Origin of the sequence: Nostoc sp. CHAB 5836 (assembly GCF_020829445.1) — a bacterium.
GTDB lineage: Bacteria > Cyanobacteriota > Cyanobacteriia > Cyanobacteriales > Nostocaceae > Nostoc.
Genome location: NZ_JAIVFV010000047.1, coordinates 1 through 43,689 on the forward strand (window position 1 = coordinate 1; position 43,689 = coordinate 43,689).

The 43,689-nt window shown below is 42.2% G+C and carries 36 protein-coding genes, 1 tRNA gene and 1 pseudogene; 14 read left to right on the forward strand and 24 right to left on the reverse strand.

Annotation, left to right across the window (positions count from 1 at the left end; all coding sequences use genetic code 11):
* Nucleotides 1-453: 453 nt before the first annotated feature.
* Both LC605_RS11875 and LC605_RS11880 read right to left on the reverse strand, forming a co-directional pair.
* On the reverse strand, nt 454-1,812 hold the full coding sequence (locus LC605_RS11875) for a hemolysin family protein (RefSeq protein WP_229547772.1): 1,359 nt from the start codon (nt 1,810-1,812) through the stop codon (nt 454-456).
* A gap of 380 nt (nt 1,813-2,192) precedes the next feature.
* The gene (locus tag LC605_RS11880) at nt 2,193-2,894 is read right to left on the reverse strand and encodes a hypothetical protein (RefSeq protein WP_229547741.1); all 702 of its coding nucleotides are present in this window, start codon (nt 2,892-2,894) and stop codon (nt 2,193-2,195) included.
* Between the two features lie 295 nt (nt 2,895-3,189).
* On the opposite strand from LC605_RS11880, the gene LC605_RS11885 reads away from it, so the two are divergent.
* A tRNA-Ile gene (locus LC605_RS11885) sits at nt 3,190-3,262 on the forward strand.
* 310 nt (nt 3,263-3,572) lie between these two features.
* Here the strand turns inward: LC605_RS11885 and LC605_RS11890 are convergent.
* Nucleotides 3,573-4,007: a hypothetical protein gene (locus LC605_RS11890; RefSeq protein WP_229547742.1), complete on the reverse strand. Its 435-nt coding sequence runs from the start codon at nt 4,005-4,007 to the stop codon at nt 3,573-3,575.
* Between the two features lie 106 nt (nt 4,008-4,113).
* On the opposite strand from LC605_RS11890, the gene pyrE reads away from it, so the two are divergent.
* Nucleotides 4,114-4,737 (forward strand): orotate phosphoribosyltransferase, encoded by a 624-nt coding sequence (gene pyrE / locus LC605_RS11895; RefSeq protein ID WP_229547743.1) that lies wholly within the window; start codon nt 4,114-4,116, stop codon nt 4,735-4,737.
* 810 nt (nt 4,738-5,547) lie between these two features.
* On the opposite strand, the gene LC605_RS11900 is transcribed toward pyrE, so the two are convergent.
* Together LC605_RS11900 and cax are read right to left on the reverse strand one after the other, a co-directional pair.
* Nucleotides 5,548-6,687 carry a serine/threonine-protein kinase gene (locus tag LC605_RS11900; RefSeq protein ID WP_229547744.1) on the reverse strand — a complete coding sequence of 380 codons (1,140 nt, stop codon included), beginning with the start codon at nt 6,685-6,687 and terminating at the stop codon, nt 5,548-5,550.
* Between the two features lie 250 nt (nt 6,688-6,937).
* Nucleotides 6,938-8,032 (reverse strand): annotated as a pseudogene (gene cax, locus LC605_RS11905) (calcium/proton exchanger); the annotation flags it as partial.
* A gap of 92 nt (nt 8,033-8,124) precedes the next feature.
* Here cax and LC605_RS32925 point away from each other — a divergent pair.
* Both LC605_RS32925 and LC605_RS11910 read left to right on the forward strand, forming a co-directional pair.
* Complete coding sequence (locus LC605_RS32925) at nt 8,125-8,256, forward strand: hypothetical protein (RefSeq protein ID WP_267868505.1); 132 nt, start codon at nt 8,125-8,127, stop codon at nt 8,254-8,256.
* Between the two features lie 579 nt (nt 8,257-8,835).
* A complete protein-coding gene (locus tag LC605_RS11910; RefSeq protein WP_229547746.1) occupies nt 8,836-11,532 on the forward strand; it encodes a DUF3536 domain-containing protein in 2,697 nt (898 codons plus the stop codon).
* Nucleotides 11,533-12,171: 639 nt separating this feature from the next.
* Here the strand turns inward: LC605_RS11910 and LC605_RS11915 are convergent.
* The 7 genes from LC605_RS11915 to LC605_RS11945 all read right to left on the reverse strand — a co-directional run bounded on the left by LC605_RS11915 (nt 12,172) and on the right by LC605_RS11945 (nt 17,041).
* Nucleotides 12,172-12,690 (reverse strand): DNA-binding protein, encoded by a 519-nt coding sequence (locus LC605_RS11915; protein ID WP_306426857.1) that lies wholly within the window; start codon nt 12,688-12,690, stop codon nt 12,172-12,174.
* Nucleotides 12,687-13,139, reverse strand: a complete 453-nt coding sequence (locus tag LC605_RS11920) for a hypothetical protein (protein WP_229547747.1) — start codon at nt 13,137-13,139, stop codon at nt 12,687-12,689. Before LC605_RS11920 ends, LC605_RS11915 begins: the two co-directional genes overlap by 4 nt.
* Complete coding sequence (locus LC605_RS11925; protein ID WP_229547748.1) at nt 13,136-13,306, reverse strand: DUF2281 domain-containing protein; 171 nt, start codon at nt 13,304-13,306, stop codon at nt 13,136-13,138. Before LC605_RS11925 ends, LC605_RS11920 begins: the two co-directional genes overlap by 4 nt.
* Nucleotides 13,307-13,366: 60 nt before the next feature.
* Nucleotides 13,367-14,464: a Gfo/Idh/MocA family protein gene (locus tag LC605_RS11930; protein WP_229547774.1), complete on the reverse strand. Its 1,098-nt coding sequence runs from the start codon at nt 14,462-14,464 to the stop codon at nt 13,367-13,369.
* A gap of 32 nt (nt 14,465-14,496) precedes the next feature.
* Nucleotides 14,497-15,405: a beta-1,6-N-acetylglucosaminyltransferase gene (locus tag LC605_RS11935; protein WP_229547749.1), complete on the reverse strand. Its 909-nt coding sequence runs from the start codon at nt 15,403-15,405 to the stop codon at nt 14,497-14,499.
* A 519-nt stretch (nt 15,406-15,924) separates the two neighbouring features.
* Nucleotides 15,925-16,392 carry a DUF4870 domain-containing protein gene (locus LC605_RS11940; RefSeq protein WP_229547750.1) on the reverse strand — a complete coding sequence of 156 codons (468 nt, stop codon included), beginning with the start codon at nt 16,390-16,392 and terminating at the stop codon, nt 15,925-15,927.
* 460 nt (nt 16,393-16,852) lie between these two features.
* Entirely contained in the window at nt 16,853-17,041 is a 189-nt protein-coding gene (locus LC605_RS11945; RefSeq protein ID WP_229547751.1) for a hypothetical protein, read from the reverse strand.
* A 208-nt stretch (nt 17,042-17,249) separates the two neighbouring features.
* On the opposite strand from LC605_RS11945, the gene LC605_RS11950 reads away from it, so the two are divergent.
* A complete protein-coding gene (locus LC605_RS11950) occupies nt 17,250-18,002 on the forward strand; it encodes a hypothetical protein (RefSeq protein WP_229547752.1) in 753 nt (250 codons plus the stop codon).
* A 302-nt stretch (nt 18,003-18,304) separates the two neighbouring features.
* Here the strand turns inward: LC605_RS11950 and LC605_RS11955 are convergent, their stop codons facing one another.
* The 3 genes from LC605_RS11955 to LC605_RS11965 form a co-directional block, all read right to left on the reverse strand.
* Nucleotides 18,305-19,576: a ribulose bisphosphate carboxylase small subunit gene (locus LC605_RS11955; RefSeq protein ID WP_229547753.1), complete on the reverse strand. Its 1,272-nt coding sequence runs from the start codon at nt 19,574-19,576 to the stop codon at nt 18,305-18,307.
* A 319-nt stretch (nt 19,577-19,895) separates the two neighbouring features.
* Nucleotides 19,896-20,366: a MarR family winged helix-turn-helix transcriptional regulator gene (locus LC605_RS11960; RefSeq protein WP_229547754.1), complete on the reverse strand. Its 471-nt coding sequence runs from the start codon at nt 20,364-20,366 to the stop codon at nt 19,896-19,898.
* 74 nt (nt 20,367-20,440) lie between these two features.
* Entirely contained in the window at nt 20,441-22,099 is a 1,659-nt protein-coding gene (locus LC605_RS11965) for a glycosyltransferase family 39 protein (RefSeq protein ID WP_229547755.1), read from the reverse strand.
* Nucleotides 22,100-22,235: 136 nt separating this feature from the next.
* On the opposite strand from LC605_RS11965, the gene LC605_RS11970 reads away from it, so the two are divergent.
* A complete protein-coding gene (locus LC605_RS11970; protein ID WP_229547756.1) occupies nt 22,236-22,880 on the forward strand; it encodes a class I SAM-dependent methyltransferase in 645 nt (214 codons plus the stop codon).
* A gap of 642 nt (nt 22,881-23,522) precedes the next feature.
* On the opposite strand, the gene LC605_RS11975 is transcribed toward LC605_RS11970, so the two are convergent.
* Both LC605_RS11975 and LC605_RS11980 read right to left on the reverse strand, forming a co-directional pair.
* Complete coding sequence (locus tag LC605_RS11975) at nt 23,523-27,362, reverse strand: CHAT domain-containing protein (RefSeq protein WP_229547757.1); 3,840 nt, start codon at nt 27,360-27,362, stop codon at nt 23,523-23,525.
* Nucleotides 27,363-27,560: 198 nt separating this feature from the next.
* Nucleotides 27,561-28,259 carry a hypothetical protein gene (locus LC605_RS11980; RefSeq protein ID WP_229547758.1) on the reverse strand — a complete coding sequence of 233 codons (699 nt, stop codon included), beginning with the start codon at nt 28,257-28,259 and terminating at the stop codon, nt 27,561-27,563.
* 385 nt (nt 28,260-28,644) lie between these two features.
* On the opposite strand from LC605_RS11980, the gene dnaX reads away from it, so the two are divergent.
* The gene (gene dnaX, locus LC605_RS11985; RefSeq protein WP_229547759.1) at nt 28,645-31,980 is read left to right on the forward strand and encodes a DNA polymerase III subunit gamma/tau; all 3,336 of its coding nucleotides are present in this window, start codon (nt 28,645-28,647) and stop codon (nt 31,978-31,980) included.
* 325 nt (nt 31,981-32,305) lie between these two features.
* Here dnaX and LC605_RS11990 read toward each other — a convergent pair whose 3' ends face one another.
* A complete protein-coding gene (locus LC605_RS11990; protein WP_229547760.1) occupies nt 32,306-33,736 on the reverse strand; it encodes a glycosyltransferase family 2 protein in 1,431 nt (476 codons plus the stop codon).
* A 733-nt stretch (nt 33,737-34,469) separates the two neighbouring features.
* On the opposite strand from LC605_RS11990, the gene ebsA reads away from it, so the two are divergent.
* On the forward strand, nt 34,470-34,844 hold the full coding sequence (gene ebsA / locus LC605_RS11995) for a type IV pilus biogenesis protein EbsA (RefSeq protein WP_229547761.1): 375 nt from the start codon (nt 34,470-34,472) through the stop codon (nt 34,842-34,844).
* 37 nt (nt 34,845-34,881) lie between these two features.
* Here the strand turns inward: ebsA and LC605_RS34150 are convergent, their stop codons facing one another.
* On the reverse strand, nt 34,882-35,079 hold the full coding sequence (locus tag LC605_RS34150; protein WP_229547775.1) for a ribbon-helix-helix protein, CopG family: 198 nt from the start codon (nt 35,077-35,079) through the stop codon (nt 34,882-34,884).
* 295 nt (nt 35,080-35,374) lie between these two features.
* Here LC605_RS34150 and LC605_RS12005 point away from each other — a divergent pair, with 295 nt between their 5' ends.
* The 3 genes from LC605_RS12005 to LC605_RS12015 all read left to right on the forward strand — a co-directional run bounded on the left by LC605_RS12005 (nt 35,375) and on the right by LC605_RS12015 (nt 38,138).
* Nucleotides 35,375-35,590, forward strand: a complete 216-nt coding sequence (locus LC605_RS12005; RefSeq protein WP_229547762.1) for a hypothetical protein — start codon at nt 35,375-35,377, stop codon at nt 35,588-35,590.
* A gap of 148 nt (nt 35,591-35,738) precedes the next feature.
* Entirely contained in the window at nt 35,739-36,041 is a 303-nt protein-coding gene (locus LC605_RS12010; RefSeq protein WP_229547776.1) for a PIN domain-containing protein, read from the forward strand.
* Nucleotides 36,042-36,227: 186 nt separating this feature from the next.
* The gene (locus tag LC605_RS12015; RefSeq protein WP_229547763.1) at nt 36,228-38,138 is read left to right on the forward strand and encodes a GTPase family protein; all 1,911 of its coding nucleotides are present in this window, start codon (nt 36,228-36,230) and stop codon (nt 38,136-38,138) included.
* A 19-nt stretch (nt 38,139-38,157) separates the two neighbouring features.
* Here the strand turns inward: LC605_RS12015 and LC605_RS12020 are convergent, their stop codons facing one another.
* The 4 genes from LC605_RS12020 to LC605_RS12035 all read right to left on the reverse strand — a co-directional run bounded on the left by LC605_RS12020 (nt 38,158) and on the right by LC605_RS12035 (nt 41,148).
* Nucleotides 38,158-38,655, reverse strand: coding sequence for a DUF29 domain-containing protein (locus LC605_RS12020; RefSeq protein WP_229547764.1), 498 nt, complete (start codon nt 38,653-38,655; stop codon nt 38,158-38,160).
* A 154-nt stretch (nt 38,656-38,809) separates the two neighbouring features.
* Nucleotides 38,810-39,136 carry a helix-turn-helix domain-containing protein gene (locus tag LC605_RS12025; protein ID WP_229547765.1) on the reverse strand — a complete coding sequence of 109 codons (327 nt, stop codon included), beginning with the start codon at nt 39,134-39,136 and terminating at the stop codon, nt 38,810-38,812.
* Nucleotides 39,137-39,140: 4 nt separating this feature from the next.
* Entirely contained in the window at nt 39,141-39,518 is a 378-nt protein-coding gene (locus tag LC605_RS12030; protein WP_229547766.1) for a type II toxin-antitoxin system RelE/ParE family toxin, read from the reverse strand.
* Nucleotides 39,519-40,038: 520 nt separating this feature from the next.
* Nucleotides 40,039-41,148, reverse strand: coding sequence for an S-(hydroxymethyl)glutathione dehydrogenase/class III alcohol dehydrogenase (locus LC605_RS12035; RefSeq protein ID WP_229547767.1), 1,110 nt, complete (start codon nt 41,146-41,148; stop codon nt 40,039-40,041).
* Between LC605_RS12035 and LC605_RS12040 the strand changes: the two genes are divergently transcribed.
* Both LC605_RS12040 and LC605_RS12045 read left to right on the forward strand, forming a co-directional pair.
* The gene (locus LC605_RS12040; protein WP_229547768.1) at nt 41,148-41,369 is read left to right on the forward strand and encodes a hypothetical protein; all 222 of its coding nucleotides are present in this window, start codon (nt 41,148-41,150) and stop codon (nt 41,367-41,369) included. The genes LC605_RS12035 and LC605_RS12040 overlap by 1 nt on opposite strands.
* A 317-nt stretch (nt 41,370-41,686) precedes the next feature.
* Nucleotides 41,687-42,970: a valine--pyruvate transaminase gene (locus tag LC605_RS12045; RefSeq protein ID WP_229547769.1), complete on the forward strand. Its 1,284-nt coding sequence runs from the start codon at nt 41,687-41,689 to the stop codon at nt 42,968-42,970.
* Here LC605_RS12045 and LC605_RS12050 read toward each other — a convergent pair.
* Entirely contained in the window at nt 42,960-43,103 is a 144-nt protein-coding gene (locus LC605_RS12050; protein WP_229547770.1) for a hypothetical protein, read from the reverse strand. The two genes, LC605_RS12045 and LC605_RS12050, sit on opposite strands and share 11 nt — an antisense overlap.
* On the opposite strand from LC605_RS12050, the gene rimM reads away from it, so the two are divergent.
* Nucleotides 43,104-43,673, forward strand: a complete 570-nt coding sequence (gene rimM, locus LC605_RS12055) for a ribosome maturation factor RimM (protein WP_229547771.1) — start codon at nt 43,104-43,106, stop codon at nt 43,671-43,673.
* Nucleotides 43,674-43,689: the final 16 nt, after the last annotated feature.

The following is a 43,689-nucleotide window of genomic DNA, read 5'->3' on the forward strand; positions in this document are numbered from 1 at the left end:
TATTTAAATAGAATTCTGGAGTCGGAATGAATTATGTGTCAGTAGGCTTGGCTAAAAGTAATTTTTTTGAACGAACCGCAAAGGACGCAAAGGACGCAAAGAAAGAAAGAGAGAAAAGTAAGAAGCAAAGGAAATTTGGCGCAGCTTCACAAATAAATGGTATTAGAGGATGTTTAAAAATTCCTCCAGCGTGTGTTTCACTACCCTGGTTACCGAGAAACTGCTACGATAGAATCGAAGTTTTGGGATTTGAGATCGCACCCCTGAGTTGCACTTGAGGCTCAAACCGACCCTTTTCAAACATCCTCTTAGAAAAAATCTATCTAGGAATACTCAATCTGACTAGCATTATTATTGGTTTTTGTTGACAATAGGTTTTCTTCGCATCAGCAGAAGTTGATGTTGAGAGTTATTCTACCCTCTACTCCTGTGCCCCTCATCTCCCCATCTCTCTCATCTCCCAGTCTCCCCCTCTAACCGTCGCAGTTGAATTTGATGCAGGCGTGGGCCAACAATCGATACCACGGTGAATTCAAGATTTTGATAACAAAAGATTTCGCCTTTGTCCGGAATTTTCTGTAAATGATACAGCAAAAAGCCCCCTAGTGTTTGGTATTCCCTGGTCAGGGGCAAATTGAGATGCAAAACTTCGTTGAGGTCTTCGAGGTTGATTTGTGCCTGCACCAAAAATTTCTGCTCATCTAACATCTGAATCAGTAAGTCGTCGCTGTTTTCAGGTTCACTGGTGTCGCCAATGATTTCGGCAATGACATCTTTGATTGTCACTAGTCCCACAGTAGAGCCAAATTCATTCACTATTATGACCATAGCTGGTTTCTCTTGCTGCATCATCGGTAAAAGTTCACTCAAGGACGTGTGTTCTGGAACAAACCGGGCGGGACGCATCCAAGGTTGGATCTGTGTTTCTAAACTGAGATTTCCTACTCCCAAAGGTTGTGCCAAATCTTTAAAATAAACAATGCCGCGAACATCGTCCAAAGATTCACCAATCACGGGATAGCGAGAATAACCAGTAGAAGCCATTTCCTTGAGTAATGTCTGGAAGGTAGCATCTTTTGGCAGCGCGATAATACTGGTGCGGGGAATCATTACATCTTGGGCCATGACATCCCCAAACTCAAAGACATTATTCAGCAGTTCTCGCTCTGCACGCTGTAAACCGGTAGACCCCCATTCTGTAGAGATAATCAGTTGCAACTCTTCGGGAGTTACAGGCGGTCTCCAGCCTTGACCTGTGTATTCGATACCAAAAATCCGCAATAAAAAACGAGTTGATTGGTTAAGAATCCAGATGAAGGGGCCAAAAAAACGCACGATCGCTTTTACTGAAGGCCCCAAAAACCTAGCTAGCTGTTCTGAATAGAGCATGGCTAAGGATTTGGGACACAGTTCTCCGATCACAATTTGCAAATAAGCAATTAAGAAAAACGCGATGGGAATTGATAGGGAATGGGCGATGAAGGTAGTCATCCCACTAGGTAAAGGCCAGGATCTTAACCATGCGTTCACCAGCACGACAATTGTACTTTCTCCAATCCATCCCAACGCCAAACTAGAGAGGGTAATGCCTAACTGGGTGGTAGATAACAGTCGGTCAATACTGCGTTGTAGCATTTCCACCGCGATCGCTGGAACATCTCCAGCCTTAACTAGCTGGTGAATACGCGATCGCCGCACGCTCACCATCGAAAATTCTGCCGTCACAAAAAAGGCATTTATGGCAATCAGTAGTAACACTGACAACAACCGCAGCGCCACATCTGTCCAAATTAAATTAGGAAAACCACTCACCGCCAAAGCTCGTGTAAAACTCACGCCTCCCCATTCTTGGATTTTGGATACTTCGACTTCGCGCTTGGTGAGCGTAGTCGAAGTATTTGTCATTCGTCATTTGTCATTAGTAAGGGTTTTAAGCTTATTTATGTTTCGTAACATATTTAAGTTTTTTCGCACTAATGCACTTAGGTAAATTACTTAGTACAACATTTCATTAATTCGTAGCGAATTCTCTGCGAACCTTTGCGCTTCCCTTTGCGCTCCTACCCTGCGGGAAGGCGAAGCGCCTATGCGTTTAAATTTCAACCCTGAATTCACCACGATTTTATGCTGCATCTGTACTTAGTACCACGTCCCAATCTCAAATCTCAAATCTCAAATCCCCAATGCTCAATCTACCTTTCCACAGGAATATCCGATGCCTCTAGCTTCAATTTTTGAGCAGGATAATCAGTCAGAGCAAGTGATATTTTCTTGACATCATCAAGTAAAGCTGTGGGAATGCTCACAGTACCTGAAAATGCTGGGCCATTTACAGGCAATTCTGTTGGTAAACCCTCTGTACTCGCACTCAGGGTTCGTCCTTTATCATCGGTAACATCTAAGAAACTATACAAGAAGCGCACAGAATCCTTACCTTTGTTCTGCATTTTCACTTTCAGTAGCAAATCACCACCAGAGTAGCGGACAGATTGCACAGACATGGTTACACCCTCACTCTGAGCAGTAACCGGAAAACCTGGTTCGAGTTTTTCTTCAACCACTTCTGGAGGTTTTTCCTCTGGCTTCTGCTTGCTACTATTGGTTTCTTCATCATCTTCCTCTAGTTTTTCCGATTTAGCAGCCTTGGTCTTACCCTCAATTCGCGCCTTGACAATTTTGAGAATCTCTTCCTCTTTTAATAGCACTAGCCCTCCCTGTTGAGAGTTATTTGTCTTATTGCTGGCAAATTTGTTTGTGGGACGCCCGTCTGGTGCAGTCACGCCTTTAAGTGCTGAACTTCCCAGTTCAAACCCCAAAAACGCGCTCACAGAACCTGCTCCCATCATCAGAATTAACAAAATCAAAGTCAGAAGTACAGTAGAATTTATTCTCATCGCTGACAAGCTATCACAATAGAATGCTGGTCTATTTAAGAATCGTGAAGCTTTTGACCTCAATCCTTAAAGGAACTTAATCAATATTAGTTTGCACTATATTCATGATCAAATTATGTAGTATAAAAATCTGGTAAACTATTGTTGAGTATTCATAGGTAGAAAATTTGTGATATAATTACTGAATTGGCAAAACTAAGCGCAAGAGGTGTTTTCCTGACTCTAAAATTAGTAAATAAGGTTGACCTAAGAGTTGAAGTAATTAACTCATAGGAACCCGAAACCCAAAACACAAGCGCCTTTGGCCGATTGGGGAGGCAGCGAACTCATAATTCGCCTTCAGGCTGGTTCGATTCCAGCAGGGCGCACTGAATCATCAAAAAGTAGTAATACAGGGCATTGGGCATGGGCACTTGTACTGAGCAGTTCGACAGGTTTTACAGGTAGCTCTGCCGAACTGGTGACTGTAAAAGGTTGCTGAAGTGTTGGTTAGTAATTATTATTCCCTGCTCCCCACTCCCTAATATTAACGTGAGTTTGACAAGTCTTATTTGACCTCTCCCCCAGCCCCTCTCCGAAGCGGAGAGGGGAGCAAAAAGCTTAATTTTTCGTTGCTCCTCCCTTTCCGTTTCCCAGAGGGAGGCTGGGAGGGAGAGGTTCATCGAATTCACGTTAATATTACCGAGATGGTAAAGTTTCAAACCGGAATTCAGTTCCGACTTTGAGTTTATTGCTATTGAAACGAGGAGACATCATTAGGGATGTGTCATAAGGATTTGGTAAATCAGGGGTGCGAATATAAGGATCGTTGCCAACTTGCTGAGTCAGGACATCATGATATAAAGTGTTGAGCAACTGAGCATCGCGGGCAATTTCATTTTCTGGGAAGGAACCACCGAAAGCGGAACCAGATCCGAGAAATGAGTCTAGCTGACGTTTGAGGCTGCTATTTTCGTAGAAATTGCGATCGTGACGAAAATAAGCTCGTTCAAATACATCACTCGTAGTTTCAGTTTTGGGGGTTTGCCTTTGGGCAGATGCAACTGAGGGAAAAGCAATACCAGTAGCAAGGAGCATCAATAAACCGCCAAAGGTTTGAAATTTTATACGCACGTTTCTCACTCCTCAATTTTTGTTTTGGGCGAATCTTAATTTATGCTTAAGTTCAGAACTCTGATGAGTTCAACCTTTGGTGTAGCACAACTCTTAATGTTTTGTAATGACGTATCCTACTGAAACTCTTACCCACTCAGATATTTGGGCAACCACTGCTGATTTGATCACCTTGCGCCACAAGCTACTAGATTTGTTTTGCCAACTTGCTTATCAAGAAGGTGATTTTCTCCTCTCTTCTGGGCTACGTAGTTCTTATTATGTCAACAAGACACAGGTAACATTGCATCCTCAAGGTGCTTTGGCAGTTGGACGGTTGCTGTTCCCTTTACTACCTGTAGATACACAGGCTGTCGGTGGTTTAACGATGGGGGCCGACCCAATTGTGACAGCAGTGAGTGTAGTTTCTGTTTATGAAAAACGACCGATACCAGCACTGATTATTCGCAAAGAAGCCAAGGGTTATGGGACGAGAGCTTATATAGAAGGCCCGAGTTTACCAGAGGGTGCAAAAGTAGTAGTTTTGGAAGATGTGGTTACAACTGGGCAATCTGCTCTGAAAGCGGTTGAACGTCTTAAAGATGCAGGTTATACCGTAAATAAAGTAATTTCACTGGTGGACAGAGAGCAAGGGGGAGGTGAGTTGTACCAGTCAGCTGGGTTGAAGTTTGAAACTTTGTTTTCGATTCAAGAAGTTCAGGAACGCTACCGACAACTTGCGAATTCTTGAACAACAGGACTTGTAATAATTCGTAATTCGTAATTCGTAATTCGTAATTAAGAATTGGTAGAAGTCCTGAATATGAAATATACGTTTTAGTGTAACTTTTCACTCTCCCCTTTTAAACCTGACTTTTCACGGTATCTGGAAAACCTCTCTCTAAATCTCTCTCCTAGAAGGAGAGAGACTTTGAATTTTTCCCCTTCTCGCATCGGGAAGGGGGATAGGGGGTTAGGTTTTTCATGGGCTTTTCCACACGACCTGAATTGTCAGCTTTTAAACAGCAACTTTTTATTTGTTTAGCCTTAACCGATCAGTATTGGGTCTATGATACTGGAGAATTAATTTTTATATATATAGGACTCCGATTTGATTTTTGAAAACATACCGAGACTGAAAAGCCTGTTTTATCAGGATTTTATCTGAAATCTTGTTCAGAAATCAAACAGGAGTCCTATAGGACTAGTATTTGATTTTTGAAATATACGTCAATACGGTTCAGTTAGCGTCAAAAACCTTGTATTGCGTAGGTTGGGTTGAGGAACGAAACCCAACCGAAGAGCGGGGTTTGTTGGGTAACACTAAAGTTCAACCCAACCTACAATTATCCTTAACTGAACCGTATTGAAATATACGTAGGGTGTGTTAGGCGTAAGCCGTAACGCACCATCTCAAGCTTTTGGTGCCGTACTTTCGTCTAACACACCCTACAAATACTTAAATTTTTTCAGAAATCAAATATGATTCCTATATAAACGCAAAAGAGAGGGTTTATATATCAAAATATTTTTGATGTTGCGATCGCTTTTAGATAGCTTTTTAAGGATTGTTATTACCAAAATATTTGGCTTTTAATTCTTCTAATTCTTGATCTATTTTATTCTGACTCGAAGGCTGAGATATTGGATTTGGTAGTTGTATTTTATTTGATTGGGGTTTGCTACTACCTAAAAATTGGGTTTTCATTTCCTCTAATTCCCTATCAAGTTGAGTAGGAGATTTTGATACAAAAGGGGGTGGAGATTTTGGTAGTGATTGAGGGATGGGTTTTGCCACTATTGCTGACGTGGCTGCTGCTTCTGACTGGTGATTTAAGTCGTTGAGAACTTTGTCTACTGTTTGATAACGCCGAATTGGAATACTTTCTAGCATTTTGTTGAGAATAGGACTCAACTGATTACTGATGGGAGTTTGCAAGTGTTGCTGCCAAACCCATGTATCGTTGTTGGTATCATAAGAATCGAAGGGCGATCGCCCAGTTAATAAATTAATACAAGTCGCACCCAAACTGTAAATATCACTGGCGAAAATAGCTTTACCTCTCATTTGTTCAGGTGCAACATATTCTGGACTACCAATACTAGTCCCAGTTTGATTTAAGGCAGTGCCAGTAGCAGATTTAGCAGCACCAAAATCTACTAACACTAGTTTTTGATCGCTCTCGCGTAAAATAATATTTTCTGGCTTAATATCACGGTGAATTACTTGTCTAGCATGACAAAATTGTAAAACTGACAATAAATCATTCAATAGTTGCCGAATCTGCGTTTCATTGAAAGCACCCTTTTGTGCCAATTCCTGGGCTAAGTTTTGCCCGTCGATAAATTCTTGCACAAGATACTGCCGATCTTCTTGGGTAAAATATGCCAGTAATTCGGGAATTTGGGGATGTTTGCCCAATTCATCTAACTGCACCGCTTCTTGGTTAAATAACTCTACAGCTTTTGCAAGAGTGTTAGTGCCTTGGGCTTGGGGATAAAATTGCTTAATTACACAGCGTGGTTTTGAGGGTTTATCCTCATCCACAGCTAGGAAAGTTTTGCCAAAACCACCTTGTCCGATTGGTTTGATCGCACGGTAACGTTCTTTGAGGAGTAATTTGGTACCGCAAGTCCGGCAAAACTTGACATCATCAGGATTTTCCGGCTTGGGACAGTGGGGATTAAGGCAGTAGCTCATACAGGCGATCGCTCTTATATCTCTCTATTTTACTGGCGTTGAGGGTGAGAACTCTCACCAATGGGTTAAACTCGCAAAAGCCATGTCTACGACGGGCTATGACGCTAAAGCGTCTCCCTTTGGGAGAAAACTCGCTACCGCTTCTAACTAGTACAGCGCGGCAAAAATCAAGCTACCAGCTTAAAACTTGCAAAAGCCTTGATATACAAAACTTTTGAATTGGTGAATGCGTGACTTCCGCCTTGCGGTACTACCCCATACCTTCCATAACTGGATGGAAGTAGAAGGCGAATCCCAACACTATATAGGCAGCTAATAATAAAGTGCCTTCCAGCCAATTAGACTTACCATCGGAACTAATACTGTTTGCAATCAACACTGACACAACCACAGCTACTAATTCAAAGGGTTTGAAATCCAAATCCATTGGTTGACCCAATACCCGCCCTGCTATTACCAACACGGGCGCGACAAATAGGGCAATCTGCATACTTGATCCCACAGCTACCGAAAGGGAGAGATCCATCTTATCTTTCATCGCCACGGTGACTGCTGTGGCGTGTTCAGCCGCGTTACCGACAATAGGAACCAAAATCACCCCTGTAAACAGCGCCGTTAAACCTAACTGAGATGTGGCCACCTCTAGAGAATCTACTAGCATTTCTGACTCAATTGCCACTAGTAAGGTACATACTAGCAACACGCCAACCCACAATGTCATATTTGGTTTAGCATGACGGCTTTCCTTTCCTTCTATCTCCGCTACACCCACATCATATAAATAGGAGTGGGTTTTCATCGAAAATAGCAGCGTTAGGGCATAAACCAAGATTAATACTACGGCAACAGCAATAGAAAGATTTTGCAGTGTTTGTTCGTTAATTCCTTGAGAAGTGTAATTCATCGCCGTAGGCATCAAAATGGCAATCACCGCCAAATTCATCGAAGCAGCATTCACCCGCGCCACAATTGGCTGAAATGTCTGTTCTTTGTAGCGCAGTCCTCCCAAAAGCATGGAAAAACCCATCACTAGTAGTAAGTTGCTAATAATCGATCCCGTGATACTGGCTTTGACTACATTTACTAACCCAGCATTAAGGGCGACTAGGGCGATGATTAGTTCTGTAGCATTGCCAAAGGTAGCGTTTAACAAGCCCCCCAATGATGGCCCGACTACCACAGCAATTTCTTCTGTTGCTGTACCCATCCAAGCTGCTAAGGGCAAAATTGCTAATCCAGCTGTAATGAAAACTATCAATTCTCCCCACTCCAGAAAGTGGGCTGTTAGAGAAATCGGGATAAACAGCAATAAAACCAGAAGAATAATGTTTTTAGTTGACATTTGTTGTCTTGAGTTGAGGGTAGGGTGCGGAGTTAGGAGTTAGGAGTTAGGAGTTAGGAGTTAGGAGTTAGGAGTTAGGAGTTGGGAGTTGGGAGTTGGCAGTTGGGAGTTGGCAGTTGGGAGTTGGCAGTTGGGAGTTGGCAGTTGGCAGTTGGCAGTTGGGAGTTGGCAGTTGGCAGTTGGCAGTTGGCGTGAAAAAACCTAAATATGTTACGAAACGTAAATAGGCTTAAAACCTTTGTAAATGACGAAGGACAAATGACAAATGACAGCCTTAGCCAGTTAGCTTTAATTGCGCCGACCTACTTAGAACTTCTAATCACTCTTCACTTCTAACTCCTCACTCTTAACTTTTGACTCAGCACTCCGACATGATACTCTCAAGCGTCTGTAGGGCAATTCAGAAATTGTACTGTTTTCACTTCACGGCTGCGGATGTTATGTAAAATAAGATTGCGATTTAAGGAGTTTTTGTAATCTTTTGTTGCAATAGTATGAATTTGAGTTGAAATTGTACACCATAAATGGGGTTTAATATCTTAAAAGACAATTAAAATTTTGATTGACCCTGAAGAAGAGAAAAACCCCTAACTGAGGCCTTGTTCAATGGCTAATTACTTTGAGCCTTCAGGGAAAGGGCTGTGCGATAACGCAGATTTCCTACTACAATAAGACCGCTTTGTCAAAAATTTGGTCGGATTATATAGTTGTTGTTTATACCGGACTTTGTGTTCAAACCATTGGAGAAAGGTTTATGCACAATGTTTTCGTGCAACTGCAAGTTTTTTGTTTTGGATAAATAATACATGACTTCTGCTGCCCAAATGCCAGCTAGCTCTGGCTCAACGTTAACATTACATTCAGATCCCAATAACACCAAAGAAACCGATCCCCTGACACAGGCTAATGGTGTTTATGTGACGGTGCATGGTCATTTTTACCAGCCACCAAGGGAAAACCCTTATCTGGACGCAATTGAACGCCAACCGAGTGCTGCACCTTTCCATGACTGGAATGAGCGGATTCATTGGGAATGCTATCGCCCGAATGCCTTTGCCAGAGTGTTAAATGAGCAAGGCGAAGTGGTGGGGATCGTCAACAATTATGAGTATTTTAGTTTTAATATTGGGGCAACGCTGATGTCGTGGCTAGAACGCTACGATGTGGAGGTTTATCAGCGCATTTTAGAGGCGGATGCCAATAGTAGCGATCGCTTACATGGTCACGGCAATGCGATCGCGCAAGTATACAATCACATCATCATGCCTCTGGCCAATGAACGGGACAAATATACTCAAATTCGCTGGGGTAAAGAAGACTTCCGCTCCCGCTTTGGACGCGATCCCGAAGGGATGTGGTTAGCGGAAACTGCTGTAGACTATGCCACCCTAGAAGCTCTTGTTGCTGAAGGTATTCGTTTCATTGTCCTTGCACCATCTCAAGCTCTGCGTTGCCGTCCCCTCCCGACTCCAGATCATCCCCATCCTGAATGGATCGAAGTCGGTGGTAGTCAGATTGATTCTACCCGTCCCTACCGTTGTTATTTGAAAGATAGTCAAGAGTCAAACAAAACAAATGACCAAGGACAAATGACAAATGACAAACCCTACATTGATATCTTCTTCTACGATGGGCCGATATCGCGGGACATGGGTTTTAGTGATGTCGTTTATAATTCCAGCCGCTTTGCGGGACGTATCGGTTCGGCGGTGCGTGGGGATCATCGTCTGGCACAGTTAATTTCTGTGGCGACGGATGGGGAAACCTTTGGACACCACAAAAAGGGAACTGAGAAAACTTTAGCTTACGCTTTTACCAAAGAGTTTCCTCAACAAGGTTGGACGGTGACGAACTTCGCCCACTATCTCAGCTTAAATTCCCCCAGTTGGGAAGTGGAATTAAAGTCAGTCACAGCCTGGAGTTGCGCCCACGGTGTCGGCAGATGGGAGGATGACTGTGGTTGTGGTGGAGAAGGTGGTGTTTGGCATCAGAAATGGCGTCGTCCCTTGCGAGATGCCCTAAATTGGCTGCGGGATCAGCTAACTGAGGTCTATGAAGAACATGGTAGGCAGTTATTTCGTGATCCCTGGCTAGCACGGGATGAATATATCCAAGTGATGCGCGATCGCTCTGCTGGCAATGTTAACCGTTTTCTCGCCCGTCATCAAACCCACAAACTAACAGCCGCAGAACAAGTAGATGCTCTGCGTCTGTTGGAAATGCAGCGTCACGCTTTGTTGATGTTCACTAGTTGCGGTTGGTTTTTTGAAGAAATTTCCCGTCCAGAGGGGACGCAAATTCTCCGCTACGCCTCCCGTGCTTTGGAATTGGCAGGGGAAGTGGCAGGTGTGCAATTGGAAAAAGGCTTTGTCAAACGTCTTGCTTTAGCCCCCAGTAATGTGGAGCAGTTCAAACACGGTGGCGAAATTTATCGGCAACTCGTGTTAACTGCCCAGCTTGGCTTTAAGCAAGTAGCAGCCCATTACGCCATTACTTCGCTATTTACCAATCAAAAACCAGCAGAGACGCACAATTCCCTACCGAAAAAAGATGCTGCTGACAAACAGTCTCAGCGTTATCACAAAAAAGTTTATTGCTACGCAGCCAATGAGCTAGATTACCAACTCCAACGGATGGGATCGCTAACTCTGGCTGTGGGAAATTTAAAGCTGGTATCAGAGATTACTTGGGAAAGTGAGCATTTGGTATTTGCGGTTCTGCATTTGGGTGGTTGGGACTTCCACTGTGGCATTCAACCATTTACTGGGCGGCGTGACTACAGCCAATTAAAAGAAAAGCTGTTTGGGGCACTGCAACAAGCTAGTGCAGCTCATACTATTTTGGCTATGACACAGCTATTTGGAGAAGAAGCTTTCAGTTTACAGAATCTATTTGCTGAAGAACGCCACCGGATTATGCGGCTACTTAGTGAAGAAACACTGACACGTTTAGGACAGTTGTATACCCAAGCCTACCGTGATAATTATGGGGTGCTGATGGCGTTTCATCGAGACGAAATCGCAGTACCGCAAGAATTGCAGGTAGCAGCCGATATTGCGTTGGGGCATCGCTGTCTGACGACATTACGATCGCTTGAGCAAGATATCGCTGATTCCCAAAAGAGTTGGAGTCACATATTAGAATTGGAGGCGATCGCTACTGAAGCAAAACATCTGCGTTGTCGGCTGAATATTCCCGACGGTAAGCAGATGTTAGAACAGTTAATTGCGCGATCGCTCTGGCAATTATTGCACGATGCCAATGGTAGTTTTAATGCAGATATCCAACTATTGGAGCGGTTGATTGATGTCGGGGATCAACTAAATATTGACATTTCCCTACAGCGATCGCAAGAACTATATTTTAGTTGTCTGCAAAGTCAAATAGTGCCGGTGTGTGTCACTACCCTTGGCAAAGAAGGAGATAATCAGTGTCTTCAGTTGCTCAAGTTGGGCAAAAAGTTAGCCGTTGATGTCAGCATGATTTCAAATCAGTTGGGATAGATTAGGGGTGTACAGTTAAAAGGGCGTGGTTGGGGCAATTCATGAATTGCCCCAAGAAGAAAATCTTTCTCAATATTGCGTAGGTTTTGGTGCAACGTCAATTGGAGATCCCCCTTAATCCACGCCACGTGCAACAAGAGTGGCTCCCCTTAAAAAAGGGGAAAATAAGGCGTTTTTAGCCCCCCTAAAAAAGGGGGGTTGACAGGGTGGTTTCATACGAGCAGAGAAAAACAACAACTGGGTTTCAAAGCCTCTCCCCGAAACGGGGAGAGGAATGGAAGTGGGGTAAAAAGCAATACGCTTGGCTTTGTGGATAATTGTAGGTTGGGTTGAACTTTAGTGTTACCCAACAAACCCCGCTCTTCGGTTGGGTTTCGTTCCTCAAACGCCACGTGCTTCAAGTCGGGGAACCCCCCCAACGCAGTGGCTCCCCAACCTACGCAATACAAGGTTTTTGACGCTAACCCAAGCGTATTGGGGTAAAAAGCCATGCTACAAAACGAGAAATCAAGACTTATGTATTTTTCTTTCTTCGTATGAAACCACCCTGCCCTTAAAAAGGGGGGTTGGGGGGATCGACTCAAAACCTACGCAGTATTGAAATCTTTCTTTTCGGCTATTAAATTCTGACAGCGATACTTATGAGGCCCTAGTTTTAATATTCAGTTTTTCTTTGCGCCATTTGTCCACACTTTTTTTAACTGCTTCTATTTCTCCAAAATCTACTTGCACAGTTGCAATTTCAAATTCAACACCCAAAGCGGTGCTGACTTCGAGAATTTCTACAAAACTGGCACATTGATAATCTGTATCCTCATACTCTTTCACTCTTTGTTCATCAATTTCTAATATATCAGCAAGTTGTTGCTGACTAACTTTGGCTGCTATCCGAGCTTTAATTAAAGCATTTGGCAGCTTATTTAAAGAATCAATTTTAATTTTTAAAGGTTTGCTGGTGTCGCAATTAATAAGTCTTTCGTATTCTGTGATTTCTGACTTTAGCTCGTCAACTTGACTTTGATATGAGTCTCGGTGAAGCTTCCATCGCTCTGGTTCTGCTTTCAACTGTTCATTGCTATCCAATGACGCTATAGACTGTTCAAAGCGTTGCAACCAATCTAAGGAATTTTGATACTGTTGCTCGTTCTTGATCATCATGGTTTCCACCTTTGTAAATCTATAGCAATAATTCCTTTGCGTGTATTCGTTCTAGTATCAAATTGAAAAAAATCTATGTAGGCTGTACCGGAATCATTAGCTGGATAATTTGACGGAAAGATTTCACCCTTGTACTTAATTTTTTGTTCGGCACGCCGCAGGGCAAAATTAAATAAAGTAGGAGCAATAGATTCTAGGTACTTTATATCAACTCCGTTGTCTTCCCAACAGGCATCGAAGTCTCCAGGTTTTTGTTTACTGGTGACGAAACTACCATCAATATAAATAGTCCTACAGCCAGCTGCTTTTAGTTGCGTCATTGCCCTGTCCAGACCGTCTATCATGCGCTGTCTAGCCAAATTTGTACCAAATATTTCTTGAAATTCTGACCATTCTGCCCAATGCACCCCTGATGGTAAAATACCACTTTCGTCAAATTCTGGAATCATTTGTCTGGGCTACGTAAATCTTCATCTGTAGAACCACGTAAGTTCTTTGTACTTGACTGTTTTGCTGTATGACCGATTTTGATTTTTTGAATGAAATTAAGTGCTTCTGTTAGCAATTCTGGTGGTAAAGTTTCTATTTCTTGGATTAATAATTCTTTGCTAGTCATCTTCTACCTCTAATCAATCTCTCTTTATTGTATCGGGAAGCCTGGAAGCTTATTTTCTCTCTAATTACTCAGAAATCCTTCCAAGCTAGGTACATCCACCCAACTTGCTTTTGTATGAGATTCATGGGATAAATCCATCAACAACTGAGAATAAATCCCTTCCCGCAGCGATGGTGTAATTTCCTGATTGTGTTCAATTCCTTGCACCCATTGGTCTACTATGCGGATGAATGCCGAAATGCGCCCATCAGCATGATTTTTGGGAAAAATTAACCGATTCGGTATTTCTATTTCCGTTAAAGGTTTACCTGGCTGGGAACCCCAAACACGAAAACCATGTATATAATCTTTTTGATTTTCACTGCCCACAATTAATGTACCGCGATCGCCATATACTTCTACCCAATGGGTTCTTGGTGCATGAACAACTGCACTAATAGAAAGTTGACAAGGTGTACCATCTGCTAATTCCAGCGTTAATATACAGTTGTCATCTGTATTCACTGGCTTAGATTCCCCACTAACAGGGTCAATGCGTGTGGGAATAGCAGTAGTCAAATGGGCGTTTAATCTCCGAACTGGCCCAAATAACCAGTGAATATAATCGAAGGCGTGGGAACCCAAAGATCCTAATGCACCGCCTCCTTTATCCTTGTCAGAATACCAATTCCAAGGGCGTGAAGTATCAGCACGAGAAGAACCTAACCAATCAATTTTAATTAGGCGCAACTCACCCACATAATTTTCTGACAATAATTCAGCAAACAACTGCCATCCTGGCACAAAGCGAAATTCAAAATCTACAGTCGCAATAACGCTTTTTGCTTTAGCTAACTGATAAAGTTCTTTCGCCTCAACTGCATTTAAAGTTGTCGGTTTTTCCAATAATAAATGTTTCCTAGCTTGCAATACAGTTTTTGCCATTTCATAGTGCAAAAATGGCGGTGTCGAGATGCTGACTGCTTGCACTTCTGGTAATTCCACAATATCCGTAAGTGAGTTAGAAGCATGGGGGATATTATGGGATTGTGCTATGGCTTTAGCTTTATTTATATCTCGATGATAAACAGCAACTACCTCCGTGCGAGGATGTGCTTTAAATCCAGGGATGTGGACTTTTTGACCAAATCCAGTGCCTGCGATCGCAATCCCAATCATATCATCATCTGCTCCCATAATTATCCAAGTTACTATTCACTCAATATCATTTGGTCAATCATATCTAATATATCCGAATCTTTCGTTGGATCAAACTTCCTGGCAAATAACTTTTCTGATTGCCTAATTTTTTCAACATCATTTTTATCTAAAATCATTGGATGACAGCTATTAACATTACCCCAATCTATATATTTCAAGTTATTGTTGACTACCTTATCTTTAAAATGTGAATTTAAAATAATTGTCTGAAAAAATATCTCATCTGGACAGAAAGTGTAATGAAAACGCTTTACAAACTTGGGGTTTTGCTGGACAAAAATATTTATCCATTTTATACATTCTCCTGTTAAACACCAAAATTGAGAACCTCCATAAATAGCATAGCCTTCAATAAGTTTACGTTTTTTAGGTAATAGCAAAATAACAAGTGAATATAATAAAGATGCAATATAAGATTGAAATTTCTGTTTTTCGGGAATATCAAAATATTTATTCCTCCAAGAAAAGTGCCAAGAGTCTATTCTCTTTAAACCGCCGTGTTCGCCCCATCTTTTATCGGGTAGTGAGAAATATTCTATAAATTCTTTCCCTTGATTTTCTTGGAGAAACATCTTAATATATGTATTTGATTTTATCAAGTAGTCTTGTCCTGATAAAAGTATAATATAATCAAAGCAAATTCCTGTTTCTACTATGGAATTTATGACTTTTAAAGTAGCTTTTACAATCCCAAAACTTCCCCATTTTGAATTATATCTTTTGAGAAAAAATACATTTGGAAAATCCATCAGTTCAGCAGATATCTGCTTAAATATTTTCCTATCTGAACTTTTATCTATATGTATAAAAAATGAGGTTTTATCTGTGTTTAATTGATCAACAAGACGTAGTAATTGCTCAGGATAATTATGTGCCAAAATTATGTATGCTACTTTCATAATAATTATGATCTTGGTATATCTATAAATGAAAGGGAACTCTTAACAGAGAACAGGGAAATAAGCCACCCACGAGGGGCGAGGTTTTGAACCTTTATTTTTTACATAAATTTTGTTCTATTTTGCTCTGATTATTCTTCTTATATAGAATTTAATTTCAGCTTTATTAGGCAACTATAAAAATCTAAAAAAATTTTCAGATAAGAATAAAAGCTTTAAGATTGTATCATGCTAATATCCCATCAAGGGAGCGATAGATGTGTAAAATTTTAGTCGTTGTTAAAATAAGTGTTACCCAAAAAAGGCTTAACAACAAAGAATAAAGACACGAGTCGCCAGAATTCAGAATTGAATTTGTAGCTCCTGATTTAAGTTGCTAGGACTTACGCATCATACATATGTACTATACCAAGCTTGGGCTTTTGAGCCATATTGAACACCCAACACAGTCAATATGCGACCAAATCAGGGTTGTGTTCCCGATAATTCGTAGAGTGTGCGTAAGTCATACAATTATTTTTATTGTAAAATTCTAATGGTCAAAGGATAACGATAATGCTGACCATTATAAGCTTTGATAGCAGCAAAAGTGACTACAAACGATTGTAGTACCAGTTGGAATAAAATTAAGGACATAAGTACAATTAATAAACTGTCTAAAGTGGTTTTTATTTCATTAATTGAACCATTAGTAGTAACTGCCAGACTAAAGCTAGTTAATAATATAATTAAAGATATTGCTATGACAAACAAGGTATATAATGTTAAGGAAATTTGAAAATTTAAGGATTCCTTTCCTTGCAAATCAATCCAGGGATATTGAGCTTTTTTAAATCTCCAAATCATTAGTGGAGCTAAAAGATTTAAAGGTAAATATAAAGGAATGCCAAGAAATACCAAAAAGAACAATAATATCCACCCTAATAAAGCTGAAAGATGACACAACATCGCCCATATACGCATTTGTTGTTTAGGTTTTTCTCTCATGGCTTTTTATACCTAAGTGGATTTGCAAGATAATTCTCCACTGTAATTATCTATAAAAAAGCCAAAGAAGAGTTTAAAACCACCAGAAATGGCTACACCCACAAGTAAGGCTACCTAATTAGGACTTAGGCTTTAAGTTGCATAATACCAGGGATAGAGCCGCTTACTACAAGCGAATCAGTCTGGAAAAATGAATGACGATTAGCTTATTTATCAACCAATACGGTTGACAAAAGGGCTGAAACTCTTTTTTTTAGCAACCACAGAGGCGCAGAGAACACAGAGAGAAGAGAGAAGAGAGAAGGAGGAAATGCTTAACCCAAGTGTATTGATTTATCAACAATCCGTAAATTTGACCACAAATAAAAAGGTACAAGCCCCGAAATTTATTTATGGGCTTGGTAAATTTTTGAATGCGTGAATTCGTGAATGCGTGACTTCCCCGAAGGGGCTGACCTGCTCAGACGTAGCCCGCCCCAGGCATCGCTAGTTGATGAGATAAAATAGATTCTGGTTGGGTTTGGTCAATACCCCGCGCCCCAGCTGCACTCAGTTGTAAATCAAAGCTTACTTGTTCATTCAAATAATTTTTGTGACGGCTGCGATCGCCTACGGTGGGGTATAGTCCATCGGAATTTAGGGTATTCACTGACGCTCTTCAATCAGGAACAGATATACATACCTAACCTCATATATTTTCACATATATTACATTGTGTATTTTGTCAAATAGTCTTATTTAGATTATTTGACAAAATACACAAAAATGCAAGTTTAACAAAATTTATTTGTATAAATACTGGTTAGACATTATAGTGTTATGGTGTTTCCTTTTTGATTTTTGGCTAGGTTTATACCATGATGAATTCTCGCAAATTGCAAAAATATTTTGTAGGTTTATCTTTATCCATAGCATTAGTAGCTGATTTGGTCATCACACAAAAAGCTCCTCCGGCTTTTGCTCAAACTATAAATTCATCTATCGGTAATGGTGTTACATTCAGTTGCAATGATAGTGAAGCGACAGTCAGAGCTAAAAATGGGCCCAAAGTAAGTAATGGAAATACCTCCATTTACATTGGTTATCAGCAGGTTTCATCTAACAACAAAAATCCTGTAACTATCCGTTTTGATAATGGTATTAAAACATGGTGTAAAACGGACTACGAAACAACAAATGATGATGGTACAGGTTACGGATTGTATTGGGATGGGGCGAATGTTTTATATGGCGTTTACTCCTCCACTGGTAGTCAGACTGGTAATGATTTTCGCCGCTTTGCAACTGGACGTTGGTTGTCTAGCTACGGTAGCGGAGGCGGGCCGAGAGTCGCAGTTATAGCCCGAATCAATCCAGCCGATGGTCAGGTTGGCTATGCCACATTTTTATCTGCCAAAAAGGCAGATAATGGACAAACTAACTCTTTGGTTGTCAACAACTTATCATGGGATGGTACTAATTTGACTGTGCAAGCAAAATCGTGGTGGACTCCCCGCCGTGCTAATACAAATTCCATGATTTGTTCTGGTTCATCACCTTATCAATACACAGTCATCTTCACTGGCGATTTAATCAATGTGAACTCGGCTTCAGCAAATACTTGTACTTAAAAGATTAGGATTGAAGTCTGAAATTGAAGAAGCATATTTTTCTCTAGTTTCCATGCAGAAACAGCATAGGATTGAGGAAAACGAGGAAAAATTCCAAGTCTCTCTCTTAAAAGGAAAAGAGAAATAGAAGTGGAATTTTCCAGATAAGTACGTTGGTGCGAAAAAACTCAAGTATGTTACGAAACGTAAATAAGCTCAAAACCCTTACTAATGACAAATGACAAATGACAAATGACAGCCTTAGCCAGTTAACTTTAATTGCGCCGACCTACTTACCGTAAAAAGTCAAAACTTGATCACTGCTAATTTTTCCCATTCGGACGCTGAATAATTGTTTCCAATACCCGCCGCTTGGCCTTAGGATCAATACCTACCAAGCGCACATACTCACCACTATATTCTCTCAAAGTTGATTCCAAATTTGAGATTGCATCAGTCTCTGCATCAATATGGCTATTAACACAACTTTGCCAAGAACCTGTGCGGAAACGGCGTTCATCTACGTGTTCAATACTAATTTTGTAACCTTGAGACAATAATTGCCGAATCTGTTCTTGTGTCTCTAAAGTTAAATGTGGACTCAATACTTGCTGTTTTTGGAATCCATTAGTTTTTGCTTCTTGGGTTGCGCCATTTAACGGCTGACTAATTGGTGTTTCAGCCGCAGGTGGTGCAGATTGAGAATTTCTACCTCGATTTAGGCGGTTGTAATCATCAACCAAGTGGGAATTTTCCACCCATTTTTGTTCACCAACGAGGAAGTTACCAGACTCGATTAAATGAGACAGTCTAAAATCTGGCTTTTGAAATTCTGGTGGGCCTTCAGTGCTGTTAACCACATTCAAGGATACCTGCTCAAAACCTACTTTGTAGATATAGTTGCGGATTTGTTCATCATAAATGCGCGATCGCAAAGCGCTAAAAAAGTCAATGGATTGATTGATAAAAGTATCAACGAGCTGTTCAACTTCCCTCTGCGATAGTCCATCGGGTTCAAAAATCCCCTTGACAATTCCCACCTTGTCTTCTCTATCTGGTTCCCAGTAGAATTTATCCATCCGTCCATCCCGAATTAACGGTGCATAGAGGGTAGAAAAATCATTACCTGTGACAATAATCGGCACACGATTTAAAGGCGTGGAATCATAGCTTCCCGGCAACTGCACATCTGTGGGATTATCAGCAATATTCATCAGTGTGGCATTTACCAACTGCGTATTTACAGTATATTGAGTGCCTTCATCAAAGCGTCCAGCACCCGCATCTAAATCGTTAATCATCAGTACACACATTTTACCGCGTACTTTGATCAGTTCTGCTGTTTCCCGATAGCGCAGCCGAATCAACCGCGCTGGATCTCCTGCATCTGGACTTTCCAATTCGCCGCCAGATACGTGAGTCACTTCGATACCCATTTTCTCGAAGACTAACTGACATTGAAATGTTTTACCTTCTCCTTTGCGTCCATGAATTCCTAAAATCAAGGGTACTCGCACGCCAGGAAGCTTCAAAAAGTTTTTAGTGATGTGGACAGCAAGTTTGTCCAAAAAGCGGGGAGCAATGTAATAACCCATGAGCTTGTCTTATGAAAAATTAACACTTATAAGGTTAATGTTAAGTTTTTTTGGGGATGGCGATCGCTTTTCTTTCATATAAACGAACCGCAAACGCTTTTGCGCCCTTCTTCCAGGGGGAGACGCACTCGCGTTTGCGGTTCGTTTTTTCATTATTTTGCGTAAGTCCTATTGATGTAAAAAATAAAGGTTCACAAAAGGGCTGAAACTCTTTTTTTTACGAACCACAGAGGCGCAGAGAACACAGAGAGAAGGAGGAAATGCGAAAAAATCCGCATCATCGTCAGGTAGGTTGAAACCCCACCCCTAGGGCGTGTTTTCAAAAGGAGAGGTTAGCGATCGCCCGATTCAAAATTTGGGAAAACAGTTCTCGATCAGCAAAGGAAATACCCTCCATCGCTTGATCACGAACGGCGGCGGCGATTGGCGGTAAAACAGCTTCTAGTTCTTTACCTGCATTCGTTAGCCAGATTCGCCAGATGCGGCGATCGTGGGTGTCCCGTTCTCGACGCACCAAACCGCGTTCTTCCATCCGATCTAATACACCTGTTAAAGTCCCTCCCACTTGTTTGAGTTTGTCTCCAATACTAGAAGTGGGTAAACCATCTTCTTGCCACAAACAGCACAACACCAACCAGTGAAATGGCGTAAGCCCAAAGGGTTCTAGGCTCTCTGTAAACTTACGACTGAGCAGTTGTGAGACTAATTTGATTCTGTAGCCCAAATTATATGGTGCCAGATTTTGCTGCCACGATTCTAAAGCTGGAGAGTGATTAGATGTAGAAATCATTTGGCATAATACTTAGTATGCGTACTATCTTAGCTAGATTAACTTTTTTTAGCAATAGGTATTTTGCATCTGTCTTAGGGAAGAACTTCAATTAACTGATACTCTTGTACTGTACCGACAACGCGGTGAGGTTGAGATAATTTAGGGGACTCGTCAGTGTAGATCAAAGCATAGCTCAAAGGTGGTAGTTGGGAAATAGAGGCTACCTGTTGGGCGTGAATAGGAAGATAGAACTCAAGCAGTACTTCGGTTTTCTGGTCGATTTGCACATAGTAGATAGGATTAGTTTGGACAATTGAAGCGATCGCACTTTGTTGTAAAAAAGTTCTCAAAGCAGGGTTATAGTCACTTAACATACCCATACTACCTGTCGTCGCCAAAGCCAGCCAACAGGGAATTAACCAACCTGCAATCCAATAACGAGAGGTGAGAAACTTTTTGCCAAAGTGGTAACGACTAATCCACACCACAGGTAAAATTAACCAACCCAATCCCAGAACCAAACCAATAGATGCATACTTGCGGATGTCAGAACTACCCCAACTAAGAACGCCGATACTCGCTATTACAAGTAAAACACCGAACCCACCAAAGCCATAGCTGAGATTTCGAGGAAGATTCTTCTTTGCAAAAAGATTTAATATATTAAATTTACTCTTTTGAAGAGGGAATTGAGGAGTAATTCCTGTTTGATAAATATTGCCTAACCAGTTTAAACCCACAGCTGCGAAGAAAGCTATAAACGGATAAAGGCAAAGACTATAGTGAGGGTAACGAGTGCTAAAAACACTAAGTTCTACAAATAGTAAAAGTGGAAAGCCAACTAATAGTAACTGGTAGCGAGGAATCGGACGACGGAAAGTTAAAAATAAACCTAAAAGTCCAAAAAAAGCCCAAGGAAATGCTTTTAAAGAAATATTCCATATATAGAACAGCGACCCATTTTTATCATGATTATCAGAACCTAGCTGCACAACAAACTTAAGCGGCTCCTCAAAACTCTGATTTCCGTATTGGAGCCAGTTGAACCACAGCCAAACACAGGTAGGTATTAAACCGACAAAAAAGCCTAAATATAAAATTGGGTTAGTAAGATGACGATGACGGCGATGTTCCCAAATTAAATAAGGGAATAAAGCTGTGATTGGCAAAAAAATCATCAAGCTTCTGACTAAGAAACCTAAACCTAAACTCAAACCAGTTATAAAACTCCAAAAATAGCGATAATTAGGATGTAATTCCGTTTTGATTAAAGACCAAATAGCTAAAAGTACCAAGAAAATCATCGGTACATCAGGTGAAGTTAAGCGACAGTATTGCAGCCAGAGAAATTCCACACTTAAAATGGCAGCAGCTAGCCAAGCTAATTTTTTACCTAGCAGAATTTTGCCGATTTCATACACAAGCCATAAGCTCAAAATGCCCGCAATCATGCTAGGAAGACGCGCACTGGTATCACTCATCCCAAACAGCTGATAAAAACTGGCAATTAACCAATAAGGGCCAGGGGTTTTATGATGTGCATTTTCCCAAGGAGCTATCCAATTACCAGAATCAAACATCAGACGCGCTCGCGAAGCATAAAGCGCTTCATCATGTGCTATCAGGCTATTGTGCCCAGAAGTAAACAATAATAAAGGTAGTATCCAAACTAACAAACTCAAATATGGGAATGGTCTGGCTAGCTGGATTTGTCGCCAAATATGCTGCAAGAAGTGTAGTTTATATAACATTGAATTTGTCCAATTGAATGCTGCTATTTAGACTCGTTTAAGTATCCTGCTGTTATTAAAATATGTTACATAGTTATTGTTGAAAAATACCTGAAATTGCCGCATTTGCCGAAAAAGTTCTCCACAACAGAAATTTATGCAGTTAAGACCGAATCAACGCCTGAAATTAGACGAGACAGATGATAAGCTGTTTTATGCCTATCCCCGCTTCGTCACCCATGTCGATGAAGGATTTATTCAACAGCTAACGGATTTATATCGCGATCGCCTCAAACCCAACACCCGTATTTTTGATATGATGAGCAGTTGGGTATCTCATCTGCCAGAAGAGATAGAGTTTTCTCATGTAGAGGGACACGGACTCAACGCCGAGGAATTAGCACGTAATGCCCGCTTAAATCATTACTTTGTGCAAAATCTGAACGAAAATCCGCAGCTACCTTTACCGGATGAAGATTTTGATGCTGTTCTCAATTGCGTATCTGTGCAGTATGTGCAATATCCAGAAGCAGTATTTTCCGAAATTTACCGCATTTTGAAACCCGGTGGTGTTGCAATTATCAGCTTTTCTAACCGGATGTTTTTTGAAAAGGCGATTCAAGCTTGGCGAGAGGCTTCAGAAGCACACCGAGTAGAATTAGTCAAACAGTATTTCGCCTCAGTTCCAGGATTTACAACCGCAGAAGTTATAGCTCAGAAGTCAACATTACCTCATTTTTTACAGTGGTTGGGTGCAGCTGGAGGAGACCCGTTTTATGCCGTTATCGCTTACCGTAATTAAGCCAAGTAGCCACCATAGCGCAATACGCTTGGGTTAAAGCCGTAAAAATAAATTTGCGTAGGTTGGGTTGAGGAACGAAACCCAACGGGTAACGCATTGCCTCAACCCAACCTACGAATATTCACAAAGCGTGCAGCATTGAGACCTAACAAGAACAGCCCCAACCCTTCAAGGGTTGGGGAGCCAATCTTCAAAGCCCCTCTCCGCTTCGGAGAGGGGTTTGGGGAGAGGTCTGCCAACTTGTGTATACACGGTAGCCAATTTATCGGGGGGTTAAGGGTGATCTAGAAGTGCCTAAAATTACAGCCGACCACTTTTAAAACAACCTCTAAGTAAGTCGGCAAGAATAAACCAAACTATATTACAATACGGTTCACTTAAGGCTGAAACTCTTTTTTTTACGAACCACAGAGGCGCAGAGGGCACAGAGAGAAGAGAGAAAGAGAGGGAAGAAATGCTTAACTGAACTGTATTGAACTATATTACGAAACATAAATACACCTTAAACCCTTATAAATCACGAAGGACGAATTACAAATGACAAATACTTCGACTTCGCTCAGTACAAGTGACAAATGACAAATGACAAATGACAGCCTTAGCCAGTTAGCTTTATTTGCGTCGCTTTACTTAAGCTGAGGATTAATGGGGCTTACCCGTAATTGTGAATGCTGCCCAGTAGTAAGGATGATTATAAAGATTTTTATCTGATGCCATTTTACTATTTCTATATAGCTGTGTGGCTAAATAAGTTTGAATTCGTACTTCCTCAGTATGCAGATTATTCAAGATATCTTCATACCATTTTGTCAGTTCTCCAGCAGTTAATTCTTTTAGCCATCGTGTTGCTTCAGCTAAGGCTGTAACTGCTGATTTATTGGGCTGTAATCGTCGGTAAAACTCGATCATCACCAAGGCACTAGCTGAAGATTCTACACTCCAGAGAGTACTGACTACATGAGGTATGCCTTGACTCACTAAACCACTCACTAAACTCACATATTCACTGCTGATAGTGTAATTGCTAGTACTTAAATTTTCACAAGCAGAGAGGGTAATAAGGTTATAACTTACAAGATTTTGTTGGCAGATTTCATCTAGAGTAAGTCTATCTTCACCTGCTAATGCTAATTCTGATTTTTGAGGTTCAGCCAAATTATTAGTCACATGACCCGTAAAATGCAAGATGTTGTAATTATCAGATAAAGCATTTTCGACGGTATTTTTTGTAGCTTCTTCTCCCTGAATTCGTTGGATATTATTGAACATCTGACTAACAACTTCAGATTCCAGTTTGGCAAATTTCCGTGTGGGATAACCTGTACTTTCAGGATATTCAACACTAAGCAATAACTTATTTTCCCACTGCCAAATATCCTCAGTTCTGATTGATAAACCTATTTGGACGCTAGGTAAATAGGTGACGGTAAAATTTGATTCCACATTCGGTAACTCTTCGGGCGATGGGGAAGAGAGATGGAAAAGTGTATGAATGGGCAATCTGTACAAATCACGGTGAGGAATTAAAACCAGTTGGGTAATACCTTCGAGTTCCTGCGCAATTGTGGAAATATTCAGGATTTCATACAGTTGCAACAGTTTCTCTTCCATATCAACTCGCCAAGAATGCTGACTTTTACTTTCTTTATCTTGGGCCGTGCTGCGATATTCTTGGTATTGTTGATGCCAATCTTCTAACCAAGTTTCAAATTTAATTAGCCGTTGCACTGCTTCTGGTAGGGGCAATTCATTTAGACGGATAGCGTCTTCTCCTAAAGGTATTGCCCCAGGATCTTGCATGGGTGTAAAGAGCAGGATCGGTGATGGCGCTTGGTCTTTGAGGATGAAAGTATGTAGGGCAACTGGACTGATATGCCAGTAAATAATTGCTGTTGTCGGATTGAATAGTTGTTGAATTGCGCCATAATCAAGGGAGTAAATATGATCATTCCAGCCAGAAAGTAGCCAGTTTAAACAAGCATTTTTACCTTGTTCGGCAATTTCCCAGGCTTCAACTAAATCACCCGATTCTACGGCTAAATCAACTGCCAATTGCTCAAAACCTGCAAATTTCAGAGCTAGCTGTTTTTTACTTTCGTCTGAGCGAGTTTCTTCACTCAGCAATTGTCGCAATAAATCTGTGCCACGTTGCAGCAATTCTTGAACTTGTGTTGTTTGTCCCAAGCCCATCAGCACTTTGCTTAGAGATAGCAAAACCTCCAGGTGCAACTGGGGAAAATACTCTAGTGTTAGAGTTAAGAGTGCTTGATGATACTCAGATGCGGCTTTGCGCCAAGAATCGCGGGGATTGGGATGTTTTTTGCCTTGTTCGTAGTACGTATTAGCGATCGCAAAATGCAATCTCCCCCAACCTTCTGGGTGGGTATCTGTCCGCAGATGCTTTAAACCTTCCTCGTAGCTGGCTAATTTTCCTTCGTAGCCACCCTGTTGGAAGGTGGGATTTGTGGCTGTGATGCTATTCGACAAAGAAAGCAATATGTCAGAGTTCACTAAATGACCGATGGCAGTTCCCCTACCAATCCAAGCTTCCCAATAATCTTGTTTAATTTCCAAAGCCTTGTCATAACAAGCGATCGCTTCGGGAAATTGTTCTAAATAAAACAGTGCTACCGCCTGATTATACCAAGCTAAGTGGAAGTCGGGCTTAATGGCGATCGCTCGGCCATAGGAGGCGATGGCTTCTTGTCTACGTCCTAAGTTGTCTAATGCTATACCCCGGTTGTACCAAGCTAAGTAGAAATTAGCTTGAACTGAAAGTGCTTTATCCCAGGAGGCGATCGCTTCTGACCATCTGCCTAAATTAAACAGTACTACACCCCGGTCTATCCAGACTTCGTGATACTCTGGGTCAATTTCTATCGCTCGGTCGTAAGATATAATCGCCTCGGCAAATTGTTCACCTACAGCTAGGGCTATGCCTCGGTGATACCAGTTTTCCTGGTCTTCTGGTTCTAGATGGAGTGCTTGGTCATAACTAGAAATAGCTTCTGGTAGCCAACCTAACTTCAGCAGCGCCAAACCCTTGCTAGACCAAGCTTCTTGGTAGTCTGGTTTGATTTCTATGGCTTTGTCAAAAGAAGCGATCGCTTCTTCAAAATATCCTAATTCTCCGAGAGTTCCACCCCGGTTGTACCAAGCTTTGTAGAAGTCGGGCTTCAGTTGCGTGGCAATTTGGTAAGATGCGATCGCTTCATCAAAACGTTCTAAATGGAACAGCGTCAAGCCTCGATTAAACCAATATTCGGAAAATTCGGGTTCAAGTTCAATGGCTTGGTCATAAGATGCGATCGCGCCCAACAAATCACCTGTTTTCCCTTGCTGAAGACCTTGGTAAAACCACCCTTGAGCGTCGGTAATCCGATTATCACTATGTCGCTCAATAATACCAGGGGAATTACTGCTTTGAACTGCCAAGTTAGAAGCAAGTTGCTGGACTAAATTGGTGCTTTGATCCAACCTTACCCATAACTCGTCTAATGTATTAGCCACATTTGGCTCTAAATTCGTCAAAGTGTTATCCCAGGTTTCCATCGAGGAAGACGTTGTTAATTCAGTCCTTTGTCTAGTGGAAAATAGATTTGCTCCTGTTGTAATTTGAACAACTTCTTCATCGTCAAACCTGAGTTGGGCTAATGAGGCGATTGTATCTTCGGCTGCGGGGAGAGGGAGATTTTCACTTATTCTGGTTTGAGCATCTTCTCGTTCATACTCCAATATCAGTTCTTCTAAGTTCTCGGTCAATCTTTCCTCAGAAGAGGTCGTTATTGGTTCAACATCTTGCACATCATATTCCCATAACTGCTCACCTAAGCTATGGATTAGCTCTTGTCCAGGAGAAATTGGGACAATTACTTCATCGTTGATGATTTCTAGGACATCAGGCTCATCATACTCCCATAACTGCTCGCCTAAATTGCGAATCAGTTCTTCCCCAGGAGTAATTTCTACTAAATCTGGTTCATCATATTCCCATAACTGCTCGCCTAAATTGCGGATCAGTTCTTCCCCAGGAGTGATTTTTACACCATCTTCCGCCTGATTTTCCTCATCCTCTGTCTGTGTGGGTAAATTTTGCATTAGCCGGATGCCAATGTCATAAGCAACATCACCAATTCTGCCAACACCAAGTTCTCCCAATTCCACCATCTGTGTTGCTAACAGAGGATTCGGCGTCGGTGAAGCTAGCAAGCGTTCGCCAAACATCACCAACCAATCTATCCAGCGTTCAGCCGGAATGCGATTTTCGAGCCGTTGCAGATACTTCAATGCCCACTGTCGTCCTCGTGCTTGATGCACACCTTGTAACAATTGGATAAATAATTGTTCCAGATCCGCATTGGTTAGTTCTGGCAGTACCTCCACCAGATTGTGTCCTCTTGCACCCTTGAGAGAACTAGTATTTCTACTTGCAATGAGGCGCTTGAAAAACCTTTTAAGCGACTGCGATATCCGCCTGAGCATCTGCCACACTCTTGGATTTTGTTTTTTTCGATTGTAGCCATCCTTGTGTTAAAAAAATCATTAATTACGTAAAAACCCATTATATTCAGACAGCGATTCCGTAGCAGGTTAGCAAAAAATATACAAATCTTCAAGAGGATAGCATTACAACGTTACAATTCCCAGATTGAACCCTTGAATTTTGATTTTGCCAAGCCGTTAATTTTCTGTTTGCTCTGTAGTCCCTTGACCAGCAGGATATAATTGGTTAATTAATGCCTGGACAAGCATTTCTGGATCATCTGTTTCAACGGCAAGCTGTTGAGCAATCTGCTGGCGTAAATTTTCATCCTCCTGCAACATCACAAACAACTCTTCTAGGGTGACAGTTTGGTATTCTCCCTCCGGGGGGTTCTCTGGTGCATCTGCTGACTGTGATACTGGGGTGGTTGGCTCAGATGGCAAAGTCGTAGTAAAAGCATCTGGCCCTTCATATTCCCAAATTGGTTCACCTTCGTTGCGTGTCAACAACTGCATCCCGATACTATAGGCAACATCTGTGATTTCTCCGATGCCCAACTCACCCAGTTGCACTAACCGCGCAGCTATTTCATTATTGGGTGTAGGTGATGCGAGCAATCTGTCACCAAAGCGCCCTAACCATTCAACCCAGCGTTCTGTTGGGATCCGATGTTCAATATTATCCAGCCACTTCCGTGCCCATGCTTCCCCTCGTGCTTGATGTACTCCAAGTAATAGTTCGTTGAAGAGAAATTCCAGATCGGTATCGCTTAAAGGTGGTGCTGGTTCTTTCTGTACATTTCCCCTAGATTTTGAGGTAGTTTGTTTTCCACCAAACAAGCTCTGAAAAAGCTTTTTGAACCATTGAAATAGCCGCTTGAGCATCTGCTGCACCATCGAGTATTGCTTATCCTAAGATTGTAGCGATCGCACTGGACTATAGCGCTAGTTCAGTCAATAAAATGTATGGTCATTTGTCAATGGTCATTTGTCATTTGTCATTTGTCATTTGTTAAGAGTTATCTCCTGCTCCCCAATTACTCCAATAGAACAAATGTACTAAATAATATGCTATAATTCCCATACGTTGATGTTGAAATCATAGTAGAGGATAAGCTCTGGTTAGTTGCTTTGCTGAGTGCCAAAATTTACGGCACTAGTTGAGTGTTGGGCTATGGCAACATCGATAAACAAAGCAGGTACGACAGTTTAAAATAATTGAATCCTCAACTCGACTCGGTGCTACTAATTAACTTTGAAAGGCATTGAAGTCTATATTTCCATGTCTTACGAACCCCTGCACCACAAATATCGCCCCAAGAGTTTTGCTGAATTGGTGGGCCAAGAGGCGATCGCCACCACCCTCACCAACGCGATCGGCACATCCAAAATCGCCCCCGCCTATTTATTCACTGGGCCCAGAGGTACGGGGAAAACTTCTAGTGCCCGAATTCTAGCTAAATCCCTCAATTGTCTCAAAAGTGACAAGCCCACTGCTGAACCCTGCGGCGTGTGTGAAGTTTGTCAGGGAATTACCAAGGGCTACGCCTTAGACATAATTGAAATCGATGCTGCTAGTAATACTGGTGTCGATAATATCCGCGAGTTGATTGAAAAAGCCCAGTTTGCTCCTGTGCAATGTCGATATAAGGTTTATGTAATCGATGAATGCTTAACCGGAGATTCTCTGATTTTGACTGATGAGGGACTTCACAGAATTGACGATCCCAAAATTAAAGGCAAGAAAGTACTGAGTTACAACGACTCATCTCTTAAGTGGGAATTCAAGAAAGTTGTCAGGTGGTTAGACCAAGGAGAACGACAAACCTTGGTCATCAAAACAAGTAACCGAGAAATTAGATGTACGGGTAATCATTTAATTAGGACAAACCAGGGATGGCTACCAGCAAAGGACGTAAAAGAAGGAGTGAAGATACTATCCCCTGTGAATGTGGATGCGGCATCCTCATTTACAAATTTGGTATCGATGGACGCACCCGGAGATTTGCTAGCGGACACCAGTTTAAAGGCAATACATCAGGGCAAAAATCATACGACCTGGAATCTATCGTTAAACAAGCCGAATTACTCCGACCTTTGTGTGCTTGCGGGTGTGGAGAAAAGCTTGATATCCCAACCTTTTTACAAAAAAAAGGTCGAGGAATCATCAGCATCCAGTCTCGCTGGGAAAAACATCCATATAAAAAAGGACACGGAATTTGGGAACTTAGAACAGAAAAGTTCCTTGCCAATGCGGCAGTTATACAGCCAAATGCACTTGGGCTTGTCTACGGAACCTTGCTTGGAGATTGTTCTATCAGTTATCCCAATAAATACAGCAGATTCCCCAGATTGTGTTGGACACACTCAGAAAAACAGCAAGAATGGTTGGAATACAAAGCCTATCGCCTTCAAGAATTGCGTCCAAAACTGCGAATTACAGCCAACAAAGGATACGGAAACATATCAGTTACCTGTAACACAGGTTGCCATCCCCAACTCAAAGATGTCTTTGACATTGTTAAACCGAATAGGGATAAAAAACTCGTCTCTATGGACTGGCTTAATCGAATTACCCCAGAAGGACTTGCTTGGTGGTTTTGCGATGATGGCTCACTTGCCCTCAGTCCAGAAGGAAGTCCACAAATTCAGCTACATACCGAAGGATTCTCTGCCGGAGAAAATCAACTCATTGCTACTTGGCTTACAACAATGGGATACTCAGCAACAACAAAATTTTACACCAGAAGTACTACAGGCAAGACATACCACTATATACGGTTGGGAGCAAGCACCAGTAGAAAATGGCTGGCAGACCTTAAACAATATTCCATCCCCTCGATGGATTACAAGTTTGGAGACAGTCGAATCTGTTCACCTCGCTGGAATTGAGCGAGTCTATGACATTGAAGTAGCAGATAATCATAACTTTGTGGCAAATATGCTCTTAGTGCATAATTGCCATATGCTCAGTACCCAGGCATTCAACGCGCTACTGAAGACCTTAGAAGAACCACCGAGGCACGTAGTTTTTGTGTTGGCAACAACAGACCCGCAACGGGTGTTACCAACAATTATTTCGCGCTGTCAAAGGTTTGATTTTAGACGCATTCAGTTAGAGGCGATGGTGAAGCATTTAAGTGCGATCGCATCTTATGAAAACATTCAGATTTCACCCGATGCTGTCACCCTGGTAGGCCAACTCGCTCAAGGAGGATTGCGCGATGCCGAAAGTCTACTTGACCAATTGGGTTTGTTAGCGGGTGAAGTAACACCAGAGCGAGTTTGGGATTTAGTGGGGACGGTAAGCGAACAGGACTTGTTAAAGCTGTTAAATGCGATCGCTCTAGATAAACCAGAAGCAGTTCTGGACTGTACTCACTACATTTTAGATCGTGGTCGAGAACCCCTAACTATTCTGCAAAATCTCGCCGCCTTCTACCGCGATTTACTCATAGCTAAAACAGCACCCAATCGCCACGACTTGGTTGCTTGTACTTTGCAAACTTGGACAGCGTTGGTTGAGTTTGCTCAATATTGGGATATGAGCAGGATTTTAGCAGGACAGCAGCACCTGCGAACATCCGAAGTCCAAATTAAAAATACCACCCAGCCGCGCTTGTGGTTGGAGGTAACATTACTAGGATTGTTACCCAGTGCAACAAATATTCAGCCACAAGCCCCAAGTGTCGCGCCGCGACTTAACACACCTGCTATATCTCCAAGCTATCCTCCAGCAGTTACCCAAAATCAGACAGTCTCTTCTCTACCTTTAGCTGAACCGCAAACAAATCATAATTCTGCATCTCCCAATCATCTAGCGGCTGTCCAAAATCAGCCGGTCACTTCATCTCCCCCAGTTGAACAGCAAACAAATCACAATTCTGCTGCTAACTCAGTATCACCACCAACCCCAGAACCCGTAGTTGTACCAATACCACCTGCGAATGTTGAACCAGTAAGTTCAGAAGTGATTGGGGAAACACAATATGACTTAACTCAGGTTTGGCAACAGGTACTTGCTAACCTCCAGCCAAAATCAAGGCAAGAAATGCTACGTCAAATGAGCCAACTCATAGAGTTTGACGGTGATGTGGCTCGAATTGTTATCAAACAAGCATGGTATGACAAGGGGAAATCTTATTTACCGATGATTACGGCAGCTTTCCAGCAGACTTTCCAGCGTGAAATCCAAATAATTATAGAAAAAGGAACTGCTTCCAACTCTACCTCAGCTAAAAAAAATCTTCCCTCAAAAGATTCTACTCGCCCTCAGCAACCACCAACTCCCACTTACAACCAGCAAATTCCGCCTCCAGCGCCAGTACCGCAGCCAACAACTCTACCACCAGCACCACTAAAAAGCGAGTCAGCAGCAAACAACGGAAATGGGGCAAATCGAAATGGAGTAAATGGAAATGGGGTGCGAACCTTGCCTCCAGCGCCAAAGCCAACACCCGCACCTGATTGGGAACCTGACGAAGTAGCGATCGCAGCTCAACGTCTAGCAGAATTTTTCAACGGACAAATTATCCGTTTTGCAGATGACTTCCCAGAATTCTCCGACTCCATAACTACACCAGAATGGGTAGAAGAATCAGAAGTTGATGATGAATAAAAAATTGAGCATTGGGCAGGGCTATTTCATTCTCATCTAGCCCGCCTCAGAATGAATTCACCAGTCTAATAGCGAAAGCCCGCCTCAGAATGAATTCTGAGTCTAATAGCGAAAGTCGTCTAAAGACGACTGAGAAAAGGTTATAGTCCGTTTTAACGGACTTCAGCTATGAGTCCGGAACTTCAGTTCCGGGCGGTTTATGTCTAGAATGAAATAACCTTGGAGCATTGAGCATTGGGCATTGAGCATTGGAAACAGGCAGAGGGAGAGAATTCGCAGCTTTTAACTCCTAACTCCCAACTCCTAATTCCTAACTCCTAACTCCCTATTCCCCATTCCCAGTATGCAAGGTTTTCACCCATTTCAATCGCTTTGGTCTTACGGACATCCGGGCTGTAGTACTGCTCATCACGACTAACCAATGCAACATATATAAACTGCCGCGCAGGGTTTGCACCAGCATCAAAAAATATGTAGAAAGTGAGAATTTCTGATCTTGGCGTATGCGCCTTAGACCTGTAAACATCCCTACCATCGACATAGAAATGGACAAGCCTGTGATCGGACTTAACATTGGTGGACGATGACGAGCGATCGCCATTAATAAATCTGGTACTGCTGCTGTCGGCAAGATATACATAATCAGCAGAAAAATCAGCAAATCCCAGCTTTTCCGCGTTCCCATGCGGTTTTTGAGAATTAAATCCCAATAATCCAAATAGCGTTGATAACCGCCTTCTGCCCAACGGTTGCGCTGATGCCAAAGTGCGATCGCACTTGTCACTCCTTCTTCTTGCACTGCTGGATGGAAAACACACTCAATATCCCATTTCTCCAAATGTAAGCGGATTGTCAAATCCAAATCATCGGTAATGGTTTCCTCATTCCAGCCACCGCAGCTTTTCAAGGCTGAACGCCGGACAAATTGACCATTACCCCGTAGTTCACCAATGCCACCAAGGGCAGTTCGCTGTTGCTGAAACCAGGTATCAAGAGCCATTTCGGCCATTTGACCCTTAGTCCAAAAGTTTTCTTTAGCGTTGGCGTTCGCGTTAGCGTCTGCTTGCAGAATCGCTTTTCGCACCTGCACCGCCCCCACCTTTTCTCTTTGAAATAAAGGTATTACCTGTTGCAGTAAGTCTGGTGTCACTTGGGCATCAGCATCAAATACTGCTATGATGTCACCTTTTGTCAGGGGCAATACCTGATTCAACGCCCCCGATTTGCCACCACTAGCTTCTGCTGAACGCCTTAGTACTTTCAGTTGCTCGTGTTTGTCTTCTAGTTCTGCTAATAAATGTGGCGTGCTATCACTGCTGTGATCGTCAATAATCCATACTTCGTACTCCCCACCTGGATATTCCAGATTACAAAGATTTTTGACTAATTTAGCAATTACCGCTTCCTCATTTTTCGCAGCCACCAGCACAGATACAAAGGGCAAATCTCCCTGTATTTCTTTTGGATAGCGACGAGATTTAGTAAACACTACCACCAAAGCATGAAATCCTAGAATGGTGGTCAGTCCTAGAATAAAAATAGAAGCCCAAGAAACTAAATGTAGAGCGATCGTGCCACTCCAGACGATAGTCAAGACTAGAGCCGCTTTGCGTCTACGACCTTGAAACCGGCGTGTTAGAGACACAGGATCTGTTTCTAACACTGACTCCTCATTTACTGATAGGTCAGATAACAAGGAGTTGAGCGGCTCAAGCTCTTGATAAGAATCTTCTTCGGGCCAGGAATTCGCTGGCATAGGTTAGGTTACTTGATTCCAAAATCAGTATTTGTCTACAGTTAGTAATTTTACGGACAAATATCCCTAAGCTACTTTTTCCGATATTAATCGGAATGGGCAAACTGCAATACCCGCTATCCCTAAGCCAAAAGCCTCTGGGAATACCTTTGTTGTCACCGCCACTCTGGGTAATTACCTACCATGAACCACCTTTGCCACTCTTAAACAGAGGCTTGATTCCTTTAATAGCCAACTTGGGCAGGAAGCTTGTAGAGTCAGACTTTCTCTAATGAGAACTCCGGTTTGGGCAAAGTAATAGCAGCTTGTTTGTTGGGAGAAACTGCAATAACGATATCCAACACTTTTAGGACTTACGCAACTGGCATATTATTTTGAGTTTGTAGTGAGGACTTTAGTCCTCTTTCATCAGGGCTGTTCGCGGAGCGTTCCCGCAGGGTAGCCCTGACTAGAAACCAAAAGCTTTTATTTTTTGTGACACTTGCGTAAGTCCTAACTTTACAGTCGGAATTTTTAATGTTATCGTTCTCAGCTTCGATAAAAGTTAATGCAGCATCATTGTAACCGAAATTTTAATATTTCTTAGCAATAACTTTATTTATTGGGTATTTGGCATGGGGCATTGCTTATTTCTCCCTATTGCCCCACTATGTGCTTTAGACAAATCTTTTGGGAATACTACTAACAGCCACTAATATCCGCAGTTGCCAACCAAATTGAGGAGTATTTAACAATGTCTATTGAGCAACTCCAGCCTGCCACTCAACAACAAGCCAGTGTTTACTTACCTTACGTTCAAGGCACTAAGCGCAACTTCTTACCCTATGCCATCAGTCTTTATCAAAAAGGGGTCTTGGAGGGGCAGAGGAAGATAGAAGCCAGTGAACATATCCCCTTTGTCGCCTCTTGGAATGTCGCTACTTTACCCTCAGATTTAACTCGTTGCCGAATCCAGTTTGACGGCAAGGCTGACCTGAGTTACGAACTGATGATGGCTAGTTTTGAGTTGATTAATTTTTTAATCGAACTTATGGAAAACTATAAACGTCATCGCGTGACCGATTTTTCACAAGGGTTTTACCGTAAGCTACTGCGTATAGACGATTGAGTGAACTCTAGGACTTCCACCACCGCCAGGTAACGTGTCATGCTAAACGTCGGTACAATTCGGCATTTTTCTTCAGCACATAGTTGGCTGCTTGAGCAAACTCCCTCGTCGGGTGACTGAGCCAGTCTTCTATCCTGGCACGTAACAAATCTTCAAGCGAGATACCACTCTCTCGTGCTAGTGCTTGCAGCTTCTGCAATTGTTCATCGGAAATGTCGATCGTGATCGAAGCCACAGCCATTACTCCTTGAATGCTAGGAAAGTGTAGCATTATTAGTGTTTTAAGTCTCTGTGACAGGCGATCGCGATCTTTATTCTTGCTTGCGATCGCAGAGCGTGTCAAAGATAATCGCACCTAATATCCTAAAATATCATCAAAAAGCGATCGCATCCAGATTTGTCAGAGAGAAACCGTAATTACGCGCTTGGCGATCGCCTTGATAATGCAATTCAGATTTTGGGAAACCCGATCAGATAACTAGGGAATAGAGTTAAGATTGATTTATATAGCTCGATAAGAGAATTTAAAGATGTTGAATGCAGTAGAGTTTCAAGCAAAGATTCAAAATGGTTTAATTCATATTCCTGATGAGTATAAACAAGAATTGGGAGAAGGAGATGATATTAAAGTAATTGTTTTGGTGAGGAAAAAATCATTTCCCAAAAAAGACATAATTGATGAGTTGACTGAAAATCCCGTTCAAGTGAATGGTGTACTCAGCCGTGAAGAAATTTATAGTCGCTAGTCGACGAGTGACAATAGAGATTTTATTGATACAAATGTTTGGCTCTATCGTTTATTTGATGACAAAAAGATAGAAGTGGCAGAAAGAGACAGAAAGAGACAGAAAGCGTAATATTGCTATTTCAATTACGTCAAATGAAAGAATAATTATCAGTACGCAGGTTGCGAATGAGGTTTCTGCTAATTTGCTGAAAAAAGCAGCTTTTAACGAAGAGCAAATCAAAGCTGTGATTCAATCGTTTTACCGTCGCTGTACTGTGGTAGAGTTCAACTTAAATATTTTTGAATCTGCATCGGATATCCGCAGTCGATATAATTTCTCTTTTTGGGATGGTTTAATTGTTGCTTGTGCGTTGTCCGCAAGAGCAAGTATTCTTTATTCTGAAGATATGCAGCATGGGTTAACAGTAGCTGGTCAATTAGAAATTGTGAATCCGTTTAAACCAAGGTAGAGAGGTTACTTGAAATCCTGCTTGGTTAAGAATATTTGTAGCGACTGTCTTAAAAGTCAAGCGATCGCTAACAGAAAACCGGGACTGAGAACAACAGCCTGCCTAGATTGAAGACGATAGACTTTTTATAAGAGTAATTTTTACAAAAACTCGAATTTCCCAACATTTCAAAGCAGGTATGGGGCAATGGTGCGATTAAAATTGTGGCAATGGGTAGTCTTAGCAATCCCCATCGCTTTCATGATCATTTTCTTACTGGTATCCGCCGGTTCACAAATTCATGCGTGGGGTATTAGTTGGATTTGGGGTGTATTCACCCTTTTATTCGTTGGTTGGCGTTGGCTATTAGTGAAATGGACTCAACCAGTTGTTAACCAAGTGGAAGGTGTATTAGCCCAAATCCGCGAAGAACTGGAATCGACCGCAGAAGATACAGTAGGTCTACCAGTGGGAAGTGATGTCACAAAGCTTTCAGAAACTGCACTCCAAGAAATTCTCCAAGCAGCACAAAGCGATCGCCCCATTTGGGAAGACTGGCAAATTTTTTGGAAGCGATGCCAAGATTTAGTCGTAGCGATCGCTCACATCTACAACCCTCAAATTCAATATCCCTTGCTGAATATTTACGTCCCCCAAGCTTACGGGCTGATTCGGGGAACGGTGGATGATATGGATCAGTGGATGCAAAAGTTATCTCCAGTCCTCAATCAGGTAACAGTTGGACAAGCATACCAAGGATATGAAGTCTACCGGAAGTTGGAACCATCGGCTCGGAAATTCTGGCGTGTTTGGAACTGGGCACAGTGGCTTTTAAATCCGGTGGCGGCGGTGGCAAAACAAGCCAGCCAGGGTTACAGTAACCAAGCAACTCAGCAATTGTTGGGAAATTTGAGCCAGTTATTCCGAGAAGCTGCTTTGAGAAACTTATGCCGACAGGCGATCGCTCTTTACGGACGTACCCCAGTTTCAGCATCCCCACCAACACCAACTTTACCGAAAGCAAAAACCCAAACACTCCGAGAAATCTTGACTCCAGCTCAACCAGCCAAGGCGGTTGAGGAAAAACCCGTGAATATTCTCTTGGTGGGGCGCACGGGGTCGGGAAAAAGTAGTCTGATTAACACGCTATTTCAGGCGGATCTTGCAGCCGTTGATGTTTTGCCCAGTACTGATCGCATTCAGAATTATCAATGGCAGACTGAAAGTGGGGAAACCCTGACCCTTTGGGATACACCTGGTTATGAACAAGTCAACCGTGCCGATTTCCGAAATCTGGTGCTTGATTACGCCATCAATGCAGATTTGCTGCTGTTAACTACTCCAGCTCTCGATCCGGCTCTGCAAATGGATGTAGACTTTTTGGAAGATATAAAAGCAGAAGTTGCAGATTTACCTGCGATCGCCATCGTCACTCAAGTAGATCGTCTGCGTCCGATCCGCGAATGGCAACCACCTTATGATTGGGAATGGGGCGATCGTGCCAAGGAAATTGCCATTAGAGAAGCCACCGAGTATCGCGCCAAGCTGCTGGGAAACTTTTGTAATCTAGTTCTACCGGTGGTTACAAGTGACAGCAAAACCAATCGAGTTCCTTGGGGAGTGGAGGCGCTATCGTTGGGATTAGTAGATGCGATCGCACCTACCAAGCAACTCCGTCTCGCCCGCTTTTTGCGTAACCTAGAAGCCCGCATCGTCGCCGCCGCCAAAATCATCGACCACTACACCTTCCAAATGGCGACAACACAGGGACTAACGGCATTGCTCAAAAGTCCCGTCCTCCAGTTTGTTTCTACGCTCTCAACCGGGTCTCCAGCCCTAGCAGATATGCTGCAAGAGCAAATTCCCGTAGAACAGTTGCCGATTGTCATTGGTAAACTTCAAATGGGATATGACCTTTTCTCGCTCTTGAATACAGCTAACTCGAAGCGGCTCAACTTTGAATTACTATCTCTGTGGCCGCTACTGCTGGAAAACTCCGTTTCACCCGATCGCAACGCCTGGGCATTTGGTCACGCCCTAGTGGAATACTGGACTCAAAATCTAACGGTTGAACAACTCCGGGAGCGATTTGAGTATTATTTAGCGATCGCCAAGTAATTTGTCTGCGTTATCGCTTTTATTTCATTAAATCATCTGTGGTAGGCTCACCCGGATAAAAGCGATCGCTCAGAATTTCCTCAAAAAGATATAAACATTGCTGGGGAAAAGTTGAGAGTGGCAGATTTGTTTCTCCTGATGCTAAATCCCTACTGTTTTGATATGATTCCTGGAGTGCTTCTTCAAGGTAAGGCTTCAGACTAGGATTCTCGCTCAACAACCTAAGAATTTCCCGTCGTTCTACTCTAATTGTGGCTAACCAGCTACGACTGCGTTGCTTTGGTTGATATTCCCATTTTAGCAAATATCCAATTAATATACTAAGACGATTTCTCAATTCTTGGCGTTCCTTTCTTCCCAAAGATTCAATTTCCTCAATTAAATTGAGCAGGTCAAGCTGGTTCCATTGGTGATAACGCAAAAGGTTAGCCTGTTCTTGAGTCCAAGTGTAAAAGTCATTTTCGTAGAGATTTGGCATCAGGTTTACCGCAGGTTGTCCGGTTTGTGGTATCTGCATATGTCAAGAGTTTTTATCTATTAAGTAAGTCGGCAAAAATAAACTAAACTATAATTATCAAACGTCAATACACCTTAAACCCTTATAAATGACGAAGGACAAATGACAAATGACAGCCTTAGCCAGTTAGCTTTATTTACGTCGCTCTACTTACTTAGCAAACAACTGTTGTCCGAGCTTGCTTGCGGTCTTCAGGTTTTCGTTTGATGACAATCTCTACATCATTATCTAAATCATTCAAAAAGTGAAATAATCTATCAATTGAAAAGCCTGAAAGTCTGCCTCTCACCAATGCTGAAATTTTGGGTTGATCAATTCCTAAAAGTTCAGCAGCTTGGACTTGTGTTAATTTACGGAAAGTGATTGCTTCACTGATTTTACGTGCTAGTTCAGCTTTCACTAATCTTTCTTCAGAATTAGGTAGACCTAAGTCAGTAAATACATTTCCACTGCTAATATAAACGCTATTTTCTTTACTCACTTCTTTACTCCTTTTCTTTAGTAGCTTGTTCCGAATAGTCTTCCTGGGCAGCTTTTAACCTCTTTTTTACTAAATCTATATCTTGTTGTGATGTAGCAATACCATGTTTTGACTTCTTTTGAAATGCGTGTAATAAGTAGACAAAGCCCGCAAATTTTACAGTGTACACTGCTCGGTATGTATCTCCATCATAATCATCTACAACCTCTAAAACCCCGCCTCCTTTAAAATTGCGCAAGGGTTTTGCATCGGGATGCTTACGACCATGTTGTGCTACATCAAGGGCATAACCCATTACGTCTTGTACGTCTTCAGGGAACTCCTTCAAGTCATCTAAAGCGCTTCCAATCCATTTGAGAGCTTTTTGGTGCGTTTGGCTCATGTAATAGTTAGTATGCTAGATATAGCATATTATGTCAATAAGTAAATCAGTTGTATCAAAACTAGTACACCACTACCAGCTATTTCTCAATTTAGAGGATTTTCTTACAGCAGAAATCATGTATTTGAACCACATCTGTCGTCAGGGCACAGCATTGCTCATTGGTGTCTACTTTTGCTATAAATCTCTTATCTGTTGGCTGACACGCCCGCCCTGAAATAAATTTCAGCGGCTCATAGCTAAAGTCTACTGAAGTAGACTAAAAATTTTTCCGATTATTTAGTCATCTAAAAGATGACTTGAGCTGTTAGCAAGGAACTTCAGTTCCTTGCGGGACTTTCATGTTAAGTTGACACCAATGAGCATTGTTCTGCCCCTACCCCGTGGTCTATTTACCTGAAAATAGCTGTAAATTACTTTCTCTAGAATGCGCGAAGCCTGCACCCTGTTGACTCAAGACATTTACACACCCAATGTCAACCCCAGGCTGATTACTACTGGACTTTAGAGTATTGGAGAGCTAAAAAGTCACCACACTCCGAATTGATTCACCTTTGTGCATCAATTCAAAAGCATCATTAATTTGCTCAATGGGCATCACATGGGTAATCAAATCATCAATATTTATCTTACCTTCCATATACCAATCAACAATTTTCGGCACATCTGTACGTCCTCTCGCGCCACCGAAAGCCGAACCTTTCCAAACGCGTCCAGTTACTAGTTGAAAAGGACGAGTACTGATTTCTTGTCCAGCACCAGCAACACCAATAATCACGCTAACGCCCCAACCTTTGTGACAGCATTCTAATGCTTGACGCATCAATTTTACATTACCAATACATTCAAAGCTGTAATCAGCACCGCCTTTTGTTAAATCAACCAGATAGGGAACTAAATCACCTTCTACTTCTTGAGGATTAACGAAATGTGTCATCCCAAATTTTTTTGCCAAAGCGCGTTTATTGGGATTAATATCCACTCCGACAATCATATTCGCCCCTACCATCCGCGCCCCTTGGATGACATTTAAGCCTATACCACCCAAACCAAAAACCACAACATTTGCCCCAGGTTCCACCTTGGCAGTATTAATGACTGCACCAATACCAGTAGTCACACCGCAGCCAATATAACAAACCTTATCAAAGGGGGCATCTTCCCGAATTTTTGCCACAGCGATTTCCGGCAGCACCGTATAGTTGGCAAAAGTGGATGTACCCATATAATGATGAATCATCTGCCCATCCACACTAAAACGGCTGGTGCCATCGGGCATAACACCGCGTCCTTGAGTTAAGCGAATGGCTTGACAAAGATTAGTTTTGAAACTCAAACAATATTCGCACTGACGGCATTCGGGAGTGTAGAGGGGAATCACATGATCCCCTGGTTTGAGACTAGTGACACCAGCGCCTACCTCCACTACCACACCAGCGCCTTCATGCCCTAAAATTGCCGGAAACAAACCTTCGGGATCGTCACCAGATAGGGTAAAAGCGTCGGTATGACAAACCCCGCTTGCTTTAATCTCAACTAACACTTCGCCTGCTTGTGGCCCCGATAGTTGAACGGTTTCAATTGTCAACGGCTTACCTACGCTGTAAGCTACTGCTGCTTTAACTTGCAATGCCAGCGCTCCTGTATAGTTTTGTCATTTGTCATTTGTCATTTGTCATTTGTCATTGGTCATTTGTCATTGGTCATTTGTCATTGGTCATTTGTCATTGGTCATTGGTCATTGGTCATTGGTCATTGGTTATTAATTCTTGTCCTTCACTCCCTCCCTCATCCCCCTCATCCCCCTCATCTCCCTCATCTCCCCCACTCCCCACCCCTCTACAAGGATAAATATTACTTTGCTAAAATATCATTCTCTAGCTAGATTGGTTAAAGGCGGCAACAGCTGTTTTGACAACAAGGTAAACTGGATGTCAGCAGCAACCCCCAAATAATTTGTTCACCCTTAAATTAATATAGGACTTACGCAAGTGTCACAAAAAATAAAAGCTTTTAGTTGGTAGTAAGGGCTACCCTACGGGAACGCTCCGCGAACAGCCCTGATGAAAGAAGACTTTAGTCCTCTCTTCGAGACGCACTCGCGTTCACTACAAACTCAAAATAATATGCCAGTTGCGTAAGTCCTATAGTATATTTTGTCACAGCTTATGAACCCTGCCCTAACTCAAATTGGCGCTCAAATGTCCAACCTAAGTGGCGTCAGAGCAATTATGAAGGATATTATCGAGACATTGCGAGAGGGTGCAGAGCAGCAGTTTATTAATTTGAGTGCTGGTAATCCGTTGATTTTGCCAGAGGTAGAGCAATTATGGCGAGATTGTACGGCACAACTTCTTGCTAGTCCAGAATATGGTGAGGTAGTTTGTCGCTACGGCTCAAGTCAGGGCTATGCACCATTCGTTGAAGCGATCGCTAATGATTTTAACAAACGCTACGGGTTAAATTTGAGCGAACGCAATATCCTGATTACTCCCGGTAGTCAATCCCTCTACTTCTACGCTGTTAATAGCTTTGGTGGCTACACCCCTAGCGGCGAGTTAAAACAAATCGTTTTACCCCTGAGTCCTGATTACACAGGTTACGGCGGTATCTGCTTAGTTCCAAAAGCCTTAACTGCCTACAAACCAACTCTCGATATTGATGCAGCTGCACACCGATTTAAATATCGCCCCGACTTCAGCCAACTGTCGATTACAGAAAACACTGGTTGTGTCCTCTTCTCTCGCCCCTGTAATCCCACGGGTAATGTCCTCACCGATGATGAGGTGAAAAAGATTGCGGCCCTAGCTGCGCCTTACAATCTACCCGTGTTAATTGACTCCGCTTATGCGCCTCCCTTCCCAGCCTTAAATTTTACCGAAATGACACCCGTGTTTGGTGATAACATCCTCCACTGCATGAGTTTATCAAAAGCGGGATTACCAGGAGAAAGGATTGGTATTGCCATTGGGGATGAAAAGTGGATTCAGGTGCTGGAGTGTTTTCAGTCAAATATGAGTCTGCATTCTTCACGTTACGGCCAAGCGATCGCAGCTTACGCAATCAATTCTGGTGCTTTAGTAGAAATTTCTCACACGGTCATCCGTCCCTTTTACCAAAATAAATTTACCGTTTTAGAAACCAGCTTAGAACAAGCGATGCCCAAGAATTTACCTTGGTTCCTCCATCGCGGTGAAGGAGCAATTTTTGCTTGGTTGTGGTTAGAAGATTTACCCATCAGTGATTGGGAATTTTACCAACAATTAAAGCAAGTAGGTGTGATTATTGTCCCTGGAAGTACCTTCTTCCCTGGTTTAGACCAAGAGTGGCCGCACAAGCACCAATGCTTCCGCATCAGCCTCACCGGTAGCGATGAGGAGATTGCCACTGCTATGCAACGTTTAGCAAAAGTGGCTGAAGAAGCGTATCAGAGTGCAGTTGTCAGTGCCTGATTAGGGGAGATGAGGGAGATGAGGGAGATGAGGGAGATGAGGGAGATGAGGGAGATGAGGAGAATAACCAATGCGCAATGACAAATGCCCAGTGACAAATGACAAATGACAAATGACAAATGACAAATGACAAATGACAAATGACAAATCAGATAATTGGCTAGAAATTGGCAAGATTGTTGCCCCTCAAGGATTGTCTGGGGAATTACGGGTTTATCCTGTATCAGACTTTCCCGAAAGATTTGAGGTGCCGGGAAAACGCTGGTTGTTGCGTTCAGGTGACACAGAACCGCAACCAATCGAATTATTAACAGGACGTTACATCGGTAGCAAAAACTTGTATGTGATCAAATTAGCTGGTGTGGAAAATTGCGATCAGGCGGAGGCGTTGCGCGGTTGTAAGTTAATGGTACTAGCAAGCGATCGCCCCCAATTAGGCGAAGATGAATATCATGTCCTCGATTTGATTGGTTTGGAAGTCTTCATGCAAGCATCTGGCGAACTAGTGGGTACGGTGGTAGATATCATCCCCGCCGGCAATGATTTGTTAGAAGTAAAATTACACCCATCTTTTACCACTGACAAAGGACAAATGACAAATGACAAAAAACAAATGACAAATGACAAAAAACAAATGACAAATGACAAAAAACAAATGACAAAAAACAAAATTTTGGAGGACAAAAATGCGCGATACCTTTAATAAGATGATCGGTCGA

Bases quoted from the DNA above. Each gene is read 5' to 3' on its own strand.
- LC605_RS11940 (WP_229547750.1), bottom strand. From the start codon at position 16,392: ATGAGAGAAAAACCTAAACAACAAATGCGTATATGGGCGATGTTGTGT.
- LC605_RS12040 (WP_229547768.1), top strand. From the start codon at position 41,148: ATGCCAGCGCTCCTGTATAGTTTTGTCATTTGTCATTTGTCATTTGTC.
- LC605_RS11955 (WP_229547753.1), bottom strand. From the start codon at position 19,576: ATGGGTTATTACATTGCTCCCCGCTTTTTGGACAAACTTGCTGTCCAC.
- ebsA (WP_229547761.1), top strand. From the start codon at position 34,470: ATGTCTATTGAGCAACTCCAGCCTGCCACTCAACAACAAGCCAGTGTT.
- LC605_RS11935 (WP_229547749.1), bottom strand. From the start codon at position 15,405: ATGAAAGTAGCATACATAATTTTGGCACATAATTATCCTGAGCAATTA.
- LC605_RS11915 (WP_306426857.1), bottom strand. From the start codon at position 12,690: ATGATGATCAAGAACGAGCAACAGTATCAAAATTCCTTAGATTGGTTG.
- LC605_RS12020 (WP_229547764.1), bottom strand. From the start codon at position 38,655: ATGCAGATACCACAAACCGGACAACCTGCGGTAAACCTGATGCCAAAT.
- LC605_RS12015 (WP_229547763.1), top strand. From the start codon at position 36,228: ATGGTGCGATTAAAATTGTGGCAATGGGTAGTCTTAGCAATCCCCATC.
- LC605_RS12045 (WP_229547769.1), top strand. From the start codon at position 41,687: ATGAACCCTGCCCTAACTCAAATTGGCGCTCAAATGTCCAACCTAAGT.
- LC605_RS11900 (WP_229547744.1), bottom strand. From the start codon at position 6,687: ATGAGCTACTGCCTTAATCCCCACTGTCCCAAGCCGGAAAATCCTGAT.
- LC605_RS11920 (WP_229547747.1), bottom strand. From the start codon at position 13,139: ATGATTCCAGAATTTGACGAAAGTGGTATTTTACCATCAGGGGTGCAT.
- LC605_RS11970 (WP_229547756.1), top strand. From the start codon at position 22,236: ATGCAGTTAAGACCGAATCAACGCCTGAAATTAGACGAGACAGATGAT.
- rimM (WP_229547771.1), top strand. From the start codon at position 43,104: ATGACAAATGACAAATCAGATAATTGGCTAGAAATTGGCAAGATTGTT.
- dnaX (WP_229547759.1), top strand. From the start codon at position 28,645: ATGTCTTACGAACCCCTGCACCACAAATATCGCCCCAAGAGTTTTGCT.
- LC605_RS11975 (WP_229547757.1), bottom strand. From the start codon at position 27,362: ATGCTCAGGCGGATATCGCAGTCGCTTAAAAGGTTTTTCAAGCGCCTC.
- LC605_RS11965 (WP_229547755.1), bottom strand. From the start codon at position 22,099: ATGTTATATAAACTACACTTCTTGCAGCATATTTGGCGACAAATCCAG.
- LC605_RS11930 (WP_229547774.1), bottom strand. From the start codon at position 14,464: ATGATTGGGATTGCGATCGCAGGCACTGGATTTGGTCAAAAAGTCCAC.
- LC605_RS12030 (WP_229547766.1), bottom strand. From the start codon at position 39,518: ATGAGCCAAACGCACCAAAAAGCTCTCAAATGGATTGGAAGCGCTTTA.
- LC605_RS11910 (WP_229547746.1), top strand. From the start codon at position 8,836: ATGACTTCTGCTGCCCAAATGCCAGCTAGCTCTGGCTCAACGTTAACA.
- LC605_RS11925 (WP_229547748.1), bottom strand. From the start codon at position 13,306: ATGACTAGCAAAGAATTATTAATCCAAGAAATAGAAACTTTACCACCA.
- LC605_RS11960 (WP_229547754.1), bottom strand. From the start codon at position 20,366: ATGATTTCTACATCTAATCACTCTCCAGCTTTAGAATCGTGGCAGCAA.
- LC605_RS12005 (WP_229547762.1), top strand. From the start codon at position 35,375: ATGTTGAATGCAGTAGAGTTTCAAGCAAAGATTCAAAATGGTTTAATT.
- LC605_RS11880 (WP_229547741.1), bottom strand. From the start codon at position 2,894: ATGAGAATAAATTCTACTGTACTTCTGACTTTGATTTTGTTAATTCTG.
- pyrE (WP_229547743.1), top strand. From the start codon at position 4,114: ATGACGTATCCTACTGAAACTCTTACCCACTCAGATATTTGGGCAACC.
- LC605_RS11990 (WP_229547760.1), bottom strand. From the start codon at position 33,736: ATGCCAGCGAATTCCTGGCCCGAAGAAGATTCTTATCAAGAGCTTGAG.
- LC605_RS11980 (WP_229547758.1), bottom strand. From the start codon at position 28,259: ATGGTGCAGCAGATGCTCAAGCGGCTATTTCAATGGTTCAAAAAGCTT.
- LC605_RS11950 (WP_229547752.1), top strand. From the start codon at position 17,250: ATGATGAATTCTCGCAAATTGCAAAAATATTTTGTAGGTTTATCTTTA.